The following is a 57,671-nucleotide window of genomic DNA, read 5'->3' on the forward strand; positions in this document are numbered from 1 at the left end:
TGAGCTTATAATTAACATTCATAGAAAAGGGGTAAACAAGCATGGGCATGAAACGTAAGCCAAAAGCAATGGGAGTTCTGCTTCTCGCAATAATGATGTCATTGTCAGCCGCAGGCTGCTCCAGCGGAAATAATGCTGGCAAGAATGCCGAAGGTAATGCTAACAGCGCTAAAGCTACTAATACGGAGGCAAGTGCTGAACCGACTGCTGCTGCATTATCAGCAGATGAACCGGGATGGAAGATTGATACTTCACCCATTACATTTGACTGGTACCTGAACTTCTCATGGTTCCCTAATAAATGGGGCGTGGACCCAACCTCCCAATATGTAACTAAGAAGACCGGAGTTGATATTAATTTTATCGTTCCGGCTGGTAACGAGAATGAGAAGCTTAATACGCTGATTGCATCCGGTAAATTGCCTGATTTCATCACTTTGGGTTTCTGGGAAGATGCGATTAAGAAAATGGTCGAAGGTGAACTTGTTCTTCCATTGAACAAACTTGCTGATGAATATGATCCGTACTTCTTTAAAGTATCCGATGCTGATAAGCTGGGCTGGTATACACAAGAAGACGGCAATGTGTATGGCTATCCTAACTCTTCTTCCTCTCCTGCCGACTATGAGAAATATGGAGAAAATTACGTATCCAACCAAGTATTCGCTGTCCGCAAGGATATGTATGAAGCTATTGGAAGTCCAGATATGCGCACACCAGAAGGTTTCTTGAATGCGCTTAAATTAGCGAAAGAGAAATTCCCTGACGTAAATGGACAGCCGCTTATTCCACTTGGTTTGCATGAATTTACCGAGAACGGTAACGATTCTTTGGAAGGTTACCTGCAGAACTTCTTGGCAATCCCAAGAGAAAAAGATGGCAAGGTATATGCTCGTGAAACCGATCCTGAATATATCCGCTGGATGAAGGCACTTCGTCAAGCGAATCAAGACGGTCTGCTGGCTAAAGATATCTTTATCGACAAACGCCCACAAATGGAAGAAAAAATTGCCCAAGGCCGTTATTTCGCAATGCTGTATCAACGTACAGACTTTGCAGCACAGCTAGGAACGATTTACCAACAGGATCCAACCAAAACGTATATCGCTGTTGACGGACCTTCCAATACGAATTTGGATAAACCAACCCTTGATGGCCCTGGTATCTCCGGTTGGACGGTAACACTGATCTCCAAAGATGTTAAGGATAAAGCACGTGCTATCCGCTTCCTCAGCTACTTGAACAGTGAAGAAGGCAACAAAGACTTGTTCTTAGGCGAAAAAGGTGTCAGCTACGATACGATTGATGGAAAAGATCAATTTAAACCAGAAGTGTTTGATTTGATGAATAAAGACCGTTCGACGTTTGATAAGCAAATCGGATCTTCCTTTACATTCTGGATGCTGCAAAATACGAACATTACGGACCAATGGGCTCCTAAATCGGTAGAACCATTTAAGCAATTGGAAGATTGGACTAGAGGTAAATCCATAGGCTCCTCTGAGTTCCAACAAATCGAACCAACAGGAAACTCTCCTGAAGGCATCATCGCTTCGAAGCTGAAACAGTTGCGCGGTAAAACTATGCCGAAATTGCTCATGGCTTCTTCCGATGCGGAATTCGATAAGATTTGGAATGAGTATTTAGAGAAGAGAAAGAAGGAAGGCGAAGATGTATTTGATGCCTACCAACAAAAGAAATATGAAGAGAATAAAGTGAAGCTGTCCATAAAATAAAAAGCATGACCCAAAATGCCCGCTAACTGCGGGCTTTTGGGTTATTTTCGAATTATAATAAGGAATAGTTATTAAGTATTTGAATATTCACTATTTTAGCGAGGTGGACAGGACAGAAGTGTATAAAGTGAATAGGCGAGATCGAATCAGAGCATTATGGCATTCTTTTAGTTATTGGTGGGGGCGGAGATCTCTTCAGAGCCGTTTAATTGCAGCTTATGTTTTTATTGTTTTAGGCCCGTGTATGCTGGTTTCTGTCTATTCCTATAAAGCCATTAATAATACCTATCTCCGCGATGCCGTCGAGAAAAATGATTATTTGTCGCAAATGGAGAAGCTGCACATTCATAATCAGATTGAGGCGATGGAACGGGCGGCACAAATGGCTTATTCTGATGCCGAAGTAGAAAAATTCTTAGCGAATGAAACCGAGCCGCAGCTAGTAGATTTGGTTGATTTTAATACAAATGCCTATGTGAATATGACTCGTATTCAATTTAATAATCCGAATATTGAGCATTTACGGCTGTATTCGAGAAGCAATAAGGTGCATGAAATTTGGCCGATTATCTTTCGCGAAGAGCGAGTTTCTTCCACCCCATGGTTTCAGAAAGCGCTTCAATCGAAGGGGCAGGAATACTGGTCTTTTCAGAAAAGTGATCCGGATTTGATGCAGAGATACTTGGGAGCACCGACGGAGAGTCTGCCAAAGGTTTCTTTGCTGCGTGAGAAGAGTCGGCCAGCAGACAATCATATCGGCATGGTGCAGGTGGATATGCTGCTGAGTCGGTTTACACCCAAGACGTATACAGATGTACGGGATAATCAGACCCAGATGTTCCTTGTGGATAGTGAGCTGCAGCTTTTCACCAGGCCGGACAATTCTTTTTTGCAGGATAATCTAGAGATGGCTGATATGATTGCAGAACGGTATAAGCAGTTCCGGGAAACTGGCGAATGGGACAGTAATTACTCGGAGAATGGTAAATCGTTTTTGTTAATTAACACTCCGCTAGAACGAATTGATGCTTATTTGTTAAATGTAGTGTCAATGGAGGGAGTGATGAAGGATATCTCCCGCACGCGCAACTTAATTATTGGAGCCAATGTTGGTTTTATTACTTTACTAACGCTGATCGCTTATGTGACAAATGCCTTTATTCTAAAAAATCTACGTAGATTGACCGAAACAATGAAAAAAGTGCGCAGAGGTGAAGCGTACACTGGAATAATGATTCGTGGTGGAGGGGAAGTCGGGGAGCTTGCCCATCATTTCTCCAAGCTGATGAATACCATCAATACGTTGGTGGCTCAGGCAGTGAGCAAGCAGGCGTTGTCTAAAGAGGCTGAGCTGCGTACGCTGCATAACCAGATTGACGCACATTTTTTGTATAATACGCTGGAAAATATAAAAATGCTGGCTGAAATTGAGAACCAGCGAACGATCTCGGACGCACTGACCTCGCTGGGTGGGATGATGCGCTATAATTTTAAATGGTCCGGAGAGTATGTGAAGCTGCGGGATGAAGTCCGCCACATTGAAAATTACATTGAAGTGATGAATATTCGTTTTGAATATCCGGTTAAGTTAGTGCTTCATACTGAACCTCGATATTTGGAGCTGGAGGTGCTGAAAATGTCACTGCAGCCTATTGTAGAGAACAGTGTTAAGCATGCTTGGTGCGACGGGAAAGAGAATTTACAGGACCCGAACATTCATATTCATATTTCGGAAACGGAAGGTGATATTTGCATAGAGCTTCGTGATAATGGCATCGGCTTAACTCCAGAGCGTTTGGTTGCTTTGAACGAGGCGGTTTATGCGAAAGATGAGCGCTGTGAGAGTGCCTCAGAACAGAGAGATGTTGACCGCCGAACAGGTGGTATTGGACTGAGAAATGTACATCAGCGACTGCAAATCTTTTATGGTGATGAATATGGGCTTGTAGTACAGAGTGAAGCAGGGAGTTGGACGATGGTACGTCTGACCTTGCCGAAAGTTCTTTTGACAGGAGAAAAACAACTATGAAGAAGCTACTGATCATTGATGATGAAAAGAATATCCGTTACGGTCTCAAGACTATGATAGAAAGAGAATTTCCGTCCGTGTATACCATCACAATGGCGAGTAATGGCGCAGAGGGTTTCGAGATATTTAAGACCGAAGGTGCAGATATTATTATTACAGATATACGTATGCCAGTGATGGATGGAATTACGCTGTTGGAGCAGATATCTAAGGTAACAAGTGGTGAGAAAAGCCCGGCAGTGCTGATCTTAAGCGGGTATGATGATTTCGAATATGCCAAAAGCGCGATTCGTTATCGCGTAAAGGATTACTTGCTGAAGCCGATTCGCCGAGATGAGTTGTTCGAAATTTTGAAGAATATCGATAAGGAACAGGAAGAACAGGATCTCAGCGCAAGGCAGCTGGAACAGGAAACGGAACACTTCCGCAGGGAACTGCGGTCCAGTCGTTTACGGGGACTGCTAATGCAGCAGGAGGTTCCGCTGGAGCGTGAGCAGCAAGAGTGGCTAAGTGATCTGCAAGCACCTTTTACAGTTGGTGTGTTGAATTACTATTACAATGACGGAACAAGAATGAAGTCGGGGGATGTTCAGGGACTGGCGGAACGATTGATCGGACCGCTTGAAAAGTTTTTCTCGGAAATCACAACGGATTGGGATGGCAAATTAGTCTTGATCGGGAGTAGAAAACAGGATTTTATGGAGCTGTCCAGACAAGCTGAAGCTAAGGAAATAAAGGGATTATCGATTGGGATTAGCAGCGAAGGAGGAAGTCTTGAGGACCTCCGTTCCTGTTATAAGGAAGCATGCCGGGCACTGCAATATACTTTTTTATATCCGCAAGTGAGTTTATTGGATTATGGGGATGTTGGCCAGGGACGGTCTAACTTTCCGTTACCTAAGGAGGAGCTTCGCAAGCTGCTCAATATGCTGGGAACAGAACGCGAGAAGGAGATGAAGCATCTTCTATCTGTGATTTTTCAAACTGAGCATTTGAAGGAACTGGACCTAGCTTATCTGGAGTCCGTGGGACAGAATGTAAACGAGCTGGTGTTGGATGAAGTGTTTCGGGTGCATGGCGAAGCCTCGGTAGAGGTATTGAAGCTGTATCGTACGGTAGGCAATATGTACAACTATCGTCATTTCCACGAATATTATCGTGCGCTGGAGAACTTACTCTTGAGTGTGAATGAATACATTGTAGGCGTAAGGTCCGCGCATACCGAGCATGCGGATATGGAAGAGGCACTGAGCTATATTGAAGCCAACTACGCCCGTCCACTGAATATGGCTATGGTCAGCAATCATGTATCCTTGAATTATTCTTATTTTAGCGAAGCCTTTAAGGCATATACCGGTGAGAATTTTGTTATCTATTTAAAAAAGGTCCGCATCCGTCATGCTAAAGAGCTATTGGCAAAAGGCTGCGGTAAGCTCGCAACAGTCTCAGAAGAGGTAGGCTTCGAGAACAGTAAACAATTTGCCCGTGTTTTTAAAGAGCTGGAGGGGATTTCCCCAGGTGATTATAGAGCGAAAATAGTATCCGAAGAGTGTTGAGGCTTTTGAAGATGCATTTAGAAGCGGCCCTCCTATATAATGGATTTGAGAAGATTCATTGGAGGAATGAAGGGTGGAAGAAATACAAGGCAATTTGATTACGGTTCAGACATTAGCAGCGGATTTTCGTCGACTGGGCGTTAAGGCGGGCATGACGATTTTATTGCATTCTTCTTTTAAATCGTTAGGCCAATGGGTAGCCGGGGGCCCGGTCGCTGTTATTTTGGCATTGGAGGAGGTCCTCGGAGAATCTGGCACGCTAGTAATGCCCACACATTCCAGTGACCTGACTGATCCCGCAGGCTGGAGCAACCCACCGGTGCCGGAGGCGTGGTGGCAGAGTATCCGCGAGCAGATGCCGGCTTATGATCCAGATCTGACCCAGCTTAGAGGAATGGGGGTTATTCCGGACTGCTTCCGTAAACAAAAAGGAGTAAAACGCAGTGACCATCCGATACATTCGTTTGCCGCTTGGGGCAAGCATAGAGATGAAATTATGTATGGTCATGCGCTTGAAATGGGCCTGGGGGAAGATTCTCCGCTGGCTCGTATTTACGATCTGGGCGGACATGTACTGTTGCTGGGTGTAGGCAATCTTAATAATACTTCCCTGCATCTTGCCGAATGCCGCGCATCTTATGCTGGCAAGAAGGAAACCCTTGGCGGGGCGCCCATCATGGTGGATGGAGTTAGACAGTGGGTTGAATTTAAGGAACTGGATTGGGATTCTGACGATTTCGTTCAGCTGGCAGATCAGTTTGGACAAGAGACGGGACTTATTACATATGGACAGGTTGCTTCCGCAACCGCTCAATTGATTCCGCAACGGGAAATCGTAGATTATGCAGTGAACTGGATGGAACAGAACAGGAAGTAAAACTCATTGGATAGGGGAAACGGAAGGAGAAGCTGGCATGAGTACAACAACGATATTTTTAACCCGGCATGGTCAAACGGAATGGAACGTGCAGCATCGGATGCAGGGACATATGGATTCTGAACTGACGGCTCTTGGTGTGCAACAGGCAGAATGGCTGAGCCGGGGAATGCGCACTGAACAGCTGGATGTCATCTATGCAAGCCCCAGCCCAAGGGCGCTGCGCACAGCTGAGATTATTCGTGGAGAGCGGAGTACTCCGCTTAAGACCTCTGAGGCGTTCAAAGAGATTGGCATGGGTGTGTGGGAAGGCCGTGATTCTACTGAGCTGGAGAGCGAGTATTCGGAGCAGCATCGCAATTTCTGGCAAGACCCTGAGCAGTTTAAAGTGGAGGGCAGTGAGACCTTCGCAGAGGTGCAGGCACGGGCGCTGGGTAAGCTTCAGGAAATTCTCGTTAACCATCAAGGTGAGACCATTCTTATTGTCACACATACAGTAGTGATTAAGCTGTTAATGGCCTATTTTGAGGGCAGAGCGCTGCCTAAGCTCTGGGATCTGCCTTACATTTATCCGACCTGCTTATGCAGGGTTGATTTTACGGATGGTGTGCCGGAAATCCTGCTGCATGGGGATACGAGCCATTACGAAGAGAGTGAAGCTGGGATGGAATCATAACACTTCCTACAGATCAGGTTGGTTTATTAAAAAAGGCGGTTCCTCGGGTGCATTACGCACTCGGGAAACCGCCTTTTTGTCTTCAGAGCTGGAGATCAGCTTTTGCTAGTTGATAAACTGGAGAGATTTCAATGTCTTCTCCAGCATCGTAACCGCTTCGGCACGAGTTGCCAGCTTCTGTGGAGCAAAGGAACCGTCTGTTGCTCCTTGGATAATTCCCTCAGCAGCGATTTCTGCTACTGCTGCTTGAGACCAAGCAGGAATGCTTGCTGCGTCACTGAATTTAGCCAGTGCCGCAGGATCGGCATTTAAGGTTTTACCTGTGTACTTGATGGCTTTCGCTAATACCGAGGCCATTTCCTGACGAGTGATTGGGCTACCCGGCTTAAAGCTGCCATCGGTATAACCGGAAATCAAACCGGCTTCTGCTGCGGTGCGTATAGCATCAGCATACCAAGCACTTGAGTTTACATCTTTAAATGTGGTCTCACCATTACCTGTCGCAAGTCCCAGAGAACGCGTAATTAATGCGGCGAACTCAGCACGTGTGATCGACTGTGAAGGAGAGAACGTATCGTTGCTTGTTCCGCTGACAATTAGTTTGGTAGCTAATAGATCAATGGATGATTTAGCCCAGTGTCCGTTAATATCTGCGAACGTTTTGGAAGACTTAACAACGGTGTAGTAGCTGTTGCTGTTCCGTTTAATCGTAACGTCCGTTGTTCCATCTGTTTTAGGAACAAAGATAGCAGGCACGAAGGAGATCTTACCTGAAGCAGGATCGAAGACCACTGCCGTTGCGTTATTTGAATTTAAGGAAGTAGGTACATTGATCGTCCGATTAACATAAGTACTGCCGAAATTGTTCAGCGGCACACTCTTACTTCCGGCTTGCGCTGAAACGCTGAATTCGATTACTGGAGCAGCTAAAGTAGCATTACCTAGCTGTGATGCGATAGCTTGGTTTGTGCTGCTTAGTGTTCCCGAATTCGCTAGTAGAATAGATACCGTAATTGTAAAGTCGCTGGTGCCTAATTGAGCGGCAAGTGCTGCGCTGTTTACAACACGGAGTGGCAAGGAATAAGAAGCGCCATCAGTAGTAAAGGTGAGAACTGTGTTAGGCTGTGCTGCTGCTTGTTTTACAAGCACACTGCCTGGAAGCACTACTTGAGCGCCGCCTGTAGTAGCTTTAACCGGAATAACCAGCTCTTGGCTACCCGCTGGCAGTTCAGCAAGTTGTTTGGTTAGATCAGCAGCATTAATTGTTGTTACTTGTGCTGAAGCAATTGATGCCGCAGTTGGAGCAACAGTTGGTGATGGTGTAGCTGTAGCGGTTGGTACTGTTGGAGCCGATGTTGGTACTGATGTAGGCACTGAAGTTGGATCTGGTGTTGGTACTGGTGTTGGGTCTGGTGTCGGAGTTGGATTTGTCTCCGGCAGTGGTGCACCTTTTAGATCAACAATCCGGCCCTCAACGGCGGAAGTGTTCGCAGTGACCGTTCCAACCTTCTGCAGATACTTCGTAAATACATCAAAGTCCGGTAGGTACAGCAGATTCACGCGACCTTCTTTATAGGCCTTTTCAAGTGAAGTATAGAAATCTCCACCCTTAGCTGTGAAAGCATTCGTAGCTACTTCGTAGGATGCGTTCAGATCCAGAGGGACGTATTTATCCCCGTTTTTCACTTCAATACGCAGTACACGTTCGTTCACAGGTTTCGTAGAGTCGTAATAGAATTTCAACCCTGCAACGTGTGGGAAACGTCCGTCTGCTGCCGGCGTTTTGGAAACCCCGTTCTCCATGGCATCCTTAATTTCTTGTCCAGTCAAAGTGATCGTAACCAGATCGTTGTTGAATGGAAGTACGCCGAGTACTTCGCCTTGTGTGATCGGTCCTTCGTTGATGGATTCGCGAATACCGCCGCCGTTTTGCAGGGCGATTACGGCATTAGTGCCCGCTTTTTGAGCTGCATAAAGCATGCCGTCGGCAATCAGGTTACCAAGATTAGTTTCCTTTGTGCGCACATTATCGCGAACGCCGTTTAGAACAACCTCTGAATTTCCTACTACCTCATTGGTTAGTTCTTGAATACCCGGCTTATACTCCGTATCCAGGATCTTTTTGGCTTCTGGGTCCTCGGCGATAACGTAGTTAGTGCCGTTTTTAGCATCGATGGAGATTAATTGATCTTTCCAATCGGTCAGTACGCCATCTTGGTTAAATTTAACTTCAAGTTGTCCAAGGAAAAGACCTTTTTCACCGGTCTGTACAATAAGCTTCGGTGCGTTAGGATCGCTGTTATCAACAACGGCTTGATTCAGTTGCGTGTGGCTGTGCCCCCCAACGATAATATCAATGCCGTTAACAGCTTTGGCTAACTTGAGATCTTCTTCGTAGCCAAGGTGTGAGAGAACAATGATCTTGTTAACATTCTCTTTTTCAAGCATAGCGACCGTTGCTTCCGCTTTAGCGAAGGCATTCTCAAAGGTCACTTTACCTGGTGAAGCAATGTTCGCCGTGTCTTCTGTCGTCAGACCCATGATGCCGACCTGTTGGCCGTCTACTTCTTTGATCAGCGCAGGGTAGATGGTTCCAGCATTACCTGACCGGCCGATTTCATTGGTGAACATTTTGCTAAGAATATCATCCGCTGAGAAGTTCACGTTGGAGGAGACGAATGGGAACTTAGCGTTGCCGATGAATTTGGACAGTACATCTGAATCTTTATCAAACTCATGATTACCGAAAGTCATAGCATCATATTTGACCAGATTCATAAAGGCCAGATCTGCTTGACCCAGATACTTATTGAAGTAAAGCGTTCCGGAGAACACATCACCTGCGTCTACAAGAATAGGATTCTCTGTAGTCGCCTTGGCATCTTGGATTGCTGTTACACGGCGCAAGATGTTGTTTGGCGAGCTGACAGTATCTAATCCTGCATGTGTATCATTGGTGTGCAGAATGGTTAGTGGGAAGTCTTCAGCAGTATTAAAATCAATCTGTGCCAAAACCGCATCATGATCGGATACCCGGCCATTCGATGGTGAGAAGTCGGCATTTAGATGAACGACATCTACTTTAGAAGAAGCCGTTAGATTTTTACTGACAAGAATATGATCTAGCACTTGAGAGTTTCCGTCATAGGTGTACGTATACTGCTCATTTAAAGGCAATGTATCGATCAAATTGTCTAGTTCTGTACCTTTTAAGAGGGTTGCAGTTTTAGTGAATTGGAAGTCATTCAAATCACCAAGAGCTACGATGTTGGCTTTAGGATTTGCAGTCAGAACCTCTTTGACAAATCCGTTTACGACCGCCGCGATTTTATGGCGCTGTGTTTCACTGGACAATACAGGGGGCTGAACGTTTCCGAAAGGACCGGTATCGCCGCCTTTTGAATTGAAATGGTTAGCGATCACAATTACTGTTTCGCCACCGAATACGAACTGTGCAGCAAGGGGTTTACGTGAACTTGCAAAGGCAGAGTTTGTTGGATCAATTCGGCCCGGATTGTAGGTCAATTGATCTGCCGCTGCATTATATCCAACGGGTTGTGTAGCTGTACCTTTTTGTCCGCTCACACTGTCTGCAAGCTGTACTCTTGCTGGATTGTACAGGAATCCTACGCGAATGTTTCCGCCTGGGGCACCGCCATCCATATTGTTCTCCGGAGCGATGTCTGTGTATTTATATACAGGACCGCCAGCGGTTTCAATGGCTTTAATCAGTTCGGCTGCACTTGCTTCAGTGATTCCATTATTGGTTTCACCATTGCTGTCCTGCATTTCGACAACGCCGATAATGTCAGGTTTTTTCATATTGTTTGTGATGGAGTCGGCTAGTTTCTGGATTTTTGTTGCTCCGACACCGGGGTAGAAGTTTTCAATGTTATACGATGCAATCAACAACTTACTATCATTGACTTCAAGAGTAGTTGTTTCTTGCTTAAAGGTACTTGGAGTGATGGCTGGAAGCTTACCGTTTTCCGGAATCACTTTGAAGTTACCGTTGTTGTATCCGATGACACCAGTAACATCTCCAGCGAACTTATCTCCGGTGATGACTTCTTGCCCCGGATTTCCGTAAGCGATGATGAGGCGCTGAGGATTGTATTGGTTGTATTCTTTGAGAACTAATCCACCAGCTGGTGTGATGACATCAGGTGTATCATTTTCTACTCTTGTAGGGATGTTATAGAGCATAGAATTTCCGCTACCACTTGTCCAATAAGGACTGATAATCGTAGGGGTAGGGAGCTTGACTAGCATACCTTCTAACGATTCGTAGAAATCAATTGCATCTTCATTAGGCTCAAAATTAGCCATGCCGTCATTGTCAATTATGGTAGACGGAATTGCTCTCCCGCCTTTACCAAGTACAACAGGCACCGGCACAGTATAACTTGAAGAGGAGTCCACTTTTATTGAAGTCATAGTAATTTGAGTAGAGGTTAAATTACTTGCGTTACCTTCGTTGTATTCGGAAATAGCTCCACTAACTTGGACTAACTCTCCAATTTGAGGTTTAAGGGATGAATTAGTGCTGTATACAAAAATACCTTCCGAAGTGTTTACATTATCGTCTGGTTGAGGATCTTGCATAAAGAAACCTCTATAAGCGCCAGTTGCAAAGGTGTACCCGTATTGGGTAACGATGCCTTCTACATCAGAAACGTTCTGACCTGTATACTCAGAAGCATGAGATTCTCCTTGAATATCATGTATACGAGGGAGTTCAGACGCTTTATAAGCAAAGGTATAAACCTTACTTGTCTTGCCATCTGCTACGACAATTGCATTGACGGTAAGATCTTGATTAACTGTAATCGGATCTGAATAAAGTTTACTTGCTGTTGTTGGTTCAGTTCCGTTGGTCGTGTAGTAAATCTGTGCTCCAAGAGTAGGGCTGGAAAGGGTCACAGAACTTCCTTTGATGATGCGACCTGCGCCAGGGCTGGCCATAACGGAAAAAGTTTCTTCCACCAAAGCATTTTCGTTAAGTGGAATGAATTGATAAATCGTATTATATTGCTCGATAACCCCAGTGATATTGTCAAAGGTTTTACCCTTAACTAGTTTAGGCAGGGTTGAAAAAATTGTGAATTGTTGTCCACCTTGGCTAGCAGTCACCGTGCTGCCATTTACATTGTCTATGGTCACATTATTCATAGTTACCAGCTGAGCTTCGTGGCTTTCGCCGTTCGCGGCAGACAAGTCGGTTGCGGTGATCAATTTTGGTGCAGGCACCCCAACATTTTGTGCAGCTACATTGTATTGAAGTCCACTTTGGAATTTGATTTCTTGCAGATTGCTGTAGATATCCATTGTGCCGCTTACTTCAACACGATCTCCAACGTTTGCGAACTCTGGAAATCCATAAAGTACGATCCCGCCAGATTCATCCTGAATATACATTTTTGCTGCATTAATGTGAGTTACGATACCTTCTGTTAAAATATTCTGACCTTTACTAGCAAGGCGTGCTGTTGCAACATCTGTTTTGGCCAGAATCGTGTAATCAAAAGTCGATACAGGGCTGTCTGGCATATTTGGTTCTGAAGCATACGCTTTAATCGTAGTGTCCTCAGTTAAGGTAATAGGTCCTGTGTAAGGTTGAAAATTAGTTGAACCACCTGATCCATAAACAGCTGCGTAGACGGATGCTCCAACCGTTGGAGAATTTAAAGATATTTCTGTGCCTACCGGCCAGGCATTAGAGGCTGGTGAAGCTAATACGGAACTAGCAGTCTCCGGTAATTCAGGTAATGTACCGTAGCTGCTGTTTCGTGGACTTGGTGCTTGGACAACAAAATCCGTAGAGTTGTTATCCATATCTAGACCGCGGCTGTCTGCCGGTGCATTAGCCGCAGCTTTACGGATAGCGGCTGTCGTATTGGAGAGAGCAGCGGTCGCACTTCCCTCGACATTTGTGGCTGTTCCGTAGCCAACTAAATCAATCGTTGTACCTGATTTATCAACGAGGTCGACTTTGCCGTTTGTTCCACTCATAGCAAGGATTCCCTTGCTAACATCAGGAGCAGGCAAGTCGGTAGTTCCTCCAGCTCCAGCGGCCTCCTCAATAAGGAAGTATCCATTTGCCGGGATAGTTCCATTTAAGTCTGTTCCACTACTAAAGGTTCCGGCCGCTGAGGTATACCGAACTTTCCATCCAGTCAAATCTACTGGATGATTCGTAGGATTGTATAATTCAATAAAATCATTTTTAAACTCCGCTCCGCCGTTTCCACCACCACCATAGACCTGCGAGATAACAATGTTGCTATTATCCGGTGCTGCCTCGGCAGTCTGGACAGCTGGTAACACACTGCCGGCAACCATTAACATTGCCAGTCCAGTAGCGAACCATTTTCTTACTCTTGAAGAAATAATCATTTGGATAAGTCATTCTCCCCTCGAATCTTTTATTTACAACCTATTAAATCTTAGCATTCAAATGTAAAATGAAAGGTTGTCTTACATGAATATAAATTAAAGTTTGCATCAATTAAATCTAAAAATTGAAATGTTGTGATTTTAGTATAAAAACAGTGCATAAATACAATATTAATAATAAATCTAGTATTTTTATGGTTAATAGAGCACCAACATGTTAATTGCATGTTATGTATATTGTTGAATTCAGTATGGATTACGACAAATTTATTCTAGAGTTTTGTTAATTTTTACATAGGGAAAACAATAGAGATTAAAATTATATTGAATGTATCGGAACAAAAATAATGCCCCTCCAGCTTCTTATCGAGAAGTGGAAGGGCATTATTAATTTAAAATCTATTTGGACAACACAGTATTACTGGTGCGGAAGCTCAAGCCGTTCAATTCCATCCATATATTTACGCAGTGCCTGCGGAATGTAAATGGATCCATCCTCCAGTTGATGATTCTCCAGCAGCGGAATTAGGATCCTTGGTGTAGCCACTGCGGTGTTATTTAAGGTGTGGCAGTATTGCAGCTTACCGTCTGTATCCCGGTAACGAATGCCCGAGCGACGAGCCTGGAAATCGAGCAGGTTGGAAGCCGAGTGTGTCTCTCCGTAGGCATCTCTGCTTGGCATCCAAGTCTCGATGTCATACTGCTTATGTGTCTTCAGGGACATATCTCCTGTGCAGACAGCCATGATCCGATAGGGGAGTTCCAAGAGCTGTAGAATATGCTCTGCATTCGCAAGAATTTCCTGCAGCATGCCCTCCGATACGCCCTCATCATTCCGACATACGATAACTTGTTCAATTTTTGAGAATTGATGAACACGGTACAGGCCACGCACGTCCCGTCCCGCCGATCCTACCTCACGGCGGAAGCAGGCCGACATTCCGGCGAGCCGCATTGGCGAATCCAGTTCGACAATCTCATCGCTATACAGCGAAACAAGCGACACCTCCGATGTGCCTACCAGCCAGCGATTGTCTCCGTTTAGCTCATAGGTCTGATCCATCCCGCCGGGGAAGAAGCCCGTACGTTCCAGCGCTTCCGGACGGACAATCACGGGAACATCCATCACCGTGAAGCCGCGGGCAGTCAGTACATCAATGGCCAGCCGCTGTACAGCGAGATGTAACAACAAGCCTGCACCCTTCAGCACATAGCTGCGTGGGCCGCCTGCTTTGACACCACGGGGGATATCGATGATATCGTGGAGCTCGCCTAGCTCCACATGATCACGCGGTGTAAAGCCGAATTCCGGCAACGTTCCAGTCCGTCGCAGCTCTACATTATCTTTATCATCATGGCCGATCGGTGTATCCTGCGATACAGGGTTTGGTGCGAGCAGCATGAGTTCTCCACAGCGCCGGTCTGCTTCAGTTAGATCTGCCTCATAGAGATTCAGGCGGTTGTTCAGTTCTCTTACTTGTTCTTTAACTGCTTCTCCTGCCACGCTGTCACCCTGTCGTAAAAGTCGTTCAACCTCTTTGGTCAGGCCGTTACGCTGGGCTCTCAACTGTTCCGTATCTTGGCGCAATTCGCGCCGTTTCTCATCCCATTCCAGCAGTTCATCCAGTGGGAAGTCGACTCTTTTCCAAGCCGTAATGTTTCTTACAAGTTCCTGATTGTCTTTGATCCAGTTCATATCCAGCATACCGTTTCGCTCCTTTTTGGTTAAAAAAACGCAAAAAACGCCCTCATCCATGGGACGAGGAGCGTCAGCTCGCGGTGCCACCCAGGTTGATCGAATCTCCTTAACTGCAGGAACAATCCGACCCTCTTTGGTCTTCGCGGTAACGGGCGAAACCCGGTGAACTTAGGGAGTTGTTGTAGACTCCGGTCGCAGACGCCTCACGGTTGGATGCCGATCATTGGCCTGATTGTTGGATTTAATATTGTTGCTTAGTATAACTTAAGAGCGGGAGGAGCGCAAGTGGTTATGGTTTGACAAAAATATCAATTCTACGTTAGGATTAGTATTAATTTAAAGTAATTTTGTCGGGATAATAAATAAAGCAGTGTGAGCTGCTTAAGTGGGATGGAAGAGGTGGAAAAGTGGCTAAAATTGTTGTGATTAACGGAACGCCTTCCCTGGTATCGCGTATCAATGCAGCTATAGAATATGCGGAGGCCAGCTTAACCAATCGGGGCTTCGAGGTTGAGCGTATTAACGTAGCAGAACTACCCGCGGAGGATTTGATTCACACTAAGTTTGAAAGTGAGTCTATCGTCAAAGCCAATGGCCTTGTAGCGGAAGCTGATGCGGTAATCGTGGTTAGCCCGGTTTATAAAGCTTCTTATACAGGCGTGCTGAAGACCTTTTTAGATCTGGTTCCACAAAAGGGATTGGCCGGAAAAGTTGTACTCCCGCTGTTCATGGGCGGCAGTCTTGCACATCTGCTCACAATTGATTACGCATTGAAACCTGTGTTGTCCGTACTGGGCGCACGTTACATTCTTGGCGGCGTTTATGCCGTGGATTCTCAAGTGGTTCGTAATGATCACGGAGTGGTAGAGCTTGCTGAGGAGCTGAAGCTGCGCCTGAACGATGCATTAGATGAGCTTGCAGAAGAAACTACACATCGTGTGGAACGCAAGGCATAAGACTAAGTAGCAAGCCTTCTGTGCTTAGTGCTAATAACAAATGTATAAGCGTCTCTTTCATACCTGATACCAGGGGAGAGGGGCGCTTTTTGCATTATATAAGCTATAGCAAAAAGGCCATCTCACTAAGAAAGTAGAGAATGGCCTCTTTTTTATATAGGGATTGTATATATCCGGTCTTACAAATCGTCGAATCCGTTATCGTCGCCAACCTTACCATAGTTGCGGGACTTGGCTTCGAAGAAGTCAGTTTTGGTAGCATTAAGCGCATCATCGGAGAAAGGTTTGATCCAAGGCATACAGTTAACGTCAACACCTTGATAAGCTTTTTCCATACCCATCAAAGTCAGACGTTTGTTCGCTGTATATTTGATGTAGTCGCTAAGCTCGTTAAGATCAATGCCACGCACGTTAGTAAGTGTGTAGTAAGCCCAGTTGGTTTCGAGCTCTACCGCGCGGTCGATGGTACGGTATACGTAATCCATGTTTTCTTTGGTGTTCAGCTCAGGGAAGTCTACGAGCAGCTGCTTAAATACTTCTGCGAAGAAGTAGCAGTGCTGATTCTCGTCACGTTGAATATAAGAGATCATTTGGCTGGTCGCCATCATCTTCTGGTCACGGGCCAGATTGTAGAAGAAGGCGAAAGTGCTGTAGAAGAAAATCCCTTCCAAGATGAGATCTGCTACCAGCGCATGGAAAAAGGTCTGTCTCGTAGGGTTATCACGGAACTCTTGATAAATATCAGAGATAAACTGATTGCGTTCCAGCAGGACAGGGTCTTTTTTCCAATATTCAAAAATTTCCTTCTGCTCACTCTCCGACACGATAGAGGATAGAACATAGGAATAGGATTGGTTATGCACCACTTCTTGCTGCCCGATAATAGCGGAGATAGCTTCCAAAGAGGAATCGGTGAAATAACGCTTCACGTCGCTCACGAACATCGTCTGCATCGAATCCAGCACAGCGAGTAGGGAGATATTAATCTTAAATACGCGTTGTTCCTCGGCATCCAGCATCGGGAATTGTTGCGCATCCTTGGACATTGGAATTTCATCCGCGATCCAGTGATTAAGCAGCAGCACCTTATACAGCTTGTACATATGAGGCATGCGAATATCGTTCCAGTTCAGAATACCTGAGCATTCACCGTCGATAATGCGTGTGGATTGATTAGGTGCTTCAGTATTAAAAATCTTTTGTAATTGCATTTCTTATCCCTCCATTTTTTGCGCGGGTAATCTTTCTTTGGTGTCTTGTTCATAGAAAGACGGTGATGGAGTAACGGAGAGGAAGTTTGGAGCTGTAGGAGCGTCAGCGACCGCCCGAAAGCTTTCCGTAGGAAAGCTCGCATCGAAAGCATATGCTGTCATCGGATGTCATCCGCTAATAGCGGTAAAGATCAAGACATCTGATGACAATAGCGGCCGGAAGCCCAAACATTCCTCGCAGTTACGAAATTCATCATCGTTTTTCTATTCAGGGCACTAAGATAATTAGCTAGCGCAAGATTCACACTCTTCTATAGTCAAAGCACGGCTACGCACATAATAAGTTGATTTCAAGCCGCCCTTCCAGGCATTCAGATGCAGTTCCAGGAACTCGGTAGCCTTGATGTCAGGACGAACATACAGGTTAAAGCTTTGGCCTTGATCGACGTGACGCTGGCGAGCAGAAGCCATGCGGATCGACCAGTTTTGGTCAATTGTAAATGCTGTCTTATAGTACCAGATCGTTTTGTCGGACAGATCCGGTGCTGGGTTAGCGATCTTATAAGTTGTTTTCTCTTCATAGGATAGCAGTTCATACAGCGGATCAATGCTGGCGGTGGAGCCGGCAATAATCGATGTAGATCCATTTGGCGCAATGGCGAACATCCAAGCGTTACGCACGCCGTCCTTAGCTACTTCTTCTTGCAGCTCGCGCCATTGCTCAGTCGTTACATATTTACCTTCTTGCTCACCGCTAACATACCCGCGGGAAGTGAAGTATGCGCCAGTCTCCCAATCGGAGCCAGCAAATTTCGGATAACGGCCTTTTTCACGGGCAAGCTCCATGCTCGAACGAACCAACAGGTAGTTGATATGTTCATATAAATGATTGTTATATTCTACGGCTTCATCGGATTCCCAACGAATGCCCTTGAGTGCCAATAGATGATGCAGGCCGAATGTGCCAAGACCTACTGCGCGGTACTGGCTGTTCGTGTATTGTGCCTGCAGAACTTCAATATTATTAATGTCGATTACGTTATCAAGCATACGGACTTGGATCGGAACAAGTCTTTCTAATACGCCAGCTGGAATCGCCCGTGCCAAGTGAATTGAATTCAGGTTGCAGACTACGAAGTCGCCAGGGATTTTGGAAATAACGATCCGGGTCTGGCCATTTTTAGTTACTAATTCTTCTTGTTCAATTACTGTTGCAGACTGATTCTGCATAATTTCTGTGCACAGGTTGGAGGAGAAAACCATACCTTGATGACGGTTTGGGTTGGTCCGGTTCACGGTATCACGGTAGAACATGTACGGTGTACCCGTCTCTAGCTGTGATTTCATAATCCGTTTCATGATGTCGATCGCAGGAACAGTGATCCGGGATAATTCCAGGTTCGCTGTAGCTTCAGCATATTTTTCACGGAAAGTACCTTTGCCAAGCTCTTCATCGTAGAAATCTTCCAATCCTAGTGGACGGCCATTTTTATCAGTCCAGCCCATGACCTTTTTCACTTCATGAGGGCAGAAGAGGTTCCAGTGGCTGCGCGATTCTACAGCTTCCATGAACAGGTCAGGCAGGGAGACCCCGTGGAACACGTCATGTGCACGCATACGCTCGTCACCGTTGTTCAGCTTAAGATCAAGGAAAGCGAGAATATCTTTATGGAATACATCAAGATAAACAGCTACAGCACCCTTACGTGTGCCCAGCTGGTCTACGCTGACTGCTGTATTGTTCAACTGGCGAATCCAAGGGATTACGCCGGAGCTTGTGTTCTTGTGGCCACGGATATCCGAACCACGTGCCCGTACTTTTCCAAGGTAAACGCCGATGCCGCCACCCATTTTGCTTAGACGTGCTACGTCTGTATTGGAGTCAAAGATACCCTCTAGGGAATCGTCTACAGTATCAATAAAGCAGCTGGATAGCTGTCCAGCGACCTTTTTGCCGGCATTAGACATTGTAGGTGTAGCAGCAGTCATGTAGATGTTGCTCATAGCCCAATAAGCTTCTTTTACAAGCTCAAGACGTTTCTCAGCTGGCTCACGGTGCATCAGGTACATGGCAATAATCATATAACGTTCTTGTGGAAGCTCCATCACACGGCCGTCAAAATCATGCGCCAAATAACGGTCGGATAGCGTAAGCAGACCGATATAGTCAAACAAAAGGTCGCGTGTATAATCGATACACCCACCTAGTTCGATAATTTGTTCTTTGGTGTAATGACTTAGAAGTTCTTCGCGATAGATTCCTTTTTTCACGAGATCCGTAATTAGTGGATACAATTCACCGTAAGGCTCTTCTGGATAAGCTTTGTAGCGGCGATGAACGGCAGCTTTTTTATAAAGGGTTGTCAGAAGGGCGCGGGCAGCTGCGAACTTCCAGGTAGGCTCTTCTTTTGTTACAAGCTCTAGAGCGCTCATGGTGAAGGCGTTGCTGATTTCTTCTCCGCTTACCGAGTCACGACGCAGTTTGGAATTCACTCCACGCAGCAAAGTTTCTTTATTTAGTTGATCGAGACCTTCCAGAATACGGTCAGCGTAGACGGAAAGACGGTTCTCATCAAAAGCCAGTTGGCGATTATCCGGTTTTACTACGAATTGCGGCATGGTTAGTTCATCCCTTCTTATTTCAAATTAATTTTCAATATCAAAAATTGATATATTATAGCGCAGCAGGCTGCCACAGAAAGACCTCCGAGCCGTTCATGCTGGCCGGAATGTCGATAATGCGTTGGTTGGAGCTTCCCCGGTAGAGAAGCGTAGTATCTTTCAGTTCTTCTACAAATTTTCCATCTATTAACACCTGACACTGCTTAAGTAGATCCCATTCCGGTGTACCGGGAAGGGCTGTAAGTTCGTCGTACGTATAACCACTGTAAATCCAGATTGAGAAGCCTGGCAGTACAGCGCGAAGCTCATGAATGAACCCCAGCAACTCTTCTGCTGAGAAAAAAGGATCGCCGCCTGCCAGTGTCAGACCATCCAGCAAAGGGTTAGCGGCGATTTCTGCAATAATTTCATGTTGTCGTTCTAAGGTGAAGACTTCTCCATATTTAAAGTTCCATGTCTCGGGATTAAAACATCCCGGGCAACGATGGCGGCAGCCGCTGAGAAAGAGGACGGCCCGCATGCCCTCTCCCTCGTTAATCGACTCCGGATAGTAACCGCAAATATTCATAGATGCTTAACGCGATCCCGTACTTCAGCTTGTTTGGCGGCATTAAAGCGGGTCTGATAGTCGCCGGTTAAATAACCTGTAACTCTGCGCAAACGGCGGATGTGCACGTCATTCTCATGTGCGTTGCAGGAAGGACAGTTTGTCCCAATTACGCCTTCGTATCCACAGCTGGAGCAGCGGTCAATCGGATGGTTAATGCTGAAATAGCTGACCTGTTGTTCGAGCGCATATTTAATGATTTTGATAAAAGCCGATGGGTTATTGCGGGCATTGCCGTTTAATTCGACATAAGAAATAGCCCCGGCATTGCAATATTCATGGAAAGGAGCTTCCAAGCTGATCTTCTGAGCAGCACCCAGATCGAAGTATACAGGGATGTGAAAAGAGTTCGTATAATATTCACGGTCGGTTACGCCCGGAATGGAACCCAGTACCTTGCGGTCAACTTTTGTGAATTTACCGGACAAACCTTCTGCTGGAGTTGCGAACAGAGTGATGTTGAGATCCAGTTCCTCACTTTTCCGATCGCAATAGTCCCGCATATGACGCACAATAGCCAGCGCCTTGGCATGAACTTCCATATCCTCGCCATGGTGTTTGCCGTACATAGCTTTCATACATTCCGCCATACCGATGAAGCCAAGAGACAGGCTGCCATGCTTTAGCAGATCGCCTACAGTGTCATCAGGTGCAAGATGCTCGCCGCCTTCCCAGACGCCTTCTCGCATCATGAAATCGGAAGCTTTAGCTTTTTGTGCGGTTTGAATGTGGAACCGATGAAGAAGTCCTTCCAGCGCAATATCCATATAATGATTTAGATCTTCATAGAAGCCAGCTTCGTCTGCGACGGTACGTCTGCCTGTTACTGTGCCGTGTGCCAGACCTAGCCGAACCAGATTCAGTGTATTAAAGGAAAGGTTGCCCTTTCCAGAGCAATGATTACGACCAAAACGGTCACCGAGCACTCGGGTTCGGCAGCCCATTGTAGCGAACTCCGTATCAGGATCACTTGGATCATAATACTGCAAGTTGAGCGGAGCGTCCAGATTAGCGAAGTTTGGATATAGTCTGCGCGCAGAACATTCAGCCGCTTTTAGGAACAGTTCATAGTTAGGATCGCCTTGCTGTTGATTGATTCCTTGCTTGCATTTGAAGATTTGAATCGGGAACACTGGTGTTTCTCCGCTGCCAAGTCCGTTCATAGTTGCTGTTAGCAGAGAACTGATCACAAGCTGACCTTCTGGTGAAGTACAAGTACCGTAGTTGATGCTGGTAAACGGTATTTGTCCACCGGATCGGCTGGACATGGTATTCAGATTATGTACCATACTTTCAGCCGCTTGCAGGGTTTCGATTTCGGTTTCCTTTAGTGCAAAACGGAACGCTCTTGGATATAACTCCGCCAGATCGGTCCGGCTCATCGTAATCTCGCCCAAAGATTCATCAGCTTGTCCTTCTTCAAAATAATCCAGACCCTTGCGGAACAGCTTGGCGAAGGATTTGGTTACATAAGGTGCCAGATCATAGTCGAGTTTATTGGCGGATACACCACCATATTGAGCATTTTGCTGGGATTGGAAAATAATCGCTACCAGAGACATAGCTGTCATTATTGAGTTCGGAGGACGAACGCTGCCGTTGCCGGTATTGAAACCTTCACGGAGAAGTTTATCAAACGGGATAAAAATACAGTTCGTCGTTCCAATCGCGTATTGATCCAGATCATGCACATAGACGACATTGTCATCAATAGCCTGCACTAGCTGCGGCGGCATCGTAAAATTGCGGGCGTACCATTTTGAATATTCACTGCCGAACTTGCTCATTTTACCGGAGAAACTCTCTCCATTCAAATTGGCATTCTCGCGCAATAGGTCCATATCCCGACTGTCGATAATATCCCGGCCTAAATCAATGAGCTCTTCTAAAAGAACTTCCCGTGCATTTTCTACTCCATTAAATTGTCTCTCCAACAACGTCATTGTACAGCTCTCCTCTCAGTATAAAAGAAAACATCTATCATCAAATCCATATATCCATAGGAAGTTGGACTGCCATAAGCAGTCGTATATTTGTTCTGATTACATAAAAAAAGCATCCCCTACCCGAGGATGGCAGAAAATGCCCGATGCGTTATGTAAATATCCACACGGATATTTGCAGAGGTCTCTACGTAGATGACCGCATGCGGACACCATCCCTGTTCCTCGCAGGCATCAATAGTTGGTGTCGTCGAAACAGGTAGGTCTCCTGGCTTCCGTGGGATCTCTCGGCGCCTTCCCAAGGGTGTTCCTAACCCTCAGTGGCATCTGCCGGGAGATGTGGATTCTCAAGCTTCCCAGAAGCTTAAGAAGGCCATCCGGTTACAGTGGCGGGACCGCAGCGGATTCTCACCGCGCTTCCCTATTAAGCTCTAAATCCGGTTAAGGATCAAAGCGCCTGTCTCCACTATATTTTGTTGTCGTTAGATAAAAATAACCCAAGATGTTGTGTTTGTAAACAGTTTTTTAGAAAACCCGCGCGGGGAGCGGGTTCTTTAAAAGTACTCCACAAATGATCCACAGGCTGTCCATAAGTAATCCACAATTGATCCACAGGGAGATGCGAAATGATTCATAAATTGTCCGAAAAGATGCCACAAAGAGTCCATAAATATAGTGCAGATGACCCTAGAATTTGCGCATGAGAAAATACTCTTAGCCCAAAGTCATATTTTGAAGTAATCAGAAGAAATAGAAAAGATAAGGGAGGATAATCTTGCTTAGTTTGTGACAGAGCGGTGGAATTGTTACAATGGAAGAAGATAGGTACTATAAAATTTCGAGGAGGTATTCTCATGCCTATTGCTGAAGTTACAGTTATTCCAATTGGAACAGGCAGTACCAGTCTTAGCAGCTATGTTGCGGATATGCAGCGGGTGCTGAAGACAGTAGAAGGGATTACATATGAACTTACGTCCATGGGGACGATCATCGAAGGGCCTCTGCAACGCATTTTTGCCGCGGTAGAAGCTTTGCATGAGTCTCCTTTTGCCGCAGGTGCAGAACGTGTCTCTACCTCACTTAAAATAGACGACCGCCGCGATAAACCCTCCACTAGCCGTGGAAAGTTAGAGTCTGTGGAGCGTAAGCTACAGGTGGATTAGCAGTTTAGGAGGGCGGAAAACAGGGAGAAATAGGCTTGCGTTTCTGGCTGAAAGTTGTATAATATTTTTTGTTTGACAGAAAAATCAGCCTTAAGCTGGTGTAGCTCAGGGGTAGAGCAACGCACTCGTAATGCGTAGGCCGGGGGTTCAATTCCCTTCACCAGCATCCCAAAAAACCATACGTGGCGCGGATTTCCGAGGGTTCGGGACCGCGTCATTTTTCATTAAATCCCCTGGCTTCTAACATTCTTCTAAAAGATAAGACATGGCGAAATCGCTAATGAAAACGGTATGACTAGTGGTCACTGTCGAGCAGATGGAAGGCGTGTCGCAAGCTGACAGCAGTCAGAATGAAGGATGGTGGAGGAGGAGCAGCATAAGCTGCTTTTCTCTTGCGGGGGCAGATTGGTTAGATGGTAATTACTATAAAAATAAAAAAAGACACCACAAGGTGTCTTAGTACAGATACTTTTCGCTCGAATTTCACGAGCTCGTCAGTGAACTGAGTTCATAAGCAAGACTGGCTACGGCTAACAGATGAAGAGATAAAGTAATATCAATGTTAAAATGTGCGGTAATATTAATTTTCATAGATAACCACGCTCCTAAAGTATAAATACACATAAAGAAAACTTTATAAAGCGCTTGGCCTGCCATCATCAGTGCCAGGTAGCCATCCTGTACAGACGCCTTAGCGTTTCGACAGTAACATTATACTTAATATTTTGTGTTTTGCAAACCAAAGCCCCCTTAAGACTGAAATAATGAGCAATGTGACAATTATGTCATTCTGAATTGAATATTGTTAGGTTAATCGATGGGGAAGTTTACGTGTCTCCCTTATACTGGAAATTAAATGATTTTATTTCCGAAAGGGGACAATCCACTGATGACTGACGTAATTAAAGCAATAATACTTGGCATAATAGAGGGCTTAACTGAATTTTTACCAGTATCATCTACTGGACACCTTATTTTAGCAGGCGATTTGCTTAGCTTTGAGGGAGATGCTGCAATAACTTTTAAAATTGTTATTCAGTTGGGTGCAGTGATGGCAGTTCTAATTCTTTATTGGAAAAGGTATTTGGAAATTGGGGTTAATATGATTAGAATGGATTTTTCCAAAAGCAAAGGATTAAATGTCATTCATATGATTTTGGCTATGTTACCAGCATTAATCCTATATCTTCTCTTCAAGGACACAATAAAAAGCCAATTATTTGGCCCAACCCCTGTTTTGATCGGTCTAGTTGTTGGTGGCGTGTTGATGATCATTGCAGCGCGAAATAGGCGGACTGAAACCGCTGATACTATCGATGGGATTAATTATAAACAGGCTTTCGGAATTGGTCTGTTCCAATGCTTGGCGTTATGGCCGGGATTTTCGAGATCAGGTTCGACAATTTCAGGTGGCCTGTTGCTTGGCACTAGCCAAAAAGCCGCCGCAGATTTTACATTCCTTATTTCTGTGCCAGTTATGTTTGGTGCAAGCTTGTTGGATTTGTACGATAGTCGTGATTTGCTGAGTTCTGACGATTTACTTCTAATGTTAATTGGCTTTGCGACATCCTTTCTTGTGGCAATGATTGCAGTAGTGACGTTCATCAAACTGATTAAGCGACTTCGATTGGAGTGGTTTGCTCTATACCGGTTTGTTTTAGCAGCTCTCTTCTATTTAATTGTCATACAGTAATTGGATTAATCAATATGAACATCATGGGAAAGAAGCTTTTAAAAAGGGCTATACATCATATCCTGCACAGATTAAACTAGAGGTTCAAAACAAGGGGAAATCACCAAACAAGACAAAGCTCAAGTAGTCTATGAACTAAGGAATGAATTTTCGGTGAAAGCACTTCTACAGCTAGCCATTATCCCTCGTTTGTTTCTTCTACCATTAATATCACAAAGTGATTTTACAAGTGTTTGGGAATATGAAAAACCCCACCAGTTTAAGGTGGGGCTTTTGCTTACCAAGTATTATAGTTCGATTGATACTTAACTTGTTTATTCTCATAGCTCTCATTGGGGTAATCACGTCTGACAGACTGCAAGTAGCCTGAAATTGCAAATGCTGCAATAAGCCCTCCTATAATTCCTGTGATTAAGCTGAATGTTGAAAATCCGAATGTGGCAACTACTCCAATGGAAGACAATGCTACAAGCAATAGACTCAATATTTTCATCTTTATACACACCTCCATTTTGTATATGTAGTAATTTGAAAATTAAGATTGATACGTTACTATATTTGATCGGTTTCGATAAAAATAATAATATTTCAGCAAATCTTTAGACGGGCTTCATACTTATTTAAGCTAAGAGGATTATAGTAATCACATAACCCCCTTATAAAATAGATCTAGACCCTGCCGAAAGTGGTGGGGTCACTTTTTTGCACAGAGTGCATTTATAAATATGGATTTCTCCTTAAATCTACACAAAGAAGCGCCGCCCCTTTTGGAGACGTCGCTTCTTTATAGTAGATTCTATTCTTTTTGCTCAATTCTTGATTTTGGTGATTTTTTTGGCGGTAACTTGTGCAGGGAATGAATCATCACTTACTTCAAAAAATACTTTAATCTCATCGCCTTTTTTATATTTAGAAGGTGCAACTTTATTTACCCAAATGGCTTGAGAGTACTCATTAGATTCGAGCACCTCCTTGTATTCCTTGTTCAAGTCTTCTTCTTTTAATTCGGAAATTACTAAAATTCTTTTATTTTCTACATCTATTGTATGTACAATTCCTTTCAAAACTTCATCATTCTTACTACAGGCGGTGACTAATAACAAAAAAACAAAAATAAGAGTCCATTTAATAGTAGTACGTGGTTTTTGAATCATGGACCTTCCCCTCTAGTGGTTACGACATTAGTTTAAAATCGGTTGCACAGGCATAGCATTTAGTACATTACCAATATAAGAATAAACAGCAGCATATCCATTATGACGACCTTTATTGATTCCCCTCGCACGCGGCAGTAACAATGTATCCTGAAATGCTTCCTGATGGTTTAGCCAAAAAACCACCATGATTAAACTAATTCGTACTTATAGTCATGTGCAAATTCTTTGAATGTAATGGGTCTTTTACCAAGTAATATTTGTAAATCGGGCGTGATTTTTTTGGCTAATCCAATTTTTGCAGTGAAGTAAATTCCAATCATAACAGTCACAAATTCTTTTTGAATTCCTTTTGTTAACATTTTATCTCTAAACTGAAGAACTGATGGATTAACATATTTGATTGTTTCTCCTAGCTCTTCAGATAAAATTTCAGCTACTTCATAGTAATCTAGCGCTTCAGTTCCCGTTAACGAGTAACCTTTATTTTCATGACCATTCTCAGTTAGGATTCTAGCTGTTACAGTACCGATATCACGAACATCGATAAAGCTAGTCTTGCCTTTTCCTGCGGGTACATAGATCTCCTTTTCTTTACGAAGCTCTTCCCCATGTTGAGAAATTAAGTTTTGCATGAAGAAACTTGGGCGTAAAAAAGTATATGGAATTCCTGATTTTTTAATGATTTTTTCAATTTTATGGTGTGGAACAATTGGGTTTTTCTCTACGCCCAATAGAGATAGAAACACAATGTGTTCAACTCCGACTTCCTTTGCGATATCTATGAGGGGTTGGAAATATTTTTTTGCGTCAGCTATATGAGGAGGGCGCAGTAAAAATAATTTTTTCACTCCTGTTAACGCTGGACGAAAAGAATCAGCATTTTCAAAATCAAAATAAACATACTCACTGTCTTTTCGATGGGAGGCAATTTTAAAAGGTGTTTCACTTTTCCTTAGTTCGTTAACCACTTCACGTCCTACATTACCGGTTGCCCCTGTGATTAGAATCATAAGTCTCACTTCCCTAACTAATATTTAAATAGATCGTTTTAAGCACGTTCATAAACGTGGACATTTCTTGTTCAGAAATATTTTTAAGTGCGTTATCCATGATTTCGTCACTAAGAACTTCTATTTGACTCTTAATTATCATTCCCGAATCTGTAATGAATACAAGATTTGATCGTTTATCATTTGGATTATCTCTAATGTCCAGAAGTCCTTTTGCTTTAAGTCGCTCGAGTATACCCGTTATTGTAGGGCGATCCGAGTAAGTTCGCTCTGCAATCATAGCTGGAGTTGTTCCTTCTAAATGAATAGATATATCTTTTAATACTGCCCATTGAGGAGCTGTTACATTATAAAGTAAAAGTTTTTTTGTTAAGCTTTTTTTCATTTCAAGACTTACTCTTATTAATAACTGTCCTGGGTTGTCCATAAATTAATTCCCCTCTTTAAATAGTTTGCACACTAACTACTTGATTAGTATACAAACTATATTCTCCTTTATCAATTTTAATTGTTTTATTTGTTTAAATTGTGGGGAGTTACAGGTGAATGTCAATAATATTGATATTTAGAACTTTTGTTTGTATATAATAAAAATGAATGTTCTTAGTTTAGAGGCGATCATTGATGGAAATGAGTATCGACCAAACGGTTGGGATTATTTATCAGATCAAGGCGAGCAAGATTACACAACGCGAGATCGAGGCCCGTGGTATTCGTGACAAGCGTCCAACATAAACAAAGGGGATAGATATCATGCGGTGTATAACAATACGGCAGCCTTGGGCGATCTTAATTGCTCTTGGTGAAAAAGAGTTTGAAACTCGTTCATGGAGAACAGCCTACCGCGGCGAGTTAGGCATTCATGCCGGAATGAGGATTGACAAAAAGATTTGTGAACAGGAACCGTACAAATCAGTATTGGCGAAACATGGCTATACAGCAAATAATTTGCCGACAGGAGCTATTATTGCTACAGGTCAGCTCGCGGGATGTTATGTGGTTACTCCAGAGGTGGATTTAAGGGAATGGATCAATGGGAACGAATATGATTTTGGCGACTATAGCGAAGGACGGTTTGCTTGGAAGCTTGAAGGGGTTCATCCATTAAGCCATCCAATTCCAGCTAAAGGTCGGCTAAGCTTGTGGGAGCACTCTAATCACTTCTGAACGGCGAATGATATTTTTAATGTAATTTTTATGTGCCTATCAGCTTTTTTTCAGGTTCGAGGTATATATTGAAGACACCAAACACCCCCCAGTGTTTTGTGGTATATCTCTCTCAGGTCTTGCCAACTCCCATGGTAAGGCCTATTTTTTTGTTCACTAATTGATGGGGGGGGAGTAGAGCGGCTTCTATACAGCTTTATTTAATTTGAAACTGTTCTTCGTAACTCTTAAAAGAGGAAATATCCAGCCCTAGGTATCTGCGCATATGGATGGCAGCCTGAGCCGCAACAATGTCATTCAACAGCAGCATTCGTTCGTGATAGCCACGACATATATACTTGGCTTCAATTCCCGTATTAAGTCTGTTTTGCTCATACACCTTGATTCCCCGTCTTCTCATTTCTGCACGAACATCCCTTAGATCTGTTGTAGCTACTGCAGCAGCTGTTCCAAGCACCTCCAGATAAGGGGCGGGTGTTCGTAAGTGTGTAGATAAAATGGCGGAGTCCCGTTCGAAAGCTGATAAAATCATCGGAAGCAATAAATAAGATTTCACCAGCATGTTGTCCCTGCTTTCTGCTCTATGCATGAATCTCATCACCTCTAATAGGAACGTATATTCGTATTCTAACCCGATATTCCAAAAATAATCAATGGTATTTCTAAACAGCTTATCCAATGTGATTAAATTCACAACTAAATAACGAAGAATAAATTATATTAAAATTGTAATAATAAAAATTAATGTATAGGACGCACATAAGGGAGAATTATGATGGAAAAAGAGGGCAGCCTCCAGCGTGGATTGTTTTTTGGTTTAATTCTGAGTGTTCCCTTATGGATATCCATATTGGGCTATATACAGTTACTTTAAAATTTAATGAAAAACCTTATGCGAAGCGCCTTTAGGCGCTTTTTTTGTATGGTAATAATGAGGGGGATCATCGAAAGGAATTGATTGACAATTGTGGGTGTGGGGCGCTAAACTGTTATTAATTCAAAAAGTATTAAAAGTCATAGACGGTTATTGGAGAGAATGCTTCGGCTACCAGTTCTGGACTTGCAGTGTAATACATATATATAGTCATGATAATAGCAAACCGTCTGAAAGGGCGGGACGCAAAGTCCAGGAGTCTAAAGTGTCTTAAAGGCACAATGACCGTCCGACTGCCATGAGAAGGGAATTCCACTTCTTTTTGGCGGTCTTTTTTGTTGTTAGGTCCTTTAGAGTTTCTGGTAATTATTCTGATTAATATAAATCATAGTTTTAGGAGGTGTGCCATTTGAAAAGAAGAATAAGACCGTTACTCTCGCTTGTATTAGCTGGGATTTTGACGGTAGGTAGTGGGCTTTCCTCATTAGGAGCTGGAGTTGCTGGAGCTAGTAGTTCTTCTACATTGGGAATTGCAGGGGTCTACAACGTGTTTATTCTAGGGGATATAACAACGGTTTCGGATACGGAAGGAAGGTTTGCTGCTGGAGGTAACGTTAACTTAACCAACTATAGTGTTGGAGATAGGTTGACCGCTGCTGAGGTTTCCTTGACTGACACACTTGTTGTTGGAGGGAATCTTACTTTCAACGGAGGTACTGTTTATGGGAATATCGTGCACGGGGGAGATTTTTCAGGGAATGTAACGCTCCTCAAGGGAGGTACAAAAAGACAGGGGAGTACGATTGACTTTTCAGCCGTAGGTCAGTCTTTGAAGGACAAATCAGCAGAACTTGCAGCATTGCCGGCGAATGGAACAACAGTGTACCAATATGGCAGTCTTACCCTGACAGGTACAGATCCTGCGGTCAATGTTTTTAATGTTCCAGGAGATAACGTCTCTAATACCTATGGAATTACAATAAATGTTCCTTCAGGATCTACAGCAATTATTAATATTGATGGTTCTAACGTAAAAATGAAAAACTTCGGATTTCTACCTAATAACGTGTTGAATAGCAAGAAAATTTTGCTTAACTTTAGCCAAGCTGCGTATCTGGATATGGCAGGCATAGGTGTAATGGGAAGCATACTTGCCCCCTATGCTCATGTTGATTTTATTAATGGTCAGATTAACGGTACTTTAGTGGCGGCTTCACTCAAAGGGACTGGTGGTGGTGAATTTCACCACTATCCATACGATGGTGATGAACCTGGACCAACGCCGACACCAACGCCAACAGTGACACCAACGCCAACGCCAACAGTGACGCCAACGCCAACGCCGACAGTGACACCAACGCCAACGCCGACAGTGACACCAACGCCAACGCCGACAGTGACGCCAACGCCGACAGTGACACCAACGCCAACGCCGACAGTGACACCAACGCCAACGCCAACAGTGACACCAACGCCAACGCCGACAGTGGCACCAACACCAACGCCGACAGTGACGCCAACACCAACACCATGTCCGACACCAACGCCGACAGTGACACCGACACCAACGCCTACGCCAACACCAACAGTGACGCCGACACCGACGCCAACACCGACGCCGACAGTGACACCAACGCCGACGCCAACGCCAACAGTGACACCAACGCCAACAGTGACACCAACGCCGACGCCAACACCGACGCCGACAGTGACACCAACGCCGACGCCAACGCCAACAGTGACACCAACGCCGACGCCAACACCGACGCCAACAGTGACATCAACGCCGACGCCAACGCCGACGCCAACAGTGACACCAACGCCGACGCCAACAGTGACACCAACGCCGACGCCAACGCCAACAGTGACACCAACGCCGACGCCAACGCCAACACCAACGCCGACGCCAACAGTGACGCCGACACCAACGCCAACGCCAGAAGCAACACCGACACCGACGGTAACACCAGAAGCAACACCGACACCGACGGTAACGCCTGAAGCAACACCGACACCGACAGTAACACCAGAAGCAACACCGACACCGACGCTAACGCCAGAGGTAACACCGACACCGACGGTAACGCCAGAGGTATCACCAACACCAACGGTAACGCCTGAGGCAACACCAACGTCGACACCAGAGACTTCGGTGTTCCCGACACCAACGCCATCATCCGTAATTGGCACTATAGTTCTTGCAGAAGATCCTGTGCCGCTTGGGCCTGTAGCTTCGCCGACACCAGCGCCAGTACCAACACCGTCGAATAGCACAGAAGTACTTGTTGATGATGATGAGATCCCATTAGGTCCGGTACCGGCAGTGACACCAACGCCAACACCAACACCTGATGAAATCATCGTAGTGGACGATACGATCCCATTAGGTAAGCCACCTGTGAAGGAATTGCCAAAAACGGGTGAATCAAGTCCTGCACCTTACTATGTAGCAGGTTTAGGTTTTGCACTTATCGGATTATTAATGAGAACCAAGTTCTCCAAAAAGAATAAATAATAAACGGTAGAGCAACATAGAGTCGCTTTCGGGGGGTGTCCCGATGGCGGCTCTATTTGTATGTCATGATTGCGATAGTTTGGTGCATTCTAAGTAGATGGTATACTCTTGTTGCAAAAGAAATGAAGAGGGGATGGCGAAGGCGAATTGATATGGTTCATTATTAGCGCTGTAATCATCATAGGGATTCTAATCTATGTGGGATTTTTCTTCTATGGTATTGCTATTAAACGAGCGCCAAAGGTATTTCTAAGTAATAATCCTAATCTGAAGGCTGATCCTCCGGTTGCCGGAGCTTCTTGGGGGGAGGGGAAGGATTGGGTCTCTCGCCAGAGCTTCGAGAATATTGAGATCGTATCTGCAGATGGACTTAAACTAAGAGGTTTCTTACTCCAATCTAATCGTGCTGCGGGACGCACAGCCATTCTAGCCCACGGTTATTCAGGTAAAGCAAAGGATATGGGGGCGTACGCCAAAATCTACTACGAGAACTTAGGCTTTAACATCCTAATTCCCGATGCAAGGGGGCATGGAGATAGCGCAGGGGATTACATTGGTTTTGGTTGGCCGGAACGAAAAGATTATTTGCAATGGATTGAATACATGATTAAAAAGACTAGGTCTAGTGCTCAAATTGTGCTTCACGGTGTTTCTATGGGCGGTGCTACAGTGCTAATGACCTCAGGGGAAGATCTTCCGCCGCAGGTAAAAGCTATTGTTGCGGACTGCGCTTATACCTCAGTAAAAGCACAATTATCTTACCAACTACGGCGCATGTATCGTTTGCCAAGTTTCCCTTTCGTTCAAAGTGCAAGTCTAATCACCCGCTTGAAGGCGGGGTATGGTTTTGGTGAAGCCTCTGCATTAAAACAAGTGCGGAAAGCGAAGGTTCCGATTCTTTTTATTCACGGGGATGCGGATAACTTTGTACCTTTTGCTATGATGAATGAATTGTATGAGGCATGCCAGAGTCCAAAAGAGAGGCTCATAGTGCCGCAAGCGGGGCATGGATTGTCTTATGATACGGATAAGGCGGGGTATATAGATGTAGTAACAGCTTTTGTAAGCCGATATGTAAAATAAGTCCTGAACGTAGACAGCGCCCGATATCCGCTAGGTAGCGGTTATCGGGCGCCTATATTTTTCCACACATGACGTAGTCCTTGAATAAGGATCGTACCGTCATGCTTTCTCGTTATATTCATCCCCCGCCGTTCGTGAGTAACGGGTGTCTTGATTCCTTGTTATTTCCAGCAGCCGTGTGGCGAGAATAATCCTTCCAATACGACAAAAGCCCTACCTCTCTTTTGCCCTTGCGGCTCCATTGACCGCGCCAGTGTGAATCGGAATGCTATATTTCGAATTTAATCTCATAAAAAGGAAGAGTACTGCAAGAAAACATAAAGCCTCTTTGTCCAAAATGCCGATGTGTATAATAGTCGGCCTGACATCTTCTTGGTGGGGATATTCAATATATCGAAAAACAAATACCATATAAATATAACACACTATTGTTTAAAAGGCAAATATAATAATGAATTCCAAGATAAGGTTTATTTGATTCTAGAGAGAAACAAACCTCGATAGGGAGCGCTTAGATTTCGAAAGTAACTTAAATTGGGTTAATTGTGAATTATTCCGGAAAAGCTAGTAAACCAGAGGAGATGGGCGATCTCGGTGCAAATGGGCTAAAATGTAAGTTGGATATTTTTGCAAACGCTACAAACTACAACTGAAAATGCCAGAGACGAAGGGCTTGTGTCTGCTGGGGTTATTTTGCGTGCCTATTTTGTGAACAGCTCTCTAAAACTGACAATAAACTCCAACATTGATTGAAGGATTGAGGGTAGACCGTTATAATTAATAAGTCTGGATTTTAATTAAAAAATAAGGGAGATTTTTATGAAACGCGCAGATGTGTGGCTGATTTCCATCGTATTGATTGCTGCGCTCGCTTTTCTCGTACCGAGATGGTTTTCGGACAATGATGACAAAGGTGGGGCCGGTAAAAATCTCATAGCCAATGTAACGGTGGACGGTGAGTTATTTAAAACGGTAAAGCTTACAAAAGAAGAACAAACCATTGAGGTCCGCACGGAACGCGGCTATAACATTTTGAAGGTGCATGATTACGGGATTGAAATGTACGATGCCGATTGCGCTGATAAAGTTTGCCTAGGTTTTGGTTTTATTACCCTGCCCAAACAGACGATTGTCTGTCTACCGCATAGAGTATTAGTCGAAATCACCAGTGCGTCGGGGGAGGATGATATAGATGCCTATGTCCAGTAGTGAATCTGCAACAGCTTTAAAAAGAACAGTGATTATTGCGATTTTCGCCGCAGTGGCAGTAGTGTTAAGTTTAATAGAGGCACAGATTCCGTTATCCGGGATGGGACTGGTGCCGGGTGCTAAGCTCGGACTGGCCAACATTATGATTTTGACTTGTATTTACTTTTTACGTGGACGGGATGCTTTCCTGCTTGTCATCCTCAAAACACTGCTTACTGCATTTCTGCTAGGTACCTTCTCAAGCTTGCTGTTTAGTTTATTTGGTTCACTTTTTAGCTTTGTTGTTATGTTTGTGCTGATGCTGATTAGTGGCAAAGGTAAGAGTATAAGCTTGATCGGAATTAGTATAGCTGGTGGGATTGCACATAATATCGGTCAGCTGCTGGCAGCTTCTATGGTATTTGCATCACTTAGTATTTTTTATTATCTTCCCATGCTGCTGATCACTGGGGTAGTAACAGGAATTGCCGTGGGCTATGCAGTCCGTTATCTGGTGGCGTCATTGTCAAAAATATCGCTGTTTGAAGAATTTTTGGACTGATTAGTCACATCAGCGGAAGGATGACTAACATGAATGAATCATACGAAGGTCAAGACTTAGAGGGAGAAGGACAAGCAGTCATCTCTCTGGATGGGGTATCGTTTGGCTATGATCCCGAGCATCCGATTCTTCAAAATATAACGTTATCTATCTCACAAGGACAATGGGTCAGCTTGGTTGGTCCTAATGGCTGCGGGAAGTCTACGTTGGTCAAGCTGCTTAATGCTCTGCTGCCTAAGGGGGCTGGTGAGATTGAGGTTAGTGGCATGCTGCTTAGTGAGGAAACGATCGGAAGCATTCGGCAATGTATCGGAATGGTGTTCCAAAATCCAGATAATCAGTTTATTGGAGCCACTGTAGAGGAAGATATCCTATTCGGCCTGGAAGGGCTTTGTTTGCCGTACGAAGAGATGGCTGAACGTTTGCACTCCTATACGACAAGACTAGGAATAAATCATCTGTTGTCCAAGCATCCGGGTGAGCTGTCGGGAGGCCAAAAGCAGCGTGTTGCTATCGCTTCCATTCTTGCTATGGAACCAGGCATCGTCATTTTTGACGAGGCCTCTTCTATGTTGGATGAAGGAAGCAGAAATGACCTTCTCGGCATTCTGCAGGATATGCGGGCAGAAGGGAAGCACACGATCCTCATGATTACGCATGATGCAGATGAGATTTTGGCATCGGATCGGGTGCTTGCGCTGCATGGAGGTAGTTTGGCTGCAGATGTTACACCGGCGGAGTTGTTCCGGAACGAGGAGCTTCTGGAAAAATGCCATCTGCGTGAACCTTATCCTTGGCGCCTTGCACGCGAGCTGCAGAACCAGGGTATTCATGTGGATGTTCCGACCAGTGAAAAGGAGCTTATAGATACGTTATGGCCATAGAATTACAGCAAGTAAGTTACACCTACGCTGACCGAAGCCTCTGGAAGCTGACGGCGCTCCGGGACATTAACCTCAGTGTACCCATTGGCTCGATGGTTGGTATTGCGGGGGCGACGGGCTCAGGTAAATCGACGCTGCTGCAAATGTTTAACGGGATACTGAAACCAACCGAGGGTACGGTAAAAGTGCTTGATGTAACCATTCAGGCTGGTGAGAAGTCACCTAAGCTAATGCCACTGCGCCGCCGAGTCGGATTGGTATTTCAATTTCCGGAGCAGCAGATGTTCGAAGATACGGTCGAAAAGGATCTCATTTTCGGTCCCCTTAATTTCGGTATGAGTCTCGAAGAGGCAAAGTCACGTGCACGTCAGGCCATGTCAGATATGGGGCTGGATCTCGCGTTGCTGGAGCGGAATCCTTTTCAATTGAGCGGTGGACAAATGCGTAAGGCGGCTATCGCTTCCGTGCTAGCTATGGACCCGGAGGTCATCGTTCTGGATGAGCCCACGGCAACGCTTGATCCCATTAGCCGTGCAGAGCTAATCAGCTTGCTGGAGCGATTATGCCGTGAGCAGGGCAGAACGATCATTATCGTTACGCATCGGATGGATGAGTTATTGCCCTATGCGGACAGCTGGGTTGTACTTAAAGAGGGCAGCACGGCGTTTCAGGGCAGTGTAAAGGCACTTGCAGATGATCCTTCGATTCTGGAACAGTGTGGTTTGACGGTTCCGCAGTCCCTTCGTTACTGGCGTGCAGTTGCTGATCATTTAGGTCTTGTGGATGAAGTCCCCCGCTTGACGGCTGAGAGTCTGGCAGAGCTTATAGCTTCGCTGCCAGCGGAATCAATAAGCACTGGTAAGCCCGATGGAAAGAGGGATGACCATGAATGAGAAACTGATCTTAGGTCGGAGTATTGAGACCGGTTCGTGGGTGCACAAGCTGGATGCTCGTGCCAAAATCACTGGCATGCTATTATACGTAGCTGTTATCCTGCTCTCACGTTCGTGGATGGCCATGGCTGTGTTGGCTATTTTTTCGATAGCCGTTATGGCTTCCACGCGGATTCCGCTTAAATACTTCCTGAAAGCAGCTAAGCCTTTACGTTATTTAATGTTATTTATCTTTATTGTGCAGGTGGTGTCTGTGAAGACAGGGGAGGTAGTGCTGACTCTTGGTTCCTGGTCTATCTATGAGGGAGGGCTAAGATTAGGGGCATTTTCGGTCATCCGCATGTTCTTTCTTATCACCTTTACAGCGCTTCTGACCTTCACAACAACGCCGGGGAAGCTGAATCAAGGGTTGGAGGGGATCTTGACACCCTTCAAAAAGCTTGGCTTATCCCCTGACCGTATCACGCTGATGATCAGCATTTCACTTCGTTTCATTCCTACGATTCTAGATGAATCGCAGATCATAATGAAAGCGCAGGCCTCAAGGGGAGCCGATCTAAAAGAGCTGCCTTTGAAGGAAAAGGGACGGATGTTAGTCTCCCTGCTGGTCCCGATTATCGCCAGTGCTTTTAGGCGTGCTCAGGATCTGGTGTATTCCATGGAAGCCCGCGGTTTTCGCATGGATGCTCCCCGCAGTCGGTATCACCGCCTAAGGTGGGGCAAATTCGATACTGTTTTTATTGGGATGTTTGTGGTCATGGGAATTGCAGTAGCTTTGTTATAATACTCATTCCCTATTAGTAGTATCAACTTGGGAGGGAACTTGAATGGCACGTTATTTTAACGGTAGAGAAGTTGAATTACTCGCACCCGCAGGAACGTTTGAGATTTTCAAGGAAGTGATCCAATCACGGTGTGATGCAGTTTATTTTGGTGGACCTGTATTGAATATGAGAATGATGCGTAAAGGTTATAATCTTACTCATGAAGAGATTGTAGAGGCACTTGATATCGCTCACCGTCTAGACAAAAAAGTGTATATCACTGTGAATAATCTTTTTAGTGAGGAAGATGTGGAAGAAGCTAGAGAATACCTGCGTTTTCTTGATAGTGCTCGGCCGGATGCCTTGATTGTTCAGGATATGGCAGTGTTGGAGCTTATTCGGGAGATGGAGCTTAACCTTCCTATTCACTCTTCAGTAATGATGAATGTTCACAACCTGGAGATGATCTATGCACTGCGTGATCTGGGTGTAACTCGTGTAGTTACCTCGCGGGAAATGGACCTGCAGACAGCTAAGCTGCTTGGTCAGCGGAGTGGCATGGAGCTGGAATATTTTATTCATGGAGATATGTGCTCTGTGCATGGTGCAAATTGTTACTTTAGTTCCCATGTTTTTGGTATGAGCAGCAACCGGGGGAAATGTATGAAGCCTTGCCGCTGGGATTATCGGGTTAAAAAAGACGGATATGTATATCCTGCTGAATATCCACTGGCTGTCAAAGATATGTTTATGTATGAGCATCTTCCGGAATTGATTGAATCAGGCATTACTTCTTTTAAAATTGAGGGCCGTATGCGTGATAAGGAATTTATGGTGATGCTGGCGAATAGCTACGGCGAAGCCATTGACCGATATATCGATGATCCGATTGGTTTTGATCGTACGGTTGATACCAAAGAACTGTACAACAACCGCAAGCGCGACTTTTCGACAGCTTATGCTTTTGGTAAACCAGGGTTAGCTAATATCAACCGTCGTTATGAAGGTACGGGCAAATTCTATAGCACTGGAAAAGTATTTAGCACACCAACCGCAGAACGTGAGCTATCTGAAAAACGTGTAGAGGAATTGCGGGAACGTTTGGCGCAAGAAAAGAAGCCTAAGACAACAAAAGCGAAGCTGGCTGTACGTGTGAATAATATGGAACAGGCGCGCGTAGTATTGGAACTGGGTGTGGATAGTCTGTATTTGCCGGGCGATGTATTTGAACCAGACAGACCTTTTACAAAACGTGATATTAAGGAACTTGGTGAACTAAAAGGCGATAGCAAAATATATTTAGGGTTGCCACGCATGATGACCGAGCTGCATTTCGATCAATATGATCAATTGCTTGGTGGAGAACGCTTGCCGATCGACGGTATAATCGTTACTAATTTGGGAGCGATTCGCAGATACAGCTCTACAGGTTATCCGTTAATTGGAGATGGTAGTTTAAATGTCTACAATCATCTTTCCGCCCAATTATATGCAAAATTAGGTTTGACTCAGCTTTCGGTTTCACCGGAAATGACGCTGGAGCACTTTGCTACCTTTGCCTCACGTTGTGACACGCCTTTGGAAGTTGTTGTACATGGTACACCCGCACTAATGTATATGGAACATGATCTTTATGAGAATACTGAAGTAATGGAACCTATCGCTGAAGAGGATAATCAATATGTGCACAATAATGTATTGGTTCTAAAAACAGACAAAGGTGAGAATCCGGTATATCGTGATCAGCACGGCCGTTGCCATCTTTTGTTCGCAAAAGAGCTCTGCTATTTACCGTTACTTGGTGAGATGATTGATCTAGGCATATCTAGCTTCCGTATTGAAGGAGCGACGTATAGTGCTCAGCAGTTGCGTGAAATTATAATTTCTTATCAACAAGCTATGAATCGTACTGAAGTGAAAGATGACATGCTAGGTGGTCTTGAACCCATTTATGCGGGTTATACTCTAGGTTCGCTGCAATTTAACTAATTCTATTTTTCTGGACAAAATATCGTCTGCTAGTAAGAAGAATGCACAGTACTCTATCAATAAGTTACTATTTTCACAAGAAGAGAGGGAATCAATCATGGAACAGCAAGAATTCATCGGAAGAGAAGCCGTAGCGGCGAAGCGTAAGCAATATTTCTATCCGTGTACACAGCATTTTTACCGCGATGCGCCTCAGCTTGTGCGAGGTTCGATGCAGTTTGTGTATGATGAAAATGGCAAACAATATACAGATTTCTTCGCAGGTGTATCTGTAGTCGCTTGTGGGCACTGCAATCCAGCCATAACTGGACGTACGATTGAGCAATTGCAGCAGCTGCAGCATACGTCTACGATCTATTTAACTCAGCCAAATGTGGATTTGGCTGAACGTCTGGAAGAGGTTATGCCAGGCGGTCTACGCCGAACCTTCTTCGTGAACAGCGGCTCAGAGGCTAATGAAGGTGCATTGCTGCTCGCCCGGATGTATACAGGACGTAAGGGGTTCATTGCATTGGAGAGTGGTCTACACGGCCGTACCAATCTAACTATGAGTGTGACAGGACTGCCGATGTGGCGTACCGATAAATACTTGGATCATGACGTTGAGTTTATTCCTCGCCCATATCATCCAGAACTATCTCTGGAGGAAGCCGCTGCACTCTCCCTGGAATCTCTGGAGCGAGTGCTTGAGGAGAAGGGGAATACTATCGCTGCAATGATCGTAGAGCCAATCCAAGGCAATGGTGGTATGATTATGCCAACGCCAACCTACTTCAGTGAGGTCAAAATGTTGCTGGAGAGATACGGCGTACTTCTGATCGCTGATGAAATTCAAACTGGATTTGGTCGTACAGGCAAAATATTCGCTATGGAGCATTTTGACGTAGTGCCCGATATTATAAGTATGGCTAAGGCACTGGGGAATGGAATTCCGGTTGCGGCTTTTGCGACAACGGATGAGATTGCACTTGCGCTGAACCGTCCGTCGGCTTCAACCTTTGGAGGCAATCCGGTATCTGCTGCAACAGCACTGGCTGTGCTTGATTATATTCGCGATGAACGGCTTCCTGAACGCTCAGTGCTGCTCGGAGAACAATTGAAAGCAGGGCTAAAGACCCTTCAAGAGCGTTATCCTTCGCTTATTGTGGATGTCCGGGGAATTGGGCTTATGTTGGGAGCGGAGCTTGCCGGTGAGAATGCTGAAGGCTCTGCGGCGCTTACAGATCAAGTACTGGAAGCGATGAAAGACAGAGGATACCTGATCGGCAAAAATGGCATAGGACGCAACGTACTAGCCTTTCAACCGCCGATGATTATTACGGAAGAGGATATCGACGGGCTGCTTAACAACCTGAATGAAGTCCTTGCGGAGCTTAATGTCTAATACAATGAATTTCAAGTAGCGAAGAAAGAGGAAAACGAATGGCTATTCTAAACATTTTTAAAACTGCAGGCCTAAAGCTGAAAATGTTCAGTGAACTGGTGATGTTCTCTCATACACTTTTTTCGCTGCCGTTTGCCATTATCTCTATGGTGTGGGCCGCTGGGGGCTGGCCATCAGGGCATGTAATGATCTGGGGTCTGATTGCATTGATCGGTGCCCGTAATGGCGCTAATGCATTCAATCGGCTGGCAGACCGTACGTTTGATGAACAGAATCCTCGTACGGCACATCGGCATTTGCCACAACGGTTACTGGCAGAAAAAGAAGTGGTTGTCTTTGTTATTGTCAATTATGCCATCTTTATTGTGGCTTCAGGCATGCTGAACTTGCTCTGCCTGCTCTTATCGCCGGTAGCAATCGTATTGATATCGACTTATTCTTATACAAAACGTTTCACCTTTCTCAGCCATTTATATTTAGGCTTTGTCATTGCTTCCGCGCCGATTGGTGCATGGTTTGCCGTAACTGGAAATATCGCATTTACACCGTTTGTGATCGGAACGGTAGTTATGCTCTGGATTGCCGGATTTGATATTATCTACGGCACTCAGGACATTGAATTTGACCGGCGGCATGGGTTATGGTCTATTCCGAGCTTCTTTGGATTAGAGAATGCGCTGCGTATCGCCAAAGGTCTACATTTCATTATGATTATGCTGCTATTATTCCTATACGTATGGCAGGATCTCGGCTGGATGTATCTGGTTGGGATTGGCATTGCTACATTGCTCCTGATGACCGAGCATAAGATAATAAAACCTTCGAATCGTAAGCTGATGAAGGTGGCTTCTTATAATCTAAATCAGGTAATCAGCATAGTGATATTATTGTGTACGCTGATTGATTTTTTCTATGTTAGTTAGAGAGCTGGCTTTGGTGAGCCGGCTGGCTGAGCATTGGCGCATTGCCCGCAAACTAACAACAAAAGACAATAGCCTACCCAAAAGGAATCGGAAAGCTGGCTACGCTAGCTTTCCTTTTTTGTGTTGACTCGCTCCCCGCTCTGTAAGGGGGAAGCTAAATGCAAAGATTAGGGAAAACCTCCCTAATCTTATTGCGTTTATTATCTTTAAACTCTGTTTTAGGGAATTTCTCCCTGAAATATAGCTGGTTACTCTTAAAAGCATGCTAAAGTGGACTTTATTAGGGAGGTTTTCCCTAATATCGTAGTTTTTGAGCGATTAGTAGCTAATTTTAGGGAGGTTTTCCCTAATTATATCCGATGGAGTAGAATGACTAAATTAGCTCATGTGCGCTACGCTGCGTTTGCGTGTTTAGCTTGTCTTGTTGAAGCGGAAAAATATCGGTTTGAATTTGCGACAAGATCAATGAAATGATGTGTTTAAATCAAAAAAACGGATACCCCCAAGTGAATGGGAGGTATCCGTTTTTATTTGTATTAGAACGTACGCTTTAGCGATCACGGTCCGCAAAATATTGCAGCAACGTTTCCAGATCAGCATGCGCCGGGTAGGAGGAGAGCTGCTGCACAATAGCTGCAGCTTTATCCAGATAGTTCTGGCTGACCCGTTCAGCGCGAGCGAGGGCATCGCTATTGTTAATTAGGGTGAGCACATGTGCTACTTCAGCGTCGGAAGAATCCGGGCCGATTGCACGGATCACAGGCGAGAGCTTAGGGTCCTGCAAGGCGTACAGCACTGGCAGGGTGACCTGACCATGTCGCAGGTCGCTACCGGCAGGTTTGCCTAGGACATCGGCGGACTGTGTGAAATCTAGCAAGTCATCTTGTATCTGAAAGGACATCCCTAAGGCTTCTCCAAAATTATAAAGGAGATTGGCAACTTCTTCGGTGCTTTCAGTGGACAAAGCACCAACCCGTAAGCAGGTTGCCATAAGAAGAGCGGTTTTGTTTAAGGATTTCTCCAAATACTGATCCATTGTAATTTCATAATCAAAAGCATGTTCCATTTGCTGATATTCACCCAGACACAGCTGAGCGGTGGCTACAGAGGATAAGTCATGAACGTATCTGTTTTTATCTCCTGTATATTTGCTCAGCAGCTCGATGACCCGAGCGGACATGTAATTACCAACATGTACTGCTGACAATGTCCCCGTCTTAATATGTAAGGCGGGTACGCCCCGCCGTAACTCTGAACGGTCAATGATATCATCATGAATTAATGAGGCGGCATGAATAAATTCAGCAGCAGCAGCTAATTGAAGCGCTCTGCGGCCGGTATCCTTACGGCCAAACCGACTGCCAACAATGACCATGAGGGGACGAAGGCGTTTACCACCGGAATTTATAAGCTCTAGAACACTTTGCGCGAGCTGAGATTTCTTAGGTACATCTTTATCACGCGCCACAAGGTTTACGATTTCGCGGTTGATTTCATTTATGTCTATATTTAAGGCCTCATGCAGCTTCATTTATGGATCCCACCTGTCAAATGGCTTTGCTTGTGCGATTACGCTGTCTGCACTCTTGGATCAAGAACTCTTCGATTCCAGTAGCTGGATCATGTTCCGCGAAGTCTCCATTTGACCGTCTAATCTGCATTTTTTTGATCGAAGGAGCTAGATAAGCAACTAAGTCGAGCTCACGGCATTTCACCGCAAACTGCAGGTAAAAGCTATACAAATAATCTCCATCCAAAATGTTGCGTGTAAGGTCGGGATGATGTGGGATACATTCCATATGGCGCTCTGCTGCCAAAGTGAGAATAGTGTAAATACCCAGCAAATTGACTTTGCGGCTGTATTCCAGATCATGGCGTTCCAGTACCGAGATTAACTGTTCACATGCAGCCGGAGAGGGCTGAAGCTCAATTCCGGCAATAGGTGACATTTCAGTATGCAACAACCGGAGGGTATCTTCTATGAGTTGTTTGTTCACAAGATTCTCTCCTTCTTGTCGGTTTTGCCGGAAGAAACCATACCCCGATCATCCCTACAAAACCATTCATTCAAGAAAAAACCACCATTTCCTAGGATTAGGAAGGTTATTTTCTTCTTGTAAATAAGGAGAGTAATGTGTCCTAGGGACACATTACTCTGAAGTATATCAATATTTAACCCTAATAAAATACAATTTGCACATATGTTCTATATGATAAATTACACTAATTCAGGGTTTTATTATCAGTCGGTGTATAGATACCATCGTCTGACGAGCGGAATTCTCTTCCACTGTTTCTTAAGCCAAGGAAGTACATAATAGTCTAGACCAAGTGTGCTTCCTGATCCGCCGATGCAGGCAATACCAGCAGCAACGTACCATAACATTTCTGTCGATGCCATTTTGGTTGACCAAATCATGACCGACATGGCGACAGTCGCTATAGAAGCGAGTGCAGTGAAGAGACCAACGATGAGCATAATACCGAAGACGATTTCTGCACATACCATACCGATTTGGAACCATTTCGCGAGGAAAGTGTAACTTCCGTCGTTGTTGTAGAACATCAAATCCATGAACCAGTTTGTAATGTTGTATACGAAGTTAGGTACAGGCAACGCTTCAACAGCTTCTTTTGCAGTGGATACTGCTGAAGCTGCAGATTGTGCATCTACGGTGTCTTTAACTGCATCTACTGCAACACTGGCTGCTGATGAAGCATCCGTTGCAAAAGGAGCAGCTGGAATCAAGAAAATCTTATCTGGATCTTTCCAAATCTTTTGGATCTTCTCAATACCTTCGTATAACCACATACCACCAAGTAGAACACGAAGTGGTACGAGCCAGAAATTAGGTGAACGTTTGGAGAAGTGACCACCCAAGAAGCTCTTGCGGTTCTCAACATGGAAGAACTCATGCATCATATATGTCCATACTTTATTGAATCCGACAACCTGAGACAGGTAGAACATATTAATAAAGTGTTTGGATAGCATTGCCATGAATCCAGTAAGCATAAAGAACTTACCTGGCAGACCAACATTTGCTACACCGTAGCGGCTACCAATGGAGACCATTGTACCGTGGAAACCTGGTTTGTAAGCTTTTTTAGCAGTGTTCTGAATGTCAGCGGCAATGTTGCCAGCAACAATCGGAGCTGCTTGTTCAGCGTTCTCAACCATTTGTGGTACAGGACGAGTTTCACCTTCAGGAATGTAGAAAATGTTGTCCCCTACTACGTAAACGTTCTTATGATCTACACTTTCCAGGTTCTCATTCGTAACAATCCGTTTGCGGCCTTGTTGTTGTACTTCAAGTCCACCAACGATTTCGGAGCCTTCAACACCAGCAGTCCAAACAATTGTTTGGGAATCGACAACGTTTTTCTCACCAAGTGCAACACTACCATTGCCTACTTCGGTGATTTTAGCGCCAGTCACGATTTCTACGTTCAGCTTACGAAGGCGAGCTTCAGCTTTTTGAATCAGCTTATCTGGAAGGATAGGCAGAATCTTCGGAGCCATATCGGCCACAATCAGTCTTACTTCGGATGGGTCGATAAAGAACTCCTTGCATAATTCCTCGCGTTGTTCAGCCATTTCACCAACCAGCTCGACACCAGTAAAGCCGGCACCGATAATAACGAAGGTTAGCATAGCACGACGTACAGCTGGATTTTTCTCCATAGCCGCTTTGGTATACATATCGCGGATTTGACGTTTCAATGCTACCGCATCATCGTAAGACCAGAAGGAGAAGGTGTTTTCTTCTGCGCCTGGAATGCCGAAGAAGGTTGGTTTGCTACCTGTGCCGATTACAAGGTAATCGTAAGCGTAGGTAGCTTTATCCGATTTAAGTTTTCTGCTTTTGAAATCGATATTGCTGATCTCATCAAGAACAACATCTACTTTAAGGCCCGCAAAAATCTTCTTAAGATCGATCTTGATTGAATCCTCTGGAGCACGGTTCGCGGCAACCTCATGCAGCTCAGTCAATAGAGTGTGATATGGATTCCGGTCGATCAGTGTAATTTCAACATCTTTGTTTTTCTTAAATTTCTTTGCCAGTTTTTTAGCCGTGAGTACGCCGCCGTAGCCGCCGCCCAAAATGACTATTTTCTTCAAGAGAAATTCACCTCATTCGTCTGATTAGCTGCAGAAGGTCCTGCGAAATTATTTCGCGCCTTCGAGTGCTTTTTCTGCAAGTGTAAAATATTCACCAACATGAATACTCACGCCGGAAATTGCATCAGTTTTGCCTTCAGCATCAAGCGTTGGAGCAACACCTTTGTTTTCAAGGAAGTATTTTTCAGCCAAAGCGATTTCTTCATGCCATTCAGCAGAAGCGCCGCCAGCTTTCATACCATATTTACCATCAACGGAGAATTGCTTCTTGTCATCGCCAGCAGCATTCAAACCACTGAATTTAACAGCTACAACATTACCGTTAGCAACAGTCAGGTCAACAGTGGATTTCCAACCGGATTCAGCGTCCATTTCGCCTTCAGCATGGTAGCCTCCGTCTTTATATTGACCAGCTTCTACTGGACCAGCAGCAAGAGCAGCTTGAGCAGCTTTTACAAAGTCAGATACGTGTACGGATACACCAGAGATGGCATCAGTTTTCCCTTCAGCATCAAAAGTTATAGCTGCTGGATCTTGTTTTTCGATCAGGAATTCTTCAGCTTTAGCTGCTTGCTCGTGCCATTCAGAAGAAGCACCGCCAGCTTTCATGCCATATTTACCATCTTCGGAAACTTTTTTCTTCAGGTCGCCTGCAGTGTTAACGTTAAAGGCATCCCAGTCAGCTTTAGTGATCTTTCCACCTTCTACAGTTAAGAGTGCGAAATATTGCCAGCCAGTTTTAGCATCAACGTCAGCAGTACCGTAGTAAACTCCGTCTTTGTACTGTCCAGCTTCAGTTCCAGCGTTACCGGAATTTGTTGCAGGAGCAGTTGTTTCAGCTGGTGCGTTAGTAGGGGCTGCGGCGTTGTCTGTGTTGTTACCACAACCTGCGAGCAATCCAAGGATAAGTGCGCTCGACAAGATAACAGAAGCTTTTTTCATTTCAAATGACCTCCAAAAATATAGTTTAAAATATATATATTAAAATGTAAAACATTTTAATAGTCGAGCGAAGTGATAAAAATCACTTTATAAATGATATTTGTCACTTTAATCTCATGCGTTATTACCCATTTGTAACAGTATCTTGACTTATATCGGCATACATTAGGAAAAAATTTAATGATGTTGTTTTATCTCCGATGGCATTCTAGCACATGGACTAGGAAAACCATTGTGAAATAAATCACTTAAAAAATTAAATATTTAATTTATATCTGGATTATATCAAATTTTAAAAGATTTGAATACATATATTTAAAAATATATGTGACAGAATACGACTTAATTTGCTAATGTCTTGAAATGTGGAAAGATTCATAGCGAATGGGGAAGGGTAAGTAAAGGTAACACGGGATAACAATCCTACCCTAATTAATTCAGCTAAGGAGATGAGCTTATAATGGACAACAATGTATTTAAAGGAAAATGGAAACAGCTCAAAGGCGAGGCCAAGAAGCAATGGGGCAAGCTTACAGATGATGATCTTGACGTAATTGACGGTGAAAAGGATAAATTAGTAGGTAAACTACAAGAACGTTATGGACATACGAAAGAAGACGCGGAGAAAGAGTACCAAACCTGGGGACGTTCCTACCGCGATTAATTCATTACTAATGACGTTAATATAAAATTCCAGAAGAAGAGCGCAAATCGCATCTGATTTGCGCTCTTCTTCTGCGTCCATGGGCGTTAGTTATCGAATGGGGCTTTAGTATGGTAGTATTATGAGATGAAAGTTGTAATTTATTTTGCCGAGGTGGGAGTGAATCTATGGGTTATCTTAAAATATTTTTTGGAAACACCGCAATGCTAATAGCTGTAGCCTATTTGGCTAATCTTATATATAAAAACACCATTTCAAATGCAAGTGTAGGAATAAAGAAGGTAAGCTGGGTATTACTGGCCATTTTTGCCGGGTGGATTAGTACTCTTTTTGGATATAGGCTGGGTGAGCATGTGATTTTTGATTTACGTTTTGTGCCACTTATTATATCAACGCTGGCTTATCCGCATCCTTTCATTCTTGTTTTGATCGGTATAGGAACAGGTCTTACACGGTTAACTTTTGGAATAAATGAGGCGGCGATGGCCGGAACCATTAATCTGTCCATTCTAGGATTTGTTTGTGCTGCGCTTAGCTACTGGGTCAGACGATCTAACTTATGTATGGTGAACAAAGGTTTGATCGTGATTCTAGTCATAAATGTAATGAACGCAATCAACATTATGGTGTTTGGTGTGATCCCCGCCCCAGAGTACATAAAAGAGATTATGCCGATTACTTTCCCTGCCGGATTGATTCTAAGTGTTCTATTCTCCTTAATTATCCGTGACTTTCAATTGGGTCTCTTGCGGAATGGACAGATTGAGCGTGCTAATGAACAGCTGTCTGCCCAGACGGAGGAGCTGCATAAGAATAAGATTGAGCTTGAAGAGCGTGCCGATCAGTTAATGATGGCTTCGCAATTTAAATCCGAATTTCTGGCAAATATGTCTCATGAGCTTAGAACGCCACTGAATAGCATTATTAATTTATCGCAATTAATTGAAGACAATGATAATTCTCTTACGGAAGCAGAAATGAGGGAGTATGCAGCTATTATCCGCCGTTCTGGTGAAGAATTATTGATGATTATTGGCGATATATTAGATCTGTCCAAAGTGGAAGCAGGTCGATTAGATATTATTAATGAAGATTTAAGTGTTAGTGAGATTCCAGAGATTCTGGCTATGCAGTTCGCTGTGACAGCGAAACAAAAAGAACTGGAATTTAATATTGATATGGAAAAAAATGTTCCACAAATGATTCATTCCGACCCGCAGCGGATTCAGCAAATCCTGCGCAATTTGCTTTCTAATGCTTTTAAATTTACAAAGTCTGGCCATGTCGCACTCCGTATTCGTCAAGAGGAACGTGGGGAAAGAGCTATTGTGAAGCATTGGATTGTATTTGAGGTAGAAGATAGCGGTATTGGTATTGCACCAGAGAAGCATGCCATGATCTTTGAAGCCTTCCAACAGGCGGATCGAACAATTAGTCGAAAATATGGCGGAACAGGATTAGGGCTTTCTATTAGTAATGATTTGGCCAGACTGCTCGGAGGTTTCATTACTTTAGAAAGTGAGGAAGGTAAAGGGAGCCGTTTTTCGCTTTATTTACCCCTCGAAATCATAGAAGAGTAAGCTCCAATATTATTTGTTAATTTGGCGTATTGACAGTAGATTGATGCGGAGTAGAATGAAGCAAATGCCGCATCAAAGGAGTGTTACCCCTCTCTATGAACAACATGGAAACTAAGCACACAGTTACTAGTTCAAAGCGTGTCCGTAAAACCTCAGTACATCGCAGAAATTTGCGCATTGCTACCTGGGAAGGTGTGCCATCGACCATTTTCCAGGTACTGCTGCAAGGGCAGTTTCTAACAGGATTCCTACTATATTTAGGAGCCACTTCAAGTCAAATTGGATTTGTGCTAGCGCTTACCACCTTGGTTAATGTGATGCAGATCGGGGTAGCTTTTTTGATTCAGAAGCTGCCAAGCCGCAAATGGGCTATGGTTACTTTTATCGGCCTGCATAGGATACTTTGGAGTTCTACGGGGCTAATTCCGTTTATTTTTCCTAAAGAGTATTGGGTCATGGCTTTTATAGCCTTATATACTACTGCATTTATTGCCAATACGGCGGGTGGTGTGCTGTGGAGCTCTGTGATCAGCGATCTTGTTCCAGCACGTGTACGTGGACGTTATTTTGGGATTCGTAATACGTTCCTGAATGCACTCGGTAGTCTGGTAATGTATGGTGGGGGTATCGTTTTGGATCGTTATCCCGGGAGCCATGGCTTTCTGATTCTTTATATTGTTGTGTGGATCTTCGCGATCTCTAACGTCGTTGTATTCTTTTTTTATCCCGACGTGCCTTTCGAGAAATCGGAAGAACATAAATTTTTGCCGATGTTTAAGAAACCGCTTAAAGATACTTTATTTATGAAGTCTACTTTGTTTCTGGCCGCCTGGTTGCTGCTGCAGAATCTAACTGTTCCGCTATACTCGTATGTCATGTTGCAGTTACTTCATATAAATTATGAAACGTTATCACTGCTTAATGTGTCCCAGACTCTTTTTATGATGGCCAGTTTCTACGTTTGGGGCAATCTAAATGCAAAATATAGCAATAAACGTCTGTTGTTCTTTACGTTGCCGATTATTGCCTTGTCCTCTTTAATGTGGGGACTCTTGTCTGTGTTGCCGATGCTGTTGGTGTTGTTTGCCGCTCATATTGTTTTTGGTGTAGGTGTAGGCGGTTTCAACCAGCTGGCGTTTAATTTTATTATTGGAGACACGCCGAAAAAAGAACGGCCTATGTATATGGCGACCTATGCGGCGCTTACGGGTTTATCATCCTTTTTTGGTCCGCTTATCGGGGGACAGTTGTATGAAAAAATTGCGCACTGGCCGCAATGGACCCAAGTATACGGTATGCAGTTGGTAGTGGGAACGCTTATGATCGCTCTTGCATTCCTGCTGGGCCGTCGTATTCTAAAGGACGAATAGAAGTAAGGGGGACTATTCCATGTTAAGGATTGCGTTGGTATTAGGAGCTACTGGATTAGTAGGGAAAGCGGTTACGGAGGAATTGCTGAATCATGAAGGTTGGGGTGAGGTGAGAGTGCTTGTACGGACTCCATTAGCTTTAGAACATCCCAAGCTTAAGCAAATCGTTGTGGATTGGGAGAACCTGGCGGAGTATAGCGATTCGTTCGAAGGCGTTCATTCCATCTTCTGTTGCCTCGGGACTACGATCAAGAAGGCAGGCTCACAAGAGCAGTTCGAACGTGTCGATCTGGATTATCCGCTTGCAGCTGCTGCTATTGCGAGAGATCACGGTGTTAAACAGTTCTTGGTTGTTTCATCCATGGGGGCAGATGCCAAATCGCGCAATTTCTACAGTCGGACTAAGGGTAGAGCAGAGGAAGCGTTAAGCAATATCGGTTTTCAAGGGCTGCATTTGTTTCGGCCTTCCTTGCTGCTGGGTCATCGTGAGGAATTCAGACTGGGAGAACGCGTCGCGGCTAGATTGATGAAAGCACTGGAGTTTGTAATGGTTGGCAAAGCGGCTAAATATCGTGCCATACCTGGTGTAACTGTGGCGAGAGCTATGGTTAACATTGCCTCTGCTGACACGCATGGTTTGCATATCTACACGAATGAAGTAATACATGTGATTGGAAAACGATAAGTTTTTCGGGCTGCTAATAAATTTGCATTACGGTGAGAACAGGACTTACAATGGACAATAAATGATCAGCGTTTAATGGAGAGGGGTAACAAGATGAGTAAAAAACAAGTAGCTACTACAAAAGCACCTGGAGCCATTGGTCCTTATAGTCAAGCCATTACCACCGGTAGTTGGGTATACACTTCAGGACAGCTGGGCCTTAATCCAGAGACAGGGAATTTGGCTGAAGGCGTTCAGGAACAAGCTCGTCAAGCACTTAGCAATGTACAAGCTATTCTTGAGGAGGCTGGTGCATCACTGGATCATGTAGTGAAGACCACTGTATTCCTAAAGGATATGAATGATTTTGCAGCAGTTAATGAGGTTTACAGCACCTTCTTTAAAGAACCTTATCCTGCCCGCAGTGCCATTGAGGTTGCCCGTCTGCCAAAAGATGGCCTTGTTGAGATCGAAGCGGTAGCGCGTAAGAAATAAATATGATTTCGCACTTCTAAATTAATCTACAAAAAAGGCAGGCTCAGAAGGATCACCTTCTGAGCCTGCCTTTTTATATTATCGAGCGGACGATCAGTATCTGCTGTATCTTCTGCGGCGTGGTGTGAGCAATAGCCAAATGCTGTAGAGCAGCAGAAGACCTGCCGTTATTGTGCCCGTCACAAAGACTGCATTAGCCTCTCTATGTTCCAGGGCAATCGCGATGAAAGCCCATACGAAGACCAGAGGATAGATGCTGTCTCGGTTAGGATAGCTGACTAACACCGCAAGCAGTGTCCCCACGCAGAGCATGATCACAGCCCAGGTTATCCCGCTAAGTCCAAATCCATCCCAATGATTTTTCTCTAGAACAACGCTAACATTCACGATAGTAGCCACAGAGATCCAGCCAAGGTATATACTAAAGGGTAGCTTGATCAACCATTTCTCACCTGAAGTAGGATTTGCGATCTGGCGCGATTTGCGATAGATAACAATGATTGAAATTAACATTAACACCATGGCAATCAATGAAAGCTCGATGTATAGATACTGCCAGAGGAAAAGCCAGCTCATATTAAAAACACAGCTCAGGATAAACCAGAACGAAATAACTCGTACAGAATCCCTAGAGCTTGTATAGGAGCGGAATTGATAAATAACGAAACCGGCTAACAATAAATAAATCAGCGACCAAATGGAGAAGGCATAGCCAGCAGGAGTCATGTAAGTCTTATATTTGTCAGAGATCTCTCCTGTACTGTTTCCGCCCAAAGGCAAGGTTACCGCCAGCACATTTACGATAATTACACCCACAAAGAATACGAGGTTCCACCATTTATAAGGATTATAACGTCTCAAATAATTCACTCCCTAGCTTTTTTAATAGGGTGTTGCTTATTTAGAATATACCCCTTTTTGGCACAATTAAGACTATAAAAAGAAAAGAAGTGACTAGTGAGTCATAACATTCTTGGATAGCAGGGCAGTAGTGCGGGGTATTTTAAATGAATCAAATTACTGGGTGTTTCTATATCCTTCAACTTTATTTCATAAAAATCTACAGAAAATATGCAGAAATGTTTTTAAATCAGCGCTTTTTCGTATAAGATGAAGAGATGAAGATTCAAGAAAATATAAGTTTTGTCCTAGTTCTTTATCCTTATATTTACCGCAGGAGCGCATCCCCTCTCTAAAAGAGGAAGAGGCGGCTTCTACTTGTATAGCTTCAAAATTTATTTCTCGCGGAAAAGGTTGCAGTTACCCTTCCTGATGGTGGGGGGCTGGTTCTTTTTTTGCTTGCTTAAAAGACAGGAGATCACCGATGACTAAGCATCTGTATGCAATATGGTTAGGGGACGTTTTATTTTGCTTCTCTGGCGAAACTTCGGAGCCGAAGGTTGACGCTTGGACTCGCGTAGTGAAGCGGATGGAGCTACAGGGAGGAGTGCGTCCTTTTGCAACTGCTGCTCTGCGTCTGGCAGAAGTGAAATATCCGGCTCCCCCTGTAGAGGGGAAGCCAGCCCGGCGCGGATTGCCCGGACGAACGTTCGAAGGGCTCGCCTTGGTTCCTAGCGATGCATTTCAACTGCTTCTGGCATGGGATGAGACGTTATGCCGAGATCAGGGAGTGGAGCCAGGCGGCGAACTGCGTTACTGGGCAGCAGCGGCACGTTTTGCGCTGGAGCTGATGGGTACAGGCGGGATTACGCCGGGAGCCTTGCCACCACGCCCCGTGGGCTCACGTCGCCGCGGCGGAGAACAGGCGGCGACAGTCTGCTGGTCGCCAGCTTTCCGAAAGCAGGAGGACAAAGAGATCTTTCTGCAGCTGGCAGCATCCATGCCTGTTCTTGCACTAGGAACGCATATCGCAGAGGCAGGGGATCTATCCTCTCGCGATGAGGCTGGAGCTTATGTGCTTTACTCCTTTATGCAGGCTGTAATGACTGCTGAGATAAAAAAGGTAATTGCGGGCATTGAAAGTGAGTTAACCCCTTATAAAGCGAATTATCGCCGGGGTTATTCTCCTTTAACTGAACTGTGGTGGAATAGCCTTCTCACTGGAAGCCGAGATATACCCGTGCAAGGAACTCCAGCAGAGGTGACGGACCTTTTGGTCACTGTGAACGAGACCGCTGGCAGCGATGTGCCACATTCAGAGCCAGAGGAAGCGCGGAGCGGGCAGCTGGGTCTTGGGCTACGGCTGGAGCCGCCAGAAGACAATAATGAAGTCTGGCGGTTAACCTTCTGGGCGGAGAATAAGGAAGAAGGGGAATTTTGGTTTCCCGCCAAATCGATCTGGAGCAGTAAGGAACGAGAGTTTACGTTATGGGGGAAACGCTATCGCAATATCCAGCAGCAGCTGCTTATAGCGCTGGGCCGGGCTGCGAAGATATCGCCGGATATCCAGCGCGCTCTTGCTAAGCCTGCGCCTACGGGGGCAGATTTGGAACCAGAACGTCTTTATTTCTTTTTGAAGGAGACGGTGCAGCAGCTGCGCGATCGGGGAATAACGGTGCAGATGCCTTCGCGCTGGAGCCGTGAAGGACGCCGCCGCATTGGCATGAAGATGAAAATGCAGCCAGGCGTGAACGGGGGCGATAGTCCTGCGCCCGCGGCTCTGGGTATGGAAGAGCTGATCTCGTTCCGTATTGAGGCCTCGCTTGGAGAAAGTGCGATTAGTGAGGAAGAACTAAACGCATTAGTAGAGGCTGGCGTACCTTTTGTACGTTTCCGCGGGGAATGGATCGAGATAGATCCTAAAGAAATCCGCCAGGTTCTTAGATATATGAAACGCCATGAAAACGGAGAAATGACTGCCGCGGATTGGATGCGCCTAGAAGCCGAGGATGGTGAAGATCGGCTCTGGAAAGGAATGTCCGTCACTGGGATGGAGACATCCGGGCTGTTGGCATCGCTTATGCGCGGAGATGTATTACGTAATCTTCCGGTGCGTCCCGTACCTGAAGGTCTGCATGGAACTTTAAGACCTTATCAAGAGCGGGGTTATCAGTGGCTGGCCGAGCTCAGTGGTCTGGGTTTTGGGGTATGTCTCGCCGATGATATGGGTCTAGGTAAAACGGTGCAGGTTATCACCTGCCTGCTGGACCGGGCGTTAAGTGCTCCCCCTGAAGAGAAGCAGGAGCCTGTGCTGATTCTCTGCCCAACTTCGCTTCTTGGCAACTGGCAGCGGGAGCTGCAGCGCTTTGCTCCTTCGCTTAATGTACACATACATCATGGTGGACGCCGTGTTCGGGGAGATAGCTTCTTAGAACTGGCAACCAGTCATGATATCGTACTGACGACCTATCACTTGGCAGGGCGTGACAGCGAGGATTTAGCTAATGTTCAGTGGTCAACAGTGGTGCTGGATGAAGCTCAATATATTAAAAATCACCGTACGAAGCAGGCGCAGAGTGTGATGAAGTTATCAGCGCCGCATCGCATAGCTATGACGGGTACTCCGGTAGAGAACAGACTTGGCGAGTTATGGTCTATTTTCCACTTTTTAAACCCGGGCTATTTAGGAACCTATCATTCCTTCCGGCAGCGTTATGTGTCTGGGGAGGGTGGGGAGCGTCTGCGGGAGCTGCATCGCTTGGTATCACCCTTCCTGTTGCGGCGTCTGAAGAGTGATCCGGATATTTCTAAGGATTTACCGGAGAAGCTGGAGTTGAAGTCTTATTGCCCGCTGACCGAGACCCAAGCTGCCCTGTATCAGGGTGTTGTGGATGAAATGCTCGGCGTGATCGGGGAGAGCAGTGGTATGGCTCGCCGTGGACTGGTGTTATCCTCTCTGACGAAGCTGAAGCAGATTTGCGATCATCCTCAGCTATTCCGGAAAGAAGAAGGTCGCAGTCCGCGTAATGAACATTCCGGTAAAATGGAGGTTATGTTCGAGGTGTTGGACAGTATTGCTGAAGTTGGCGAATCTGTGTTGATCTTTACGCAATACGTAGCGATGGGTGAGCTGCTGGTGAGCAAGCTTACTAAGCGTTATGGTACATCGCCATTGTTCCTTCACGGAGGGATTCCAAAACGAGAGCGTGACGAGATGGTGCATGATTTTCAAGAGGGCAAGGGTCCATCCTTCTTCGTGTTATCTCTTAAAGCGGGCGGAGTAGGTTTGAACTTAACCCGGGCCAATCATGTTATTCATTACGATCGCTGGTGGAATCCGGCAGTGGAGAATCAGGCGACAGACCGGGCTTTCCGAATTGGACAGGATAAGAATGTTCAAGTTCATAAGCTGATTTGCCAAGGAACACTGGAGGAACGTATTGACGAATTAATTGAGCGGAAGAAAAGCCTTTCGGAGCAGGTTGTTGGTTCTGGTGAAACATGGTTGACCGAGATGTCTAATCATGAACTGAAGGAGCTTATTGAACTGCAGGATCAGGATTGGATGTAAGGAAAGATATGAGCAATACGGAGGGATCAAACAATGAGTGAACTGTTAGAGATGCGGCTGGAAGTTGTGCCTGGATTAGTAAAAGCAGCATGGACGACTTCGCCCGGGAGAGTGACGGGAGGGTCGCGGGCAAAGGGTGAATGGAATGTCGGTACTTCTGCTGTTCCTCAGGGACAAAGACCGGAGCGACCTCTCTCTCTGAAGGTTCCAGTATGGCATGCTGCCCGTAGAAAAGAAATATTGCGGCGTCTGGCGCTAAGTCCGGATGAGGTATTTGCATTGTTGCAGGGGAGATTAACGGGTGGGCTGGCGGAACTGGATCTTCTGCCTACAGATACAGAGCTGGAGCAGGCCCTCTTTGAGGGTGAAGGGTTAGAGGATCAGGCGGAGACTCTGCAGCTTATAAAAGAACGACTTGCTGAAGAACCGCTGCTGGCGCTTTCTCTGAGAGGATTTACTAAGGGAGAACTCCTGGATGGAATATTTGCCCTTTGGGCTGAAAGTAATATAGCTGCCGATGATTCTGAGACAGAGGCAGCCCCCGTTAGTGAGCTTGCAACGGAATTAGCACGGCTAGAGCGCAAGGGCCCCGCAATTTCCTCTGGAGAATGGCTTGCAGAAGCGGCTGCTGAAGGTTCGCTTCACCAGCCGGGACCGCAGTTCCATGAGATTACGGCTAGGCCATTTCCTTCATCGCCGGTAGTAGCAGCGGTAACGGAAGACTGGGGAGCTTTGCTGCCTCAGACACCTAAGGCGCTAGAAGGCCTAACCTTGATTATGAATCGAGTAGCAGAAGCTGCTGCCCGTCGAGCAAGTAAGGCGTAATTAAACAGCAGTGGAGTGTAAAGAAGCCGCATCCTATCTGAGGAGGCGGCTTCTTTGTGTAAAGCTTCTGTAACCTTTTACTATTAAACTCTGTCTATGATTATAGAATAGAAGGAAATGGAAAAAGGAGGATTTCATTTGAGACTATATGCCGTTTTTGCCCCGATAATCATTGCCGGGTTATTTCTGCAATCCTGCATGGTAAACGATAAGCTTGGTTTAGATTCGAGTATTGGGACAAATACCGCTGAGCTGAAGACGGATATGAATTCTTTGCAGGGGTATCCTGCTAAATTTAGCATGAATGACATAAAGCATGGGTGGGGAATAGACGAGACTGGATTATGGACTACGAACGATGGAGGGAGTAGTTGGTACCATCCGGACAGCAATATCGTTCCTATTCCACAAGAAACAGGCATCTTTGCCGCAGCAAGCTTTTTCCTGAATGCCACAAATGGCTGGATTATAAGTAGTCATGGTATGGGTCAACCTGTCCTGATCTATCATACCTCTGATCAGGGCCAGACCTGGAAGGAGACAAAACTTCCCGTCACGGAGGATTGGGAGCAAGGATACAGTGGCGGATTTATTCATTTTATCGATGTGAATAACGGGTATGTGCTGCTGGATTCAGAACCTGGTCTCGGGATGATGGAGAAATCCTTGTATCGCACGACAGATGGCGGGAACAGCTGGAAGCGAATCGGAAATCTAACGGGGAGTATTAAAGCCTATCCAACAGGGATGACCTTTCAGGATTCCCGGAATGGCTGGATCACCTCCAGCAACCATGGGCAAGAATACATTTTAACGTTCAGAACTTCGGATGGCGGGAAGAGCTGGAAGCCGGAACAATTAAAGAAGCCGGCTGCTATGGCAGCATTTACTTACAGTAATAGTTATCCACCTAAATTCTCAGGCAAAGACAATATGAAAGGCATCCTGCCGCTGGAGATTGTTGACGATGGGATTCGAAGTATGGTGTTTTACACAAGTGATAACGGAGGTAGGACATGGAAGCCGGGCCCTCAATTGCT

Annotated in this window: 43 protein-coding genes, 1 tRNA gene and 2 riboswitches (1 of these 46 only partly in view); of the genes, 28 read left to right on the forward strand and 16 right to left on the reverse strand. The window is 44.9% G+C overall.

Annotation, left to right across the window (positions count from 1 at the left end):
- Positions 1-41: 41 nt before the first annotated feature.
- The 5 genes from MKZ16_RS02320 (at position 42) to MKZ16_RS02340 (ending at position 6,874) form a co-directional block, all read left to right on the forward strand.
- Entirely contained in the window at positions 42-1,736 is a 1,695-nt protein-coding gene (locus tag MKZ16_RS02320) for an extracellular solute-binding protein (RefSeq protein WP_036682600.1), read from the forward strand.
- 244 nt (positions 1,737-1,980) lie between these two features.
- Positions 1,981-3,765 (forward strand): histidine kinase, encoded by a 1,785-nt coding sequence (locus MKZ16_RS02325; protein ID WP_339815294.1) that lies wholly within the window; start codon positions 1,981-1,983, stop codon positions 3,763-3,765.
- Positions 3,762-5,321, forward strand: a complete 1,560-nt coding sequence (locus tag MKZ16_RS02330) for a response regulator (RefSeq protein WP_038568486.1) — start codon at positions 3,762-3,764, stop codon at positions 5,319-5,321. Before MKZ16_RS02325 ends, MKZ16_RS02330 begins: the two co-directional genes overlap by 4 nt.
- Before the next feature lie 73 nt (positions 5,322-5,394).
- Positions 5,395-6,198 carry an AAC(3) family N-acetyltransferase gene (locus tag MKZ16_RS02335; protein WP_076103853.1) on the forward strand — a complete coding sequence of 268 codons (804 nt, stop codon included), beginning with the start codon at positions 5,395-5,397 and terminating at the stop codon, positions 6,196-6,198.
- A 37-nt stretch (positions 6,199-6,235) separates the two neighbouring features.
- Positions 6,236-6,874, forward strand: coding sequence for a histidine phosphatase family protein (locus tag MKZ16_RS02340; protein WP_076103855.1), 639 nt, complete (start codon positions 6,236-6,238; stop codon positions 6,872-6,874).
- Positions 6,875-6,979: 105 nt separating this feature from the next.
- Here the strand turns inward: MKZ16_RS02340 and MKZ16_RS02345 are convergent, their stop codons facing one another.
- Both MKZ16_RS02345 and serS read right to left on the reverse strand, forming a co-directional pair.
- Positions 6,980-13,270: a 5'-nucleotidase C-terminal domain-containing protein gene (locus tag MKZ16_RS02345; protein ID WP_076103857.1), complete on the reverse strand. Its 6,291-nt coding sequence runs from the start codon at positions 13,268-13,270 to the stop codon at positions 6,980-6,982.
- 418 nt (positions 13,271-13,688) lie between these two features.
- Positions 13,689-14,975: a serine--tRNA ligase gene (gene serS, locus MKZ16_RS02350; RefSeq protein ID WP_036682588.1), complete on the reverse strand. Its 1,287-nt coding sequence runs from the start codon at positions 14,973-14,975 to the stop codon at positions 13,689-13,691.
- A gap of 401 nt (positions 14,976-15,376) precedes the next feature.
- Here serS and ssuE point away from each other — a divergent pair, with 401 nt between their 5' ends.
- Positions 15,377-15,925 (forward strand): NADPH-dependent FMN reductase, encoded by a 549-nt coding sequence (gene ssuE, locus MKZ16_RS02355; protein WP_076103859.1) that lies wholly within the window; start codon positions 15,377-15,379, stop codon positions 15,923-15,925.
- 179 nt (positions 15,926-16,104) lie between these two features.
- On the opposite strand, the gene MKZ16_RS02360 is transcribed toward ssuE, so the two are convergent.
- The 4 genes from MKZ16_RS02360 to MKZ16_RS02375 all read right to left on the reverse strand — a co-directional run bounded on the left by MKZ16_RS02360 (position 16,105) and on the right by MKZ16_RS02375 (position 22,308).
- Positions 16,105-17,136: a ribonucleotide-diphosphate reductase subunit beta gene (locus MKZ16_RS02360; protein WP_036682584.1), complete on the reverse strand. Its 1,032-nt coding sequence runs from the start codon at positions 17,134-17,136 to the stop codon at positions 16,105-16,107.
- A 285-nt stretch (positions 17,137-17,421) separates the two neighbouring features.
- A complete protein-coding gene (locus tag MKZ16_RS02365) occupies positions 17,422-19,755 on the reverse strand; it encodes a ribonucleoside-diphosphate reductase subunit alpha (protein WP_076103862.1) in 2,334 nt (777 codons plus the stop codon).
- Between the two features lie 55 nt (positions 19,756-19,810).
- Positions 19,811-20,326, reverse strand: coding sequence for an anaerobic ribonucleoside-triphosphate reductase activating protein (gene nrdG, locus MKZ16_RS02370; protein ID WP_076103865.1), 516 nt, complete (start codon positions 20,324-20,326; stop codon positions 19,811-19,813).
- On the reverse strand, positions 20,323-22,308 hold the full coding sequence (locus MKZ16_RS02375; protein ID WP_076103867.1) for an anaerobic ribonucleoside triphosphate reductase: 1,986 nt from the start codon (positions 22,306-22,308) through the stop codon (positions 20,323-20,325). Before MKZ16_RS02375 ends, nrdG begins: the two co-directional genes overlap by 4 nt.
- A 240-nt stretch (positions 22,309-22,548) precedes the next feature.
- A riboswitch (cobalamin riboswitch) is annotated at positions 22,549-22,784 on the reverse strand.
- A 378-nt stretch (positions 22,785-23,162) separates the two neighbouring features.
- Here MKZ16_RS02375 and MKZ16_RS02380 point away from each other — a divergent pair.
- From MKZ16_RS02380 to MKZ16_RS02390, 3 genes are all read left to right on the forward strand, one after another.
- The gene (locus MKZ16_RS02380; protein ID WP_036682575.1) at positions 23,163-23,471 is read left to right on the forward strand and encodes an MTH1187 family thiamine-binding protein; all 309 of its coding nucleotides are present in this window, start codon (positions 23,163-23,165) and stop codon (positions 23,469-23,471) included.
- Positions 23,472-23,565: 94 nt separating this feature from the next.
- Positions 23,566-23,637: transfer RNA gene (locus MKZ16_RS02385), tRNA-Thr, on the forward strand.
- Between the two features lie 723 nt (positions 23,638-24,360).
- Positions 24,361-25,164: an undecaprenyl-diphosphate phosphatase gene (locus tag MKZ16_RS02390; protein WP_038568497.1), complete on the forward strand. Its 804-nt coding sequence runs from the start codon at positions 24,361-24,363 to the stop codon at positions 25,162-25,164.
- Positions 25,165-25,441: 277 nt separating this feature from the next.
- Here MKZ16_RS02390 and MKZ16_RS02395 read toward each other — a convergent pair whose 3' ends face one another.
- The 4 genes from MKZ16_RS02395 to MKZ16_RS02410 all read right to left on the reverse strand — a co-directional run bounded on the left by MKZ16_RS02395 (position 25,442) and on the right by MKZ16_RS02410 (position 27,758).
- A complete protein-coding gene (locus MKZ16_RS02395; protein ID WP_038568499.1) occupies positions 25,442-25,657 on the reverse strand; it encodes a hypothetical protein in 216 nt (71 codons plus the stop codon).
- Between the two features lie 316 nt (positions 25,658-25,973).
- Positions 25,974-26,318 (reverse strand): DUF3221 domain-containing protein, encoded by a 345-nt coding sequence (locus MKZ16_RS02400; RefSeq protein WP_076103868.1) that lies wholly within the window; start codon positions 26,316-26,318, stop codon positions 25,974-25,976.
- 191 nt (positions 26,319-26,509) lie between these two features.
- Complete coding sequence (locus MKZ16_RS02405) at positions 26,510-27,331, reverse strand: SDR family oxidoreductase (RefSeq protein ID WP_036682566.1); 822 nt, start codon at positions 27,329-27,331, stop codon at positions 26,510-26,512.
- 13 nt (positions 27,332-27,344) lie between these two features.
- On the reverse strand, positions 27,345-27,758 hold the full coding sequence (locus MKZ16_RS02410; RefSeq protein WP_036682564.1) for a MarR family transcriptional regulator: 414 nt from the start codon (positions 27,756-27,758) through the stop codon (positions 27,345-27,347).
- 326 nt (positions 27,759-28,084) lie between these two features.
- Between MKZ16_RS02410 and MKZ16_RS02415 the strand changes: the two genes are divergently transcribed.
- A complete protein-coding gene (locus tag MKZ16_RS02415; RefSeq protein ID WP_076103870.1) occupies positions 28,085-28,498 on the forward strand; it encodes an ASCH domain-containing protein in 414 nt (137 codons plus the stop codon).
- 196 nt (positions 28,499-28,694) lie between these two features.
- Here MKZ16_RS02415 and MKZ16_RS02420 read toward each other — a convergent pair whose 3' ends face one another.
- A complete protein-coding gene (locus MKZ16_RS02420; protein WP_081386753.1) occupies positions 28,695-29,087 on the reverse strand; it encodes a hypothetical protein in 393 nt (130 codons plus the stop codon).
- 495 nt (positions 29,088-29,582) lie between these two features.
- A riboswitch (cyclic di-GMP riboswitch) is annotated at positions 29,583-29,673 on the forward strand.
- Between the two features lie 108 nt (positions 29,674-29,781).
- On the opposite strand from MKZ16_RS02420, the gene MKZ16_RS02425 reads away from it, so the two are divergent.
- The 10 genes from MKZ16_RS02425 (at position 29,782) to MKZ16_RS02470 (ending at position 41,557) form a co-directional block, all read left to right on the forward strand.
- Positions 29,782-31,887 (forward strand): choice-of-anchor A family protein, encoded by a 2,106-nt coding sequence (locus MKZ16_RS02425; RefSeq protein ID WP_339815301.1) that lies wholly within the window; start codon positions 29,782-29,784, stop codon positions 31,885-31,887.
- A gap of 147 nt (positions 31,888-32,034) precedes the next feature.
- On the forward strand, positions 32,035-32,970 hold the full coding sequence (locus MKZ16_RS02430) for an alpha/beta hydrolase (RefSeq protein WP_305953723.1): 936 nt from the start codon (positions 32,035-32,037) through the stop codon (positions 32,968-32,970).
- Between the two features lie 819 nt (positions 32,971-33,789).
- Positions 33,790-34,179 (forward strand): NusG domain II-containing protein, encoded by a 390-nt coding sequence (locus MKZ16_RS02435; protein WP_036681022.1) that lies wholly within the window; start codon positions 33,790-33,792, stop codon positions 34,177-34,179.
- Complete coding sequence (locus MKZ16_RS02440; protein WP_036681020.1) at positions 34,163-34,720, forward strand: Gx transporter family protein; 558 nt, start codon at positions 34,163-34,165, stop codon at positions 34,718-34,720. The genes MKZ16_RS02435 and MKZ16_RS02440 overlap by 17 nt, the downstream gene beginning before the upstream one ends.
- A 29-nt stretch (positions 34,721-34,749) precedes the next feature.
- Positions 34,750-35,604, forward strand: coding sequence for an ATP-binding cassette domain-containing protein (locus MKZ16_RS02445; protein WP_076103871.1), 855 nt, complete (start codon positions 34,750-34,752; stop codon positions 35,602-35,604).
- Positions 35,595-36,497 carry an ATP-binding cassette domain-containing protein gene (locus tag MKZ16_RS02450; RefSeq protein ID WP_038568506.1) on the forward strand — a complete coding sequence of 301 codons (903 nt, stop codon included), beginning with the start codon at positions 35,595-35,597 and terminating at the stop codon, positions 36,495-36,497. Before MKZ16_RS02445 ends, MKZ16_RS02450 begins: the two co-directional genes overlap by 10 nt.
- Positions 36,490-37,281, forward strand: a complete 792-nt coding sequence (locus MKZ16_RS02455) for an energy-coupling factor transporter transmembrane component T (RefSeq protein WP_036681014.1) — start codon at positions 36,490-36,492, stop codon at positions 37,279-37,281. Before MKZ16_RS02450 ends, MKZ16_RS02455 begins: the two co-directional genes overlap by 8 nt.
- 43 nt (positions 37,282-37,324) lie before the next feature.
- Positions 37,325-39,250: a U32 family peptidase gene (locus tag MKZ16_RS02460; protein WP_038568508.1), complete on the forward strand. Its 1,926-nt coding sequence runs from the start codon at positions 37,325-37,327 to the stop codon at positions 39,248-39,250.
- 97 nt (positions 39,251-39,347) lie between these two features.
- On the forward strand, positions 39,348-40,634 hold the full coding sequence (locus tag MKZ16_RS02465) for an aspartate aminotransferase family protein (protein ID WP_076103873.1): 1,287 nt from the start codon (positions 39,348-39,350) through the stop codon (positions 40,632-40,634).
- A gap of 38 nt (positions 40,635-40,672) precedes the next feature.
- Positions 40,673-41,557 (forward strand): UbiA-like polyprenyltransferase, encoded by an 885-nt coding sequence (locus MKZ16_RS02470; RefSeq protein WP_036681005.1) that lies wholly within the window; start codon positions 40,673-40,675, stop codon positions 41,555-41,557.
- A gap of 550 nt (positions 41,558-42,107) precedes the next feature.
- On the opposite strand, the gene MKZ16_RS02475 is transcribed toward MKZ16_RS02470, so the two are convergent.
- From MKZ16_RS02475 to MKZ16_RS02490, 4 genes are all read right to left on the reverse strand, one after another.
- Complete coding sequence (locus MKZ16_RS02475) at positions 42,108-43,088, reverse strand: polyprenyl synthetase family protein (RefSeq protein ID WP_036682537.1); 981 nt, start codon at positions 43,086-43,088, stop codon at positions 42,108-42,110.
- 16 nt (positions 43,089-43,104) lie between these two features.
- Positions 43,105-43,554 (reverse strand): hypothetical protein, encoded by a 450-nt coding sequence (locus MKZ16_RS02480; protein WP_036682535.1) that lies wholly within the window; start codon positions 43,552-43,554, stop codon positions 43,105-43,107.
- A 245-nt stretch (positions 43,555-43,799) separates the two neighbouring features.
- Positions 43,800-45,680, reverse strand: a complete 1,881-nt coding sequence (locus MKZ16_RS02485) for an FAD-dependent oxidoreductase (protein WP_036682533.1) — start codon at positions 45,678-45,680, stop codon at positions 43,800-43,802.
- Positions 45,681-45,728: 48 nt separating this feature from the next.
- Complete coding sequence (locus MKZ16_RS02490) at positions 45,729-46,622, reverse strand: hypothetical protein (protein ID WP_036682532.1); 894 nt, start codon at positions 46,620-46,622, stop codon at positions 45,729-45,731.
- 460 nt (positions 46,623-47,082) lie between these two features.
- On the opposite strand from MKZ16_RS02490, the gene MKZ16_RS02495 reads away from it, so the two are divergent.
- The 5 genes from MKZ16_RS02495 to MKZ16_RS02515 all read left to right on the forward strand — a co-directional run bounded on the left by MKZ16_RS02495 (position 47,083) and on the right by MKZ16_RS02515 (position 51,395).
- Positions 47,083-47,286 (forward strand): CsbD family protein, encoded by a 204-nt coding sequence (locus MKZ16_RS02495; protein ID WP_036682530.1) that lies wholly within the window; start codon positions 47,083-47,085, stop codon positions 47,284-47,286.
- A 167-nt stretch (positions 47,287-47,453) separates the two neighbouring features.
- The gene (locus MKZ16_RS02500; RefSeq protein WP_076103875.1) at positions 47,454-48,866 is read left to right on the forward strand and encodes an ATP-binding protein; all 1,413 of its coding nucleotides are present in this window, start codon (positions 47,454-47,456) and stop codon (positions 48,864-48,866) included.
- Between the two features lie 104 nt (positions 48,867-48,970).
- Entirely contained in the window at positions 48,971-50,236 is a 1,266-nt protein-coding gene (locus MKZ16_RS02505; protein WP_036682545.1) for an MFS transporter, read from the forward strand.
- Positions 50,237-50,255: 19 nt separating this feature from the next.
- Entirely contained in the window at positions 50,256-50,921 is a 666-nt protein-coding gene (locus tag MKZ16_RS02510; protein ID WP_076103876.1) for an oxidoreductase, read from the forward strand.
- 93 nt (positions 50,922-51,014) lie between these two features.
- Positions 51,015-51,395: a RidA family protein gene (locus MKZ16_RS02515; RefSeq protein ID WP_036682524.1), complete on the forward strand. Its 381-nt coding sequence runs from the start codon at positions 51,015-51,017 to the stop codon at positions 51,393-51,395.
- A gap of 93 nt (positions 51,396-51,488) precedes the next feature.
- On the opposite strand, the gene MKZ16_RS02520 is transcribed toward MKZ16_RS02515, so the two are convergent.
- Complete coding sequence (locus tag MKZ16_RS02520; protein WP_076103878.1) at positions 51,489-52,256, reverse strand: TspO/MBR family protein; 768 nt, start codon at positions 52,254-52,256, stop codon at positions 51,489-51,491.
- Between the two features lie 463 nt (positions 52,257-52,719).
- On the opposite strand from MKZ16_RS02520, the gene MKZ16_RS02525 reads away from it, so the two are divergent.
- The 3 genes from MKZ16_RS02525 to MKZ16_RS02535 form a co-directional block, all read left to right on the forward strand.
- Positions 52,720-55,806, forward strand: a complete 3,087-nt coding sequence (locus tag MKZ16_RS02525) for a DEAD/DEAH box helicase (RefSeq protein ID WP_036682521.1) — start codon at positions 52,720-52,722, stop codon at positions 55,804-55,806.
- A 33-nt stretch (positions 55,807-55,839) separates the two neighbouring features.
- A complete protein-coding gene (locus tag MKZ16_RS02530; protein WP_076103880.1) occupies positions 55,840-56,631 on the forward strand; it encodes a hypothetical protein in 792 nt (263 codons plus the stop codon).
- A 138-nt stretch (positions 56,632-56,769) separates the two neighbouring features.
- A protein-coding gene (locus tag MKZ16_RS02535; protein ID WP_038568519.1) for a YCF48-related protein crosses the window boundary here: on the forward strand, positions 56,770-57,671 show its 5' portion. Its footprint extends 250 nt past the window's final position; 902 of the gene's 1,152 nt are visible here — the first part of the coding sequence; the start codon lies at positions 56,770-56,772; the stop codon falls past the right edge of the window.

Source organism: Paenibacillus sp. FSL R5-0928 (genome assembly GCF_037970385.1).
Classification (GTDB): Bacteria; Bacillota; Bacilli; order Paenibacillales; family Paenibacillaceae; genus Paenibacillus_AQ; species Paenibacillus_AQ odorifer.

Bases quoted from the DNA above. Each gene is read 5' to 3' on its own strand.
- MKZ16_RS02510 (WP_076103876.1), top strand. From the start codon at position 50,256: ATGTTAAGGATTGCGTTGGTATTAGGAGCTACTGGATTAGTAGGGAAA.
- MKZ16_RS02420 (WP_081386753.1), bottom strand. From the start codon at position 29,087: ATGCATAGAGCAGAAAGCAGGGACAACATGCTGGTGAAATCTTATTTA.
- serS (WP_036682588.1), bottom strand. From the start codon at position 14,975: ATGCTGGATATGAACTGGATCAAAGACAATCAGGAACTTGTAAGAAAC.
- MKZ16_RS02445 (WP_076103871.1), top strand. From the start codon at position 34,750: ATGAATGAATCATACGAAGGTCAAGACTTAGAGGGAGAAGGACAAGCA.
- nrdG (WP_076103865.1), bottom strand. From the start codon at position 20,326: ATGAATATTTGCGGTTACTATCCGGAGTCGATTAACGAGGGAGAGGGC.
- MKZ16_RS02435 (WP_036681022.1), top strand. From the start codon at position 33,790: ATGAAACGCGCAGATGTGTGGCTGATTTCCATCGTATTGATTGCTGCG.
- MKZ16_RS02465 (WP_076103873.1), top strand. From the start codon at position 39,348: ATGGAACAGCAAGAATTCATCGGAAGAGAAGCCGTAGCGGCGAAGCGT.
- MKZ16_RS02380 (WP_036682575.1), top strand. From the start codon at position 23,163: ATGCCTATTGCTGAAGTTACAGTTATTCCAATTGGAACAGGCAGTACC.
- MKZ16_RS02455 (WP_036681014.1), top strand. From the start codon at position 36,490: ATGAATGAGAAACTGATCTTAGGTCGGAGTATTGAGACCGGTTCGTGG.
- MKZ16_RS02365 (WP_076103862.1), bottom strand. From the start codon at position 19,755: ATGCCGCAATTCGTAGTAAAACCGGATAATCGCCAACTGGCTTTTGAT.
- MKZ16_RS02320 (WP_036682600.1), top strand. From the start codon at position 42: ATGGGCATGAAACGTAAGCCAAAAGCAATGGGAGTTCTGCTTCTCGCA.
- MKZ16_RS02475 (WP_036682537.1), bottom strand. From the start codon at position 43,088: ATGAAGCTGCATGAGGCCTTAAATATAGACATAAATGAAATCAACCGC.
- MKZ16_RS02330 (WP_038568486.1), top strand. From the start codon at position 3,762: ATGAAGAAGCTACTGATCATTGATGATGAAAAGAATATCCGTTACGGT.
- MKZ16_RS02525 (WP_036682521.1), top strand. From the start codon at position 52,720: ATGACTAAGCATCTGTATGCAATATGGTTAGGGGACGTTTTATTTTGC.
- MKZ16_RS02515 (WP_036682524.1), top strand. From the start codon at position 51,015: ATGAGTAAAAAACAAGTAGCTACTACAAAAGCACCTGGAGCCATTGGT.
- MKZ16_RS02530 (WP_076103880.1), top strand. From the start codon at position 55,840: ATGAGTGAACTGTTAGAGATGCGGCTGGAAGTTGTGCCTGGATTAGTA.
- MKZ16_RS02395 (WP_038568499.1), bottom strand. From the start codon at position 25,657: ATGAAAATATTGAGTCTATTGCTTGTAGCATTGTCTTCCATTGGAGTA.
- MKZ16_RS02415 (WP_076103870.1), top strand. From the start codon at position 28,085: ATGCGGTGTATAACAATACGGCAGCCTTGGGCGATCTTAATTGCTCTT.
- MKZ16_RS02460 (WP_038568508.1), top strand. From the start codon at position 37,325: ATGGCACGTTATTTTAACGGTAGAGAAGTTGAATTACTCGCACCCGCA.
- MKZ16_RS02375 (WP_076103867.1), bottom strand. From the start codon at position 22,308: ATGACGTTGTTGGAGAGACAATTTAATGGAGTAGAAAATGCACGGGAA.
- MKZ16_RS02495 (WP_036682530.1), top strand. From the start codon at position 47,083: ATGGACAACAATGTATTTAAAGGAAAATGGAAACAGCTCAAAGGCGAG.
- MKZ16_RS02410 (WP_036682564.1), bottom strand. From the start codon at position 27,758: ATGGACAACCCAGGACAGTTATTAATAAGAGTAAGTCTTGAAATGAAA.
- MKZ16_RS02400 (WP_076103868.1), bottom strand. From the start codon at position 26,318: ATGATTCAAAAACCACGTACTACTATTAAATGGACTCTTATTTTTGTT.
- MKZ16_RS02490 (WP_036682532.1), bottom strand. From the start codon at position 46,622: ATGAAAAAAGCTTCTGTTATCTTGTCGAGCGCACTTATCCTTGGATTG.
- MKZ16_RS02470 (WP_036681005.1), top strand. From the start codon at position 40,673: ATGGCTATTCTAAACATTTTTAAAACTGCAGGCCTAAAGCTGAAAATG.
- MKZ16_RS02500 (WP_076103875.1), top strand. From the start codon at position 47,454: ATGGGTTATCTTAAAATATTTTTTGGAAACACCGCAATGCTAATAGCT.
- MKZ16_RS02325 (WP_339815294.1), top strand. From the start codon at position 1,981: ATGCTGGTTTCTGTCTATTCCTATAAAGCCATTAATAATACCTATCTC.
- MKZ16_RS02345 (WP_076103857.1), bottom strand. From the start codon at position 13,270: ATGATTATTTCTTCAAGAGTAAGAAAATGGTTCGCTACTGGACTGGCA.
- MKZ16_RS02390 (WP_038568497.1), top strand. From the start codon at position 24,361: ATGACTGACGTAATTAAAGCAATAATACTTGGCATAATAGAGGGCTTA.
- MKZ16_RS02450 (WP_038568506.1), top strand. From the start codon at position 35,595: ATGGCCATAGAATTACAGCAAGTAAGTTACACCTACGCTGACCGAAGC.
- MKZ16_RS02505 (WP_036682545.1), top strand. From the start codon at position 48,971: ATGGAAACTAAGCACACAGTTACTAGTTCAAAGCGTGTCCGTAAAACC.
- MKZ16_RS02340 (WP_076103855.1), top strand. From the start codon at position 6,236: ATGAGTACAACAACGATATTTTTAACCCGGCATGGTCAAACGGAATGG.
- MKZ16_RS02440 (WP_036681020.1), top strand. From the start codon at position 34,163: ATGCCTATGTCCAGTAGTGAATCTGCAACAGCTTTAAAAAGAACAGTG.
- MKZ16_RS02360 (WP_036682584.1), bottom strand. From the start codon at position 17,136: ATGCAATTACAAAAGATTTTTAATACTGAAGCACCTAATCAATCCACA.
- MKZ16_RS02405 (WP_036682566.1), bottom strand. From the start codon at position 27,331: ATGATTCTAATCACAGGGGCAACCGGTAATGTAGGACGTGAAGTGGTT.